Genomic DNA, 57,671 nt, shown 5'->3' on the forward strand with positions numbered 1-57,671 from the left:
TAATATTCATTGACTTCTAGAGGTAATCATGCAAAGATGAAAATAATTTAGGAACGTATGAAAGGATGAGGGAAATGGATTTAACGCAAAACACGGCCGAAAGTGTAGAGTTTATGATCGAAGCAATCAAGGATAAATTAAAAGTGATGAACTTCGGTGCTATCAAATCGACCCATTTTGATATTGAAATGTACGAAGAGCTGCACGATATTTATACAATGGTGATGAAAAAAACGAATTTCAGTGTCCGTGAAATGGAAGCGATCGCTGAAGAACTTGGAAGACTGCGTAATAAGTAAGATTCAAATCCTCCCATACCGGTGAGGATTTTTTTCATTTTCAAAAAAATTCTGCTACATTTGATATAGAAATTGAAAACCGACAGGAGTTGTAAGCATGGTAGAACGAAGAACGCCCATCAGTATTGAAGAAGCAGTAAAAAAAGTGATGAAGCATAAATTAACTGGACATGTTGAACTGATTCCCCTCGAGGAAAGCCATGACCGTTTTTTGGCTCAAGATATAATAGCTACCAATGATGTTCCGCATTTTACCCGCTCGCCATATGATGGATTCGCCCTCAGGTCAAAGGATACGGCTGAAGGTTCCATCAAGAACCCTCTCGAGTTTGAAGTGATCGAGGAGTTGGCTGCGGGTATGGTATCGACTATTCCTGTACAAAAAAATCAAGTGGCACGAATCATGACTGGAGCTCAGATGCCAGCTGAATGTGATGCCGTAATCATGCTCGAGCTTACAAGGGAATTCGAAAAAGACGGAAAGAAATACATATCATTTAAACGCTCACTTAAGGAGGGCGAAAATGTTTCTTTTCAAGGAGAGGATGCAAAGAAAGGCGATGTACTTGTGAAAAAGGGAACAGCGATCAATCCAGGGATCATCGGCTTGCTGGCAACATTCGGTTATGCCGAAGTGCCAGTTGCCATGAAGCCTGTCGTCGGATTATTCGCTACGGGGTCGGAACTTCTTGATGTTAATGAACCGTTGCTGCCCGGGAAAATTCGCAATAGCAATTCACATGCCATCTCCGCCCAAATTCGGAGGGCCGGAGGAGAAGCCCGTTTTTATGGAAAACTTAAGGACGAATTCAACTTAAGTTATGAGGCCATTTCAACTGCCTTGGAGGAAGTGGACCTGCTCATTACAACAGGAGGAGTTTCTGTCGGTGATTTTGACCTTCTACCGGATATTTATCAAAAGATAGGCGCTGATGTTTTATTCAACAAGGTGGCCATGCGCCCCGGCAGTGTGACGACCGTAGCGGTATATAATAACAAATTTTTATTCGGTTTATCCGGCAATCCATCCGCCAGTTATGTCGGCTTTGAACTATTTGCAAGACCGATCATTCGCACCATGCTGTTTTCGGAACAACCGCATTTGCGAAAAGAGACGGCACAATTGGCAGAGGACTTCTTAAAACCCAATCCATTCTCACGTCTGCTGCGGACCCGATTATTTTACGAATCCGGACAGTTGAAGGTAATTCCTAGCGGTGTGGATAAATCCAATATTACAACAAGCTTGGCAGGTGCCAATTCACTGACCGTCTTACCCGGGGGGACCCGTGGTTTCCAAACCGGGGATTTCGTGGACATCCTGCTTCTAGATGACCAAGAAGGATGCAAATGGCCTTGGTGAAGCCGTTTATTTTTCAGGTGGTTGGCTACCAAAATAGAGGAAAAACGACATTTATAACGAATATTATCAAAAAGCTTCGTGCAGCAAAATTAGAGACAGCCGTTTTAAAACATCATGGACATGGAGGAAAACCAGATGTCACAGGCATGAAGGATTCCGATAAACACTTTCAGGCAGGGGCGGCCGCTTCACTTGTTGAAGGAGATGGAACAATTGAGTTGCTCGGTAATTTCAAAGGGGAAGCCCCTATCACTGAGTTGATTCAATTACTGTGTCTATTTCTCCCTGATGTGATTTTAATTGAAGGCTATAAGCAAGAGGACTATCCTAAGGTCATTTTAATCAAAGAAGAAAGTGACCTTCTGTTATTGGAACGGCTTACTAATGTCAAAGCTGCAGTGGCTTGGCCTGAATGCATGGAACGAACCAGGAATCACGCTTCAGTACCCGTCTTTCCTTTGGATTCGGATCAATTCATTACATGGTTTTTAGAACGAATATGAAGGAGTGCACAATGTTCATTCAATTTCCCATAGAAAAACGCCGTAAGATGATCGAAAGTATCCAACAATATGTATATCAGGAACATGACAAGGAAATCGGAGAAATCGCTGCTGAAAATCACTTGCAGTTCATTTTCGAAAATATTGCTCCCTTTATTTATAATGAAGGTATCAAAGATGCTAAAAAAGTCATTGAGGACAGATTAGGAAATATCGAAGAAGATTTGTATTCATTGGAACGTCCAATTGATTAAAATGAAAAAACAGCATCATAATCGATGCTGTTTTTTATGTTCATTGTTCGGTCAGAATAAGCGGACCGTTTTTCGTAATGGCAATCGTATGCTCGTATTGAGCCGAGTATTTCCCATCTGCAGTGGATGCCGTCCATCCATTCGCACTCCGGCTTGCTTTATATGTACCTACGTTTACCATTGGCTCGATGGTGAATACCATGCCTTCCTTAAGACGCGGACCTTTATTTGGCAGTCCATAATGCGGAACCTGCGGCTCTTCATGAATGACATTTCCTATCCCGTGTCCGATGAAATCACGAACGACAGAGAAGCCCTCGGCTTCAACATACGTTTGTATGGCATGACCAATATCTCCAATCCGATTTCCTTCTACACATACTTCAATCGCCTTATATAAAGATTCCTTCGTCACATGCACTAAATGTTCGGTTTCCTTTGAAACCTTACCTACCGTATACGTCCAGGCAGAGTCAGCAAGGGCCCCATTATAATTGACGACCATATCTATCGTTACGATATCTCCATTTTTCAAAGGGGTCTTACGAGGGAAACCATGACAGATTTCTTCATTGATGCTGGCGCATGTCGCATACTCATACCCTTTGTAACCCTTTTGTTCCGGCTTTGCACCATGTTTTTTTAAGAACCCTTCAACAAATTCTTCTATTTCCCATGTTGTCACCCCAGGAACAATCAACTTTGCAATCTCCCTATGACAAGCTGCCAAAATTTTACCCGATTCATGCATCGCTTGAATTTCACGTGCAGATTTTAATACGATCAATCGTGACACTTCCTTTTTTATTCGTCTCTCCTTTTATTTTACTGCAAAGATGGAAGTATATGAATCCTTTAAAATGAAAAATCCCGGCAGCTGCCGGGATTTTTCATTAATTCAATAGATTGAGCGATTCCCGGTTAAATGCCGGAAGATCTTCAGGTGTCCTGCTGGTCACAAGCTGGTTGCCACAAACCACTACCTCTTTGTCCAAATATGTGGCACCTGCATATTCCATATCGACTTTAATGGATGTATATCCTGTTGCGTGGCGTCCTTCAAGTGTTTTGGCTGTAATCAATAACTGCGGTCCATGACAGATTGCAAATACAGGTTTTTTATCATCCATGAACGATTTGGCGAAAGATACGAAGCGTTCGTCGGCACGCAGTTGATCAGGCGAGAACCCACCTGGGATGAATAATGCATCGAAACTTTCTGGTTTCACCGAGTCGATGCTTTCATCAATTTCTACTTCTACCTCCCCTTGTTTACCTTTAACAGTTTTCCCTTTTGTCATTTCAATCGTCGTTATCGTATGGCCGGCTTCCTCAAATGCTTTTGCCGGTTGACTATACTCCGAGTCCTCAAACATATTCGTTACTACACATGCGATATTTTTACTCATAATCATCCATCTCCTCATTTTTTGATTGAATGAACTTACTTTGTACCTTATATATGTTCCCTCTGCCACCATAGATAAAACACATAATTAAAGTTTGTCCCTTTTGTTATGGGTAAATCACCTCTATATTTCCCTTTTCGGCGGTTGCTGTCCGCCTTTTTAAATATCAGAAAAAGATTAGGGCTGCCTTTTCAATGCTTAGGATACTGACCAACAACGTGTATCGCATTGATGATTCTTTTATTGATCCATTTCCTGTTTTCTTCTGTATTCAAATTTCCAAATATCCTTTTCCGCCCTTCTTCCGTTGTTACATAATAATTAGGCAGGTTATTCAATGCTAATGTGATGATGTCATTTTTACATTTCCTGCACGAACAAAATGTTTGGTAATCCATACCCGACATTAAAACCTGCACCCATGTCACAACGATTTCTTCCATCACATTTGTATATTCTCTTTCCATATATTCTCCTTTAAAAAGAAAAACCCGTCCATTCCTGGCAGGTTTCACTCGTTTATCGCTGTCCGTGGAACAATTAGGATTTCAACTCTCCGGTTTTTCGCTCTTCCTTTTTTCGTTTCATTAGAAGCAACCGGCTTGAATTCCCCATGTCCTTTAGCACTGAACATTTCGGGATCCAACTCTTTATTTTCGAGGAGAAGTTTCATAAAATTCACGGATCGCATCACGCTCAAATCCCAGTTGGATTCATACTGGTAATTTTTAATAGGAATATTATCAGTATGTCCGCTTACGATAATGTTTCTTGGTAGGTCCATGACCAGTAAATCTGAGATTTCCTTAGCGATTTTTCGGTTTTCACTTCTCACTTCGGCCACACCCGATTCGAACAGCACGTTTTCCCTTATTGAAATCAACATGCCTTCATCCGTAAGGTTCGTTCCCAATTTATTTGTTAAATCATTCTTTTGGATATAGGCATTTACACGCTCCTGAACTTCCATAAGTTCTTCTTGCTCGTTTTTCCCTAGCTTCTCAAGATCTTCTGCACCTGTTCTTTGTTCTGGTGACGTCGGCTCATTGCTGGGGGAATCACTTGGGAAATCCCTAAAACCCGTTCCGCTTATAAAAACCTGGTTAAATACATTGGACAACTGCTGGAACCTTACTGCATCAACCGAACTTGAAGCGAACAAGACGATAAAAAGCGCGAGAAGCAATGTTAAGATATCGGCATAGGGAACCAACCATGATTCATCGATATGCTCTTCATGCCTTTGTTTCTTTTTACGCCTAGCCATCTTCTCTCACATCGCCTTCTAACCACTTTTTACGATCTCGAGCAGGCAAATATGATGTTAATTTCTGTTCAATCGTTCTTGGCGCTTCCCCTTCGATTATCGATAAAATACCCTCTATCATCATTTCTTTGATTCGGATTTCCTGCCGCGATTTCCGTTTGAGCTTATTGGCAAATGGATGCCATAACACATAACCCGTGTAAATCCCCATCAAGGTTGCGACGAACGCGGCAGATATGGCATGTCCCAATGCCTCCGTGTCAGCCATATTACCCAATGCAGCAATCAGCCCGATTACCGCACCCAATACGCCAAGCGTCGGTGCGTATGTACCGGCTTGACTGAAAATCGCTGCTGCGCTTAAATGCCGTTCTTCCATCGCATCTATTTCCTCAGCTAAAATATCACGGATATAATCGGCACTTTGACCTTCGACTGCAAGATTCAAGCCATTTTTCAAAAAGGTATTATCCACTTGATCCGAAATGCTTTCCAATGCCAATAAGCCTTCTTTCCTGGCAATAACCGCCCATTCCGAAAAGGTTTTTATTAAATCTTCAGGCTTTGTCAATTTTTGTTCAAAGAATAAAATCTTGAATATTTTTGGTATTCTTTTTAATTCCGACAAAGGAAAAGCCGTTACGACAGCAGCTACCGTTCCTACAATAATGATCAAAATAGCCGCCGGGTTAATCAACGCCGTAACACTAACGCCTTTCAACACCATTCCGGCTAGGATGGCCACAATACCCAGAACTACGCCCAAAACTGATGTTATATCCATAATACTCACCCATTCATTTAAAGTCTCTTCTCCTCCTTATATCGGATGAAGTTCAAAAAAAGTGAGGATTATTTTACTATTGGATTTCAATTTTAATTATATTATCACAGAATCCACCAATTTTTTTGCCTACATGAGCTTAAACAGCACACGTCAATAATTCGGGCACGCTCTTCTTTCCAGAATGGAATTACAAACATGTTCCGTACGTAATTTTCTCATAACGTCTGGAATATGCGTTTTTACTTTTGAGTTTTGGCGGTTTACTCGTGAATTCCGCATAACACCTGACATTTGTTCTTTTCACTCTTCAGCTTTTCCGAAAAGAAAAAAAACAAAGCCTGTCAGCTTTGTCCCTGTTCTTGTTTTACTATTTTTCTTCCAATCATCCATTTTATGATGGGTGACAGAAAAAATAAAATGAATAAGATCCTGAATAAATGAAAGCTTGTGACAACGGATAAATCCACATGCACGGACATCGCTGTGACTGCCATTTCAGCGACGCCCCCTGGCGCCATGCTTAAAAATAATTCGTTCGCTTGTAAAGATAGAATCGGGGCAAACTGAATGGAAAGATAATAACAAAATCCAATCAATAGGACATTACTGACGAATACGGCCCCGAACATCTTTCTAAAAAGTCGGGGATTATCAACCTTCAGTGTGTAGCCTAAATGTGCGCCAATCAACAATTGTGATAAGTTCAACCAAAAGTCAGGAATCTGCGGGGCACCTGGGCCTACTAAATTGAATAGTGCTGCGGCCATGAGAGGTCCCAGCAAAAAAGGGAGCGGAAAATTCGCTTTCTTTGTGATGAAGATGAATACTAGCAAGGTTAACAACATCATGATGGCTAATTTCCCATCATATTCAAATAAGAAAAACGGCCGCTTCGATATGGCCATTACCGCACCTGATTCAACTGACATTACATGCGTTACAATCCAAGGAACAATGGATATCACCAGGATGACACGTAGTGTTTGCATGAAACCTACAACCGTTTCATCACTATCCTTCATCTCCTCACTTAAGACCACCATCTGGGAAAGGCCTCCAGGAAAACTGCCAAGCATGGATGTGCCTAAGGATAAGTTCATACGTTTCCCGACAAACCAGCCAGTCAGCACTGTAAATGAAATGATCGCGATCGTCGTAAAAAGCATAACAGGCAGAAATTCAGCCATCTCATTTAACGATTGTTTCGTGAATGAACTGCCCAATTGTAAACCTAGAATGACCAATCCAGTACTTCTAAAAGTTTTAGTCCATAACAGGTACTTCCTTAACTTCACTTTCGCGATCATCACGACGAATAATGGTCCAAGCATCCATGGCAGGTATATCCCAAGGCTATCAAATGCATAACCACCCAGGAAAGCTAGAAAAGATGTAAAAATGACTCTAAAACTCTTACTTTCGATTAAATTTGCACTCACAAAATTACCTTCTTTATCTAAGCTGATTTTCATCTATATCTTAACATAAAATAAGCTGATTCAAAGCTGCCATCCACACTTGTTTTCGACTTATGCGAGGGGCCAGTGGGAAATATATTAAAAACGGCACATATGAGGAAATAATATTTTCAGCATCCAGTTTACGCTTTACAATAAGCAGAATGTTAGTGACATTCGCCATTCCGGTGCACTTTTATATTTCATCATGTTTTCGCTCTATGAAAAGGAACAGCGCAACACTTCCACCATTTACTAGATTTCCCACCCCCACAAATTCGATATAAAAGGTAGAATGAGTATATAGGGGTCAAACTCTTATGGAGGGGTGACTAGATGTTATCAAATACAGAAATAGGCATTGACTTAGGAACTGCAAATACGCTAGTTTACAGTAAAAATAAAGGAATCGTATTTAATGAGCCATCTGTGGTGGCCATTGATATAGAGACTAATAAAGTATTGGCAGTCGGTGTGGATGCAAAAAACATGATTGGGAAAACACCTGGAAATATTGTGGCAATCCGTCCGCTTAAGGATGGTGTCATTGCGGATTTTGATGTGACCGCGCAAATGCTTCGGGAAATCATGAAAAAAGCAAGTAAGGCCCTAGGTTTATCGATACGCAAACCTAGTGTAGTGGTATGTACGCCATCAGGATCCACATCAGTGGAGAGAAGGGCCATTCAGGATGCAGTCAAAAGCTGCGGAGCGAAACAGGTCCACCTTATCGAGGAACCAGTAGCAGCGGCAATCGGTGCGGGCCTGCCTGTCGAAGAGCCCATTGCCAATGTGATCGTTGATATCGGCGGTGGAACGACTGAGGTCGCAATCATCTCTTATGGTGGCGTCGTTTCTTGCAATTCGATCAGAATTGGCGGAGATCAATTGGATGAAGATATCAGCCAATATGTTCGAAAAAAACATAATGTGCTGATTGGGGAAAGAACAGCCGAGGAAATAAAAAAAGAAATCGGCTACGCACTCGTTAAACATTCCGTGATAACCATGGAAGTCAGGGGCCGCGATCTTGTAACGGGTCTTCCAAAGCCGATTACAATATCGTCCACTGACGTCCAGGAAGCGATTCAGGAATCGCTGCTTCATATACTGGAAGCAATCAGGGCAACTTTAGAAGATTGTCCACCTGAATTGAGCGGGGATATCGTCGATCAAGGTGTCATCTTATCCGGCGGGGGGGCACTACTCAACGGGATACAAGAATGGCTGACGAATGAAATTGTCGTCCCAGTCCAACTTGCTGATAACCCGCTCGAATCAGTTGCCATCGGAACCGGGCTTTCACTTGAGGTCATTCACAAATTACAAAAAGCTGTGTACTAAAAAGATGAGGAAACCCCAACTTGGGGTTTCTTTTTTTATCATTCCAGGCTGATGTCCCCCATGATGTAAACAGCAATCCCACGTTAAATAACTTCCCTGAAATATTTTACCTCATTTAAGTAGAGAATAAGGAAAAGGTTTTTTTCGACAGCATGGGGATGTTTGGATAGGAATCAATCCCGCAGGACTAAATGCATGCAATGTAACATAAAATGTGTTATAATATAATTATGTTACATTGGTAAGAGGAGAAGATCTATGGAATATGTAGAAGCCTTTAAGGATATCAATCAAATCAGCAAAATAAAAACATACTTACGTGCTCACTCCAGTCGGGATTATTTATTGTTTGTACTCGGCATCAATACAGGTATGAAGATAAATGAAATGCTCGAAATCACCGTCGCCAGCGTTCTGGATGAAACGGGCAAAATCAAGGAGTTCTATGAGCAACGTACGGAAAATGACGAAGTCAACCAAATTTATTTGAACCTGAAGGTCCGTACCGCCTTACAAGAATACCTTAAAGGCTCGAAGGTTATTGAAGGTCAATTTTTATTTCTTTCCCCTAAGACAAAAAAGCCGATTACACGTCAACAGGCGCATCGAATCATCCATGATGCTGTGGAAGGTGCTGGGCTGACAGGCAAATTCGGAGCAAGTTCGATGCGTAAAACTTTTGGCTACCATGCCTATAAACAAGGAGTGTCACTGGCCTTGATACAGAAGCACTACCATCATTCCAGCCCATCGGAGACATTAAAATACATCGGCATATCAAAGGAGAAGAAATTCAAGACGAACATTGACGTTAACTTATAAACATTCTGCTATCTTCTATTAACTCTAACCAACATTTTAAGGAGGAATTCCAGTGAAAATTAGAGAAAGTGAACTTCCTGGTATTGGCCAAAAATTTGAAATCATAACGAGAAATGATGAAAAGTTAGTCATCGTCATTCACGATGACGGCCGTCGGGAATTATACCATTTTGATAATGAACATGAAGACGTCATATCGAGCATCACCCTTAACGATCAGGAAGCCCGGCAAATGGCTTCCATCATAGGCGGCATGGTTTATAAACCACAAGCACTTGAAACGATTGAAATGTCATTGGGTGACTTGGTGATTGAATGGTTCAAAGTCGAACCGGGTTCAAAGGCCATCAATCAAACGATCGGATCGATTGATATCAGGAGCAAATATAACGTGACCGTCATCGCCCATTCTAAAAAAGGAAAAAAACAACTGAATAATCCTGGTCCTGACTCCATCATCGAAACAGGCGATACCCTTGTGATATCAGGTGAAAGAAAAGATATACGTAACCTTATAAGAGAATTATTGACCGACGAAAGGAGTGACTAAGCTCATATGGACCATTTAGTCTTCGAAGTGGGAACTGCCCTACTTCTAGTGGCATTAGCCGCTCTCATTGCAGGTAAATTCAAAATATCAAATGTTCCAGTATTAATTATCATCGGGATGCTCGTTGGCCCCCATGCCCCGCACTTCGGATTAATTGACCTGCGTTTCATTGAAAGTGATGAAATCATAGCATTCCTCGGTCGTGTCGGTATTTTATTCCTTCTGTTTTACCTAGGGCTTGAATTTTCCGTCAAAAAGCTCATGAAGTCCGGGAAAAATATCGTGACAGGCGGTACCTATTACATCTTAATCAACGTGGGAATGGCCTTGCTCTACGGTTTCCTGCTCGGTCTTCCATTAAAAGAGGTTCTGATATTAACCGGGATCATCAGTTTTTCTTCAAGTGCCATTGTGGCAAAGGTACTTGTGGACCTTAAAAGGACCGGTAACAATGAAACGGAGCTAATCCTTGGCATCATCATGTTCGAAGATATCTTCCTCGCTGTTTATTTATCAGTCGTATCCGGATTGGTATTAAGTTCTTCTGGTTCCGTTTGGGGAACATTACTTTCTACATTTATCGCTATTGGTTATATGCTGGTATTTTTTGTTATCGCCCGCAAAGCATCTGGGGTCCTAAACAAATTATTCAATATAACCTCAGATGAAATTTTTATCATCGTTGTGTTTGCATTACTATTCTTCATTGCCGGTTTCTCGGAAACGATTCATGTTGCGGAAGCAATCGGTGCATTACTGCTCGGCCTAGTCTTTTCTGAGACGGAACATAGCGACAGGATTGAAAAACTTGTCATTCCCTTCAGAGACTTCTTCGGGGCCATATTTTTCTTCAGCTTTGGCTTGAGTATCGATCCGACGACCCTTGGAGGAGCTGTCTGGATGGTTCTTGGAGCCGTCATCATTACCATAATCGGTAACTTTGCTGCTGGTATGATTGCAGGACGCAAATCCGGTTTATCTCACAGAGCTTCCGCAAACATCGGTTTAACGATCGTTTCACGCGGCGAATTCTCCATTATTTTAGCCAACTTAGGCATTGCTGGCGGTTTAATGTCTATACTAACCCCGTTTGCAGCACTTTATGTTTTGACCTTAGCGATTCTTGGGCCGATCCTTACAAAAGAATCCAAACACATCTATAATATCCTAAATAAAGTCTTCAAATGGACCCCTCCGAAGGTTCAAAAAGAACAAGGAAAAGAAGTGCAATAGTGAAGAAAAGGCCAGACATTGCTGTCTGGCCTTTTTTCTGTTTACCATTTATGAATTCCTTCCATGATTTCCCGAATAGTATGATACTTGTTATAAAGGGGGCATAATATCATACCTAGCAGTAGTGTTTGGCCGTGTTATTCATAGGCTTGAAGTATCAGCTTCACCTATTTACAATTAATCGTGAAACTTTTATGATCTTAGGATACTTGCTGTACGAATCCCTACTCCCGGTTTTTCTAGGCATGATACTCGCCATAATCGAATTCTACAAAACTTTTCAGGAAAAGGGCAATGGTAAGTAAGTGAAAGGGCTAAGGTTGGTCATCCTTAGTGAAGCAGTTAAAACTGATTTTCCCTTTTCCAAATTTGTTTTTGGTTATTTGGGACAAATGGATCAACCATGTTACATTCGATCGCTGGAGTAGTTGCAGGTTATGTCATTGTCTCAAGCTTCTACAAACGCGCGGATTAATGCTTTCAATTTCTTTTCTTTTTAGGATTAACTTACATGAACAGAGGGAAAAGAAACAAATAACCTAAGTAACTATTCAGGAGTGATGGCCAGATGAATAAGTCGATAAAATTTTCAAAGAAGCTGATTAAGGAAATAAAGGAGGATCGTGTGACGGGGCTGGCAGCAGAACAAGCCTATTACTATTTACTGGCACTATTCCCTTTGCTCATTTTACTGCTGTCCATATTGCCTTATCTGAACATCGATATTCAGACAGCTCTTGACACGATAAAAACCTTCATGCCTGCGGAAACGATGGAAGTCATCGAAAAGAATATCATCAACATATTATCTGAGAGGAACGGCGGCTTACTGACTTTTGGTTTCCTTGGCACCATATGGTCCGCTTCAAACGGAATGAATGCATTCATCCATTCCATGAATATCGCCTATGATGTTGAAGAAACTAGGAATTTCATTAAAGCACGCTTCATTTCCATTTTATTGACATTAGGCCTGGTCGTAGCATTCATCGTCATGTTGGGCCTCCCCGTTTTCGGAAAAGTCATCATCGATTTATTACAGCAAGTCATTCCGATCCCTGAAGAAACGCAAATATTATTCAGCTTATTACGGTGGGTTATCGCGGTTGTGGTCATCTCACTTGTCCTGGCCTTTTTATACCGCTTTGCACCGAATAAAAGTTTTCCCGTTAAACATGTCATCCCTGGGGCAGTGACCGCAACTGCACTTTGGTTAGGAATATCACTTGGATTCTCATTCTATATCAGTAACTTTGCCAATTATTCCTCCACTTACGGCAGTTTGGGAGGCGTCATCATCTTGATGCTATGGCTATATTTAAGTGGTTTGATCTTTGTGATCGGCGGAGAAATCAATGCGATACTCCATCGTCAAAATTCCATTCCAAAAAAACCATCGCGCACGATCGTTCATCCAGTCCCACTTAAAAGGTGAATCATGAATTACAATGGAAGATTGAAAAGCGGCTGTCCCATTCGGACAGCCGCTTTCCTATTCATCCCTTATTGACAAACTCTTCATATCTTTCATCATGGGCCAGCCATGCAGCGTATTTCCGCTTCATGTATTTTTCCGCTTCCGCGAATGTATCGAATGTTTTTTTCTGTTGTTTTCCGTTGATTTCAACAATCCATTCCTCTTCTTCATCCTCATAGATGAATATGTCCTGTTTGTCTCTCGTTGAATAAAGGCAACCCTCCGGGGATTCTTTTACATTCAATTGATTCTTATGTGCGTCTCGTTTAAGTGGCTCGCCATAGAAGGTCTTTTCGACATATTGGCTATATGCCTTTTCGGACATGGTACATCCGGCGGCTTTTTGGTGACCGCCCCCATCGTACTTGCCAGCAACCTCAGAAACATCAATATCATCGTGGATTGTCCGGAAGCTGATTCTTTTACTTCCTACCATCAGGATGGCTATATAATCCAGATGTGAGAACTCTTTCGACAATTCATTACCCAATTCTGAATGGTATGACTCTGCATGGACCACACCGGCTGTATGAGGACCGACCGTAGCCTGATAGACTTCCCTTTTTTTTCTGTTTATGTACCGATCTACCCGGCTCTCTTCAACATTCAGAAGGGTTTGCTCCACTTCGTCAAAAGTAAAACTTTCAGCCGTTGACAGCTTTTTTGCGATTTTCATTTCGAATTCCTCTATCGGAATCATGAAAAACAGGTCATTCAATCGTTTTGCCGTTGTATTTTTATTGACTTCCCATTCCCAAGTATCGTATTGACGGACCAATTCAACGAATTCAGCGACAATGATTGAAGGTTCCAGCAATTTATTTTCAACTGCATACTGATAGAATAATGATGTCGCTGCCGTCTGTTTTCCATCTTCCTGTTCGACAGTTACAGTTGCCCAATCATGTTCGTTCAAATGCAGGGCTGACTTATGATGATCGATCAGCAGCGCCTTGCCTCCATCCCCTACAAACTGAGTAATCATTTTTTCGTTATCTTCATCAACCGATAGATCAGTAACGATCAATGTATCTTCAATCTTAGCCTGCTCAAGAAATGCTCCTACATTCTGATTAAGGCGACCAATTGAATTATAACTAACCACTACTTCTTCTCCGAACGCCAGCTTAGCTACAATGCCGCAGCCGACTCCATCTAAATCATTATGTGTAAAGAGATGGTACACACAAACCCCTCCTAATAACTAATAAATTTACTTTTCCCTAAAGACATGAATTTCAATTGCAATCTTTACAATTGTAGCATAATCATATCCGCATATTTTATCATGCTTCCATTACGTGATGCTTTTGTCCAATTTTTTTCGAAAATCGCCTAATGATTCTTTATTTCCTATAATTTATACCACTTCCGCTTCTAATTTTGATTGGAATGGCATCCATAAACGTCCGTTGTTACAATTGGAAAAGAGCCGGAAGGCAGAAATCAAACAGTCGTCCATGCTTGATGGGATCACCCGATCCAATAAAGGATGGAAAATGCCGAAGAAGTGCACAGCAACAAATGAAGTTACCAATGTAGCTTTCATCATAGAAGAGAATGCCGCCCAGAGAATGCCGCTTCCCTTGAAAAGGTTGCGGCGAGTGTCGAGGATCAGCATTCCCTAATCGATCAAATGGCTAGGAACTTTACGAACTTTGATGAATTGCTTAATGGTTTAAGGAAGCTGACATGATCCGGACATCAAAAAAAAGCCGAAGGGCTGTTAATCCCTGCGGCTTCCTTATGTGAAATCACTGTTCTATCAATTTTCCAAGATTGGCCATTTCAATGGCACTAACAGCAGCTTCATAGCCTTTGTTACCTGATTTTGTTCCTGCACGTTCAATGGCCTGTTCAATATTCTCAGTTGTCAGCAAACCGAAGATAACCGGTACGCCTGTTTCCAATGAAACAGAAGCCATGCCTTTAGCTGCTTCATTGCAAACATAATCATAATGTGAAGTGGCACCCCTGATTACCGTTCCAAGACCGATTACCGCATCATATTTACCTGTATTCACAAGTTTCTTAGCAATTAACGGAAGTTCAAAAGCACCCGGGACCCACGCGATGTCAACATCATTCTCATCAACGCCATGACGCTTAAGACCATCCAACGCCCCTCCTAAAAGCTTGCTTGTGATAAACTCATTAAATCTTCCTACCACGATTCCTACTTTCAATCCTGATCCGATTAATTGTGCTTCAATAGTTTTCCCCATGTCCAATTCCTCCTAATTTTCAAAAACAATGTTATTTTTTTATGTTAAGATTTAGTTCTCAAAATCCTTCAAGCTTTCGTGATGTTCAGTTCAAGTTCCTGTTTCCCAATTGTATCATTTTGTTGAAGATACCGAATCAAATCGGCTATCGTAATGAATTTCAGGTTAAATTTATCAGCGATGACTTCTAAATCGGATACGCGGGCCATCGATCCATCCTCATTCATGATTTCACAAATGACACCAGCTGGAGCGGCACCGCATAACTTCGCCAAATCCACCGATGCCTCCGTATGTCCTGCTCTTCTTAATACGCCGCCTTCTTTAGCGACTATCGGAAAAGTGTGACCAGGCCTTTGGAAATCTTCAGCGACCGAATCTTCTTTAAGAAGCTCAAGGATGGTCAAGGACCTTTCAAAAGCACTGATTCCTGTAGAGGTGCTTTTATGATCGACACTTACCGTAAATGCGGTGCCATGATGATCTGTATTTTCTCCTACCATAGGATGCAGTTTCAATTTCGCTGCCAGTTCTTCAGTGATGGTTGTACAAATCAAACCACGTCCATGAGTCGCCATGAAATTAATTGCTTCAGGTGTCGCTTTTTCGGCCAACACGACGAAATCCCCTTCATTTTCACGGTCTTCATCATCGGATACGATTACTACCTTGCCAGCCTTCAAATCTTCTATTGCTTCTTCTATTGTATGGAACATCATTACACCGCCCTTTTATTAGAATCCATGCTCTGCCAAAAACTCTAAATTCAGTCCTGGTTTTGGATTGCCATTTTTCATTTGATGTATTATATATTTCCCTATCATGTCGTTTTCGATGTTAACGATATCGCCAGCAGTTTTTTGTCCCAATATGGTGTCCTGATGAGTCAATGGAATCAATGATACAGTCAAAAGGTTCCTTTCGATCCCAAATATCGTCAAGCTCGTTCCATCAATGGCCACTGAACCTTTTGGTATGCAAAAGGTACTAAGCCCTTCTTCCAATTGGATTACATAATATACGGCATTTTCTTTCCGTTCTTTCTTTATGATTGTTCCGGTTCCATCGATATGACCTGAAACAAAATGACCGCCAAACCTTCCCTGTGCACTCATGGCTCGTTCGAGATTAACAGGTGATCCCAATTTTAACGTCCTGATCGAGGAAGCTTTGACCGTTTCCGGCATCACGTCGACCGTAAACAAACTTTTCGTGAAGGACGTTACCGTTAAGCAGACCCCGTTGACTGAAATACTATCCCCCAGATGCACATCTTCAAGGATTTTTTCAGAACGAATCGATAATTCCATACTGCTTTTTCCTTTTTTCAAGGAATGCACGGTACCGATATCCTCAATGATTCCCGTAAACATGTTTTTCCCCCTTTTATAAAATATAAAAACCCCTTAGGATGACCTAAGGGGTTAGCAGGAGAAATGAGTGAAAAAAATTGTATACCTAAAAAGCCTAATATTTTCATTTTCGAAAAATTAGGCGTACGTATACACTTGGGTTCCACACGTCCTTCTCCCATCCAGACTATACTGTCGGCTTTGGAATCTCACCAAATCCTGCCTTTAACAGGCTCGCGGGCTTAGAATTTCTTCATCACCGCCGGTTGGGATTTACACCCGACCCCGAAGGACTAAAATAATATGAATCTTTGAATATTTTATCACCATAAAGTGAAGATGTAAAATTTCTAACCTTAAATGGTTCAATTGTTACAGGAACTTTCTCTCTTTATGGAAAAATCCCCCCAAGTACCCCCGATGTGCTCCTAAAAGGTTAACCAGGCTAAATATGTTGAATAAGGTTGGCAGGATCACAATTCATCCAAGGAGAAGCCCATGATTATTTCCATCATTAACTTAATTATCTATCTGTTCGTCGTCACGATGAATTTTTTAGCCAATTCCCTTCCATTGAACGGCCAAACATCAGGAGAGATTTCCGATCCTGCCGGTTATGTATTTTCCATATGGGGCTTGATCTATTTTCTGCTCGCCATCTGGGTATTCAGGCAGTTTTTAAGTAAACATCAAAACAGCCCTGCTTATAAGGCAACCTCCCCTTGGTTCGCTTTAAGCTATGTCCTAAATGGTGCTTGGCTTTTGGCTTGGCACCATGAGCACCTTTTGTTATCCGTATTCATTATCATTGCTCTGCTGGCTACTTTAATGGTTATTTATACAAGCATAAAAAAGGTGAGGAACCCTACTTTCGACCTATTTCCATTTATACAGGCTGGGTAAGTGTTACAACCATCATTTCTTATTACCTCACCTATATCAAATGGGACGATTTTTGGCTTTCCAATATAACCTGGACGACCTTCCTGCTGATTGCAGCAACAATCCTGGCCTTTGTCTTTGCAGGTAAAAACCGGGATTGGTGCTATCCTCTCGTATTCGTTTGGGCGTTCAAGCATCGGGTGACAAAATAGCGCCGCCTATCCGGTAATCACAGACATTTCTTATATCCTCGCAGCCATCACTCTAATCGTATCCATCACCATATTCATGAAAATTCAGAAGGAACAGAATTAGGATTATGGCCGTTAAAATGCCTGCTGAAGATCTTGCCAGACGTCCTGCCAAGCTTCAAGGCCCACTGAGAGGCGGACCAGTTGGTCACTGATGCCCATTTGTTCACGCAAATCATCAGGAATGGCAGAATGCGTCATGGTAGCGGGATGCTGGATCAATGTTTCGGCATCCCCCAGACTGACAGCAATTTTGATAAGTTTCAATTTATTGAGGAATTCCTGTGCATCCTGTTTTGTGCCATGCAATTCGAAAGAGATAAGGCCGCCGGCATGTTTCATCTGTTTTTGCATTATATAATGATCCGATGAAGCATCATCACCTGGATAATATACCTTTTTCACCTTTGGATGTTTCTTAAGTTCATGAAAGATTGCCATTGCATTGTCCGAATGACGATCCATCCTGACAGGCAAGGTCTTTAACCCCCGCAATAGTAACCAAGCATCGAATGGTGAAATGATTCCACCGATATCTTTCTGTGTAGTCCCAGCTACATGATTCATGAATTCCTTTTTACCGACGACAAGACCCGCAACGACATCTCCATGCCCGCCAAGATATTTCGTAGCGCTATGAAGGACAATATCACAGCCATATTCAAGCGGCCTCTGTAGGTAGGGCGTCGAAAACGTATTATCGACTACGACCGTCACATTATATTCCTTCGCAACTCTCACCACCATCTGTAAGTCAATCAATTTCATCGTCGGGTTGATCGGGGTTTCTACATATATGCAGGTCGTTTCCGGCCGGATCATATTCCTTATCTGTTCTTCTGTAGCCATTTCACAAAAATCATGAGTGATGCGGTATTTATTTTTCATTAGCTGCAGAAGGCCAAATGTACAACCATATAACCCCTGTGAGCACAGGATGTGGTCATCTGTTTTTGTTAACGCAAAAAGCACTGCTGAAACGGCAGCCATGCCTGAACCGAAAGCAAGGCCAGCTTCCCCTCCTTCCAAAGCGGCAATCTTTTCTTCAAGCACTTGTACCGTTGGATTTCCAAGGCGGGAATAAATATATCCATCTTCCAAACCGGCAAAACGCCTTTCCCCTTGCTCGGCATTTTCGAAAGTGAATGTCGAGGTTTGGAATAAGGGTGTTGCCAAGCTTCCTAAATGTTTCTTCGAGTCATATCCTTCATGGATGACTGCAGTTTCAAACTGTTTATACTTACCTGTCATACCGTCTCCTCCTAGCCTATGTCTATTGCTATCATATGTCAAAAAACCACATAAAGGAAGCGTTTTCATACGTGATTATCCCTCATTAATGAACTCCTGAATTTAGTAAATGTGAGTGAATTCACAATCAAATATTTAGGTGACGATTTTGGAAGTGCAAAGGATGAACAAATCCATTGTTGTTTTTCCATTTTAACGACTGCGTTAATGGGGTCATCATTCGCAATAGGGGAAAATTGGTTTAGCGTATACTTCCCCGATGTTACTTGCAGCGTTCGTTTCATCATGGCCATTGTCGTTAAATTCATCAAGCGTCCACATCCAAAAAAGGTTATGGATTGGATGAAATTGAATATCATCGGTTTTTTCCAGATAGCTGGTGTCGGGGGTTTTGCTCGGCTTTATCGGCGTGTTTATCATAATGGGCGCACATCTTGATTTGAAGACCGGTCCCCTCCTTGGTTTGATGACAGCCAGTTCCTGCTCCATTGCGACCCTATTGATGAAAAATTGGGGAGATACTTTCGACACTTGAGCCATGTCAGCCTATCAAATGCTATGCGGGGGTATTGACCTGCATTGGATCATTTCTTTTTGAACCTCCCTTTTTCGGTGTCTGGATACCTCTTGCTGGATGAGCCCGTTCAATGGTACGTTGCAGTTTGCGGAATCACTCATTTTCAACGGCATCTTTTTGGTTAACTGGGAATCGCCCCTATTCTGACAGTGGAAAAGGCATGTAGTGTGAAGTCTGCAAAATGAGCAACTTTTTAATTTTTAATCTTAGCTGCCCTTTATAAAAAAAGGGACAGCCGCCATGGCCATCCCTTTTTCGAAATCATTCATCGACTACGATGTTTCCACCATAGAAGGTTACTCTCGTTACTGGAATCTCCAGTTCACGAGCCATTTTTTTCAACTCTCGTTCTTCTCTTTCCGTCACGATTGAAATGACCGTGCCATCTGCACCTGCACGCCCGGTTCTCCCAGATCTATGGATATATTGTTCAATATTGTCAGCCAAATCAATATGAACGACTGCTGTAAGACCTTTAATATCAAGCCCCCTTGCCGCTACATCCGTTGCTATCAGCATCGGGGATTTTCCGGAACGAAGCTTGCGCAGCGCTTTCTCCCTGTCGACTTTATTGGATTCACCGTGAAGCACGCCCATTTCAATACCTTTATAACTCAACTTTTCATGTAAGACGCTCAGTTCTGCTATATCATTCAGGAAGGCAAGGGCCTTCACATCTTTAAGTCTTGTGATTTTCTCGAGAATCTTGGACTTTTCCCGTCTCTCGACAACAAAGTAAAGATGGTCCACCTTTGATTCCATTTTTTCATGCTTATCGACCTTGATCATTTCGGGTTCATTCATGAACCCCCGGGCCGCTTTTTCCGTTTCCTCTGGCAGGGTCGCTGAAAAAACCATGATTTGCCGGTCTTTTAGCGTAGTCTTTATAATATTATTGATCGTTCCCATATGCTCCGGAGTGATCAATTGGTCACCTTCATCAAGTACTATCGTCTTAACTTCATGCATCTTCAATTTCTTTTGGGCAATCAATTCATAAATCCGTCCCGGTGTTCCAGCAATAACCTGTGGATGCTTCTTCAATTTGTCCAGCTGCCTTTTCACATTAGCACCGCCGATGAACGCTGCACCCGTTATGCCGCTTCCCTCTGACCAAATGCGAATTTCTTCATTGATTTGCATGACCAGTTCTCGTGATGATGCCAGAATCAAAGCTTGGGGCGATTTTTTTTCAGGATCTATCTTTTCCAGCAATGGCAGTAAATATGCTAATGTTTTTCCTGTACCTGTCGGTGATTCGGCCATGATATCTTTTCCCTCGGCAATCACGGGAATCGCTTTCGTTTGAATCGGAGTAAGTTGTCCGAAACCGGACTTTTTCCAGACCTCTTGTATATATCGTTTTCTATCGTTCACTAATGCAGGTAATTCGCTCATATCGTTCTCCTTTAATATAAAACTTTTCCTATCTTTCATAGTACCATTTATTCTTGTCCAGTAGCCAACGGAATACGAATTGTAACCGTCGTCCCTTTGTTTATCTCACTTTCAAAATGCATTTCCCCCTGAAGGCGATGAACGATCTTCCGGCAAATTGCAAGCCCGATCCCTGTGCCCTTTTCCTTCGTTGAATAAAAAGGTTCACCAATCCGTTCAAGGCGTTCGGGCACCATGCCCATGCCATTATCACTCACGTTGACCACAGCATGCCCATCAATGATTTGCAGCGATATATCAATCTTCCCATTATCCTCAATCGCTTCAATGCTGTTCTTGACAATATTGATTATCAACTGTTTCAGTTCAATTGAATCTGCCATAATATAAATCGGTTCGGCGGTTTTAACCCTGAACCCCATTTCGATATTATTCAAATTGGTTTCTGCTTTCATCAACGTGAATACCTGTTGTAAACTGTCGGCAAGATCGATCCTGCAAAATGCGACATCCTGTTTCTTCCCGAGAACCAAAAGTTCACTTGAGATGATATTAATTCGGTCAATTTCCTTCAACATGATATCAGAATGCAGCGGGTTAACTTCCTGGGTCATATCCATTAACTGCACAAATCCTTTTAACGATGTCAGTGGATTCCTTATCTCATGTGCGACGGCGGCAGCCAGGTGTCCAATCACAGATAGCTTTTCAGACATGATCATCAATTCCTCTTCACGCCGCAATTCAGTAATATCCCTAACGATTGCATATACCCCAAGCATTTCCGCTTGAACGATGATCGGTAAAAAGGTTACACGGATTATCCTTTTTTCATCACTGCTATTCTGGATGGTCGTTTCGAATTTTACAGCCTCCCCTTGAAGGGACTGCTTAAAGTATAAAGATACTTTATCACTTTCATTCCAGTTGATGAGATGATTCGCATTCTTGCCTTTCAAATTTTCACTATTATGACCTAACAGTTTTTCAGCTTCCGGGTTTATCGAAACGACATTTCCTTCGAGATTCAGCTCTAGGACACAATCCGGATTATGTTTGAACAACGACTGATACTGTTCATCCTTCAGAATGAATTCCTGCTGGGACCTCAACATTTTCCCCGTCCAATACCTGATTATGAAGTATAGGAAAAGTCCGGTTATGAAAATGAACATCCACCCTTTGGAATGCTGAAACATAGCATATATCTGAACATCTGCCCTTGCCTGTGTCATAGAGATGCAATCCGTAACGAAAATCCATAAGACGCCAATGATTATATATATAATAGCCACTTTACATGCAATTTTATGAGATTGGTTCATGTTTTATCCTTTGTATTGTTTTTGGTTTATTATTCCCAAATCACTCAAAAAAAGCCCTCATGTTTTCAACATAAGGACTCTATGGATATTGTACCATATATATTGCATCCATTGTTTTATATCGCTAAAAATCTAGCAGCATTTTAACTTGGCCTTCAATGATCAAGAGAGGTTTTTAATGGCTTGATTGAATTCTTCTTCTATATCTTTTGTAGGTTTGGCCGATAATAAACTGAAAACGACCACCGCTATTGAACCAGAGATGAAACCAGGAATGATTTCGTATACTTCAGCGAACTTATCGATCATATCCCAGACGATCACGGTTGCCGTACCGACAATCATTCCCGCCAGGGCTCCCCATTTCGTCATCCTTTTCCAGTACAGGCTTAACAGAATGACAGGACCGAATGCCGCTCCAAAACCAGCCCATGCATAACCCACCAACTTAAGGATTGTACCGCTTGGATTAAAAGCCAATAGTAGGGCAATGGCAGATATCGCCAATACACCAAACCGACCTAACAGCACTAATTCCTTATCAGATGCATTCGGCCGAATGAACTGCTTATAGAAGTCATCGGTGAGAGCACTTGCCGATACTAGCAGCTGTGATGCAATCGTACTCATGACCGCTGCTAAAATCGCAGCCAACAAGAAGCCTGTAATTAAAGAAGGAAATAGTTCCTTTGCTAAAATGATGAAGACGGACTCTGCATTTTTTTCCCCTAAAGGGCTGTTTGTCAGGTTAAAATAGGCTATCCCCACCAATCCGGTGAACATCGCCCCGACGATAGCAAAAATCATCCAGCCCATACCGATTCTCCGTGCACTTTTCAATTCTTTAACAGATGAAACCGCCATGAATCGAACAATTATATGTGGCTGCCCGAAATAACCAAGTCCCCATGCCAGAAGAGATATGATGCCAATGGTCGATGTTCCTTCAAAAGCATGCAATAGGTTCGGGTTAATCGATTTTATTTCATCGAAGGCAGGATCCCAGCCACCAATATTTACAATCGTGACAACTGGTACTAGAATTAAGGCAATGAACATAATTGTACCTTGTACGAAGTCCGTCCAGCTAACAGCCAGGAATCCGCCAAATAATGTATAAAGAATAACAACACTCGCCGTCAGCCAGATGCCCCAACGGTAATCCAAATTGAAAGCCGAGCGGAAAAGCTCACCGCCTGCTACCATGCCCGAAGAGGTGTAAAAGGTGAAGAAAATTAAAATGACCGATGCTGATACCACTTTTAAGACACGGGAGCCATCTTTAAACCGATTTCCCAAGAAGTCGGGAATCGTAATCGAATTGCCGGCCACTTCCGTATATGTCCGAAGTCGCGGCGCCACGAATAACCAGTTTAAATATGATCCTGCACACAGGCCGATGACAATCCAGCCAGCACTTAATCCGCTTATGTACATTGCACCGGGAAGACCCATCAACAGCCAGCCGCTCATATCGGAAGCACCTGCACTCAATGCAGTTACAGCCGGTCCCAAGTTCCGGCCGCCAAGCATGTAATCGGTTAAGTTGGCCGTTCTCCGATAGGCCAAATAACCAATTAACAGCATGCCTGCCATGTATATTCCAATTGAAATTATAATTCCATAATCCAAAAATGAATCCTCCTATTTATAGGTTAATTTTCATCTTGTAAGCTTATCAGAAAAAAAAACATATGTTAAGAAGTTCTTGCACCTTTCAACGATTTCACTTTCAATATAATTAAGAAAATTCATTTTATTAGATTAAATTATTTGGAGGAATACGCCATGCAATCCTATATCAATCAGCCAGATGGAGTCTTTCCCTCTGTTTGCTCTCTTGACTGCCCTGATCAATGCGGTTTACTGCTGCACAAAAAAGATGGGAAAATCATTAAAGTTCAAGGAGACCCTGATCATCCGGTCACCAAAGGGAATATTTGCAACAAAGTCCGAAACATGACTGCCCGTCTATATGACCCCAAGCGCTTAAAGCAGCCATTAAAGCGCATTGGTCCGAAAGGAGAAGGGAATTTTGCTCCAATCAGCTGGGAAGAGGCCATTGACACAATCACTTCCAAATGGAAAGACCTGATCGAATTGCACGGACCGGAAAGCATACTTCCCTACAGCTTTTACGGAAACATGGGCAACCTCAGCGCTGAGGGGATGGATCGCCGTTTTTTCCACAAACTCGGGGCAAGCATGCTCGAGCGTTCCATTTGTAATGCGGCCGGCTCGGTTGGATACAGCTATACAATGGGCGGTTCATTCGGCACCGACCCAGAAGAAACGATTCATACAAAGCTTTTCATCATGTGGGGCATTAACGCTGTGAGCACAAACATGCACCAAGTTACGATTGCCCAGCAAGCCCGAAAAAACGGGGCCAAAGTAGTTGTCATTGACGTACATAAAAATCAAACCGGCAAGTGGGCTGATTGGTTCATACCCATTCTGCCTGGCACCGATAGTGCGCTCGCCCTCGGATTAATGCATATACTATATGCCGAGAATCTAGTCGACCAGCCCTTTCTCGATGAATACACAGTGGGTGCAGCTGAATTGCGCGAACACGTCCGCCAATATGATCCTGCGACAGTCTCCGCGATCACCGGCGTTCCGATTGATGACTTATATGAATTAGCCAGGATGTACGGCACAACAAGTCCATCATTCGTTCGGATAGGCAACGGCCTGCAGCACCATGACAATGGCGGCATGGCGGTACGTACCATTGCTTGCCTGCCCGCACTTACCGGCCAATGGATGGTGGAAGGCGGCGGAGCCATCAAAGGGAATTCAGGATATCTGGCTTTTAATACAAATGCCTTAAGACGTCCTGACTTATTGCATAATAAAGCTACCCGGACCATTAATATGAACCAAATCGGTCAAGCTCTTCTGGAAAAGGAAAATCCAATTCGCTCCATGTTTGTATACGGCTCCAACCCAGCACTTGTCGCTCCGAATGCAAATAAAGTGCAGGAAGGTCTAATGCGGGAAGATCTATTCACAGTTGTACATGATCTATTCTTAACCGAAACGGCCACGTTTGCAGACCTCGTCCTTCCTGCCACATCATCTTATGAAACGGAGGATTTTTATAATTCATACTGGCATAATTACGTCCAAATACAAAAACCTGTAGTCGAAAAATATGGCGAGTCGAAATCGAATGTTGAATTGTTCAAACTGTTAGCTGTTGGAATGGGATTTGGGGAACAAGCATTTAGAGATTCGGAGGAAGATATGATACGGCAGGCACTAAATTTTCCCGAAAATCCGCATTTAGAAGGCATCACCTATGACATCCTTTCAAGGAATCAATTTGTCAAAGCCAAGATGCAGCCGATGTTTCCAGGAAAACTCCCGACACCAAGCGGTAAAATCGAATTTTATTCCGAACGGATGAAGCAGGATGGATACGAGCCTTTGCCAACGTATGCGCCAATCATAAAAGACAGCCACCTGCCATTTTTATTCATTCCGGCACCTAATCACAATTTCTTGAATTCAACCTTTTCAAATAATGCCAAGCATATCTCATTGGAAAAGGAACCGAAACTGCACATGAATGCCGCTGATGCCAAAACAATGGGGATAGTCCCAGGAGATATGGTTAAAATCTGGAACGGCCGCGGTGAATGTTTGCTTACCGCTGCTCCCGGTGAAAATGTGTTACCCGGCGTTCTTGTCAGCCAAGGCCTGTGGCAGAATACACCTGAAACTAAACAACACATCAATTCCCTTACCCCAGATCGACTCTCAGATATGGGTAATGGAGCCGTCTTCTTTTCAGGACGGGTTGATCTTGAAAAAGCCTAAAAAGTCTAAGTCAATGTTTAGCAATCTTTTAATATATCTGTGATTCTGGAATTACATCTGCTTTTTTCGAATTATATCTCCGCTACCGGCATTGCACCTGCAAATTTAGGAATACATCTCCAATTTTCGCGAAAAAAGGCTGTTCCACAAGGAACAGCCTTTTTATCAAGCTATTTACTCTTCATCAAACCAACCTGTGGGCTGGATATCCAAGTTGTTATTGATTTGCTTCACTTCCGTATATGCTTCGTAGCCGAAGGTTCCCAGTTCGCGTCCATTTCCACTTTGCTTGAACCCTCCCCAAGGAGCTTCGTTATAAGTCGGATGATAGGAGTTTATCCACGTGATGCCGGCACGCACTTTTTTAATGACACGGTACGCTTTTGCGATATCATTCGTGAACACCGCTCCCGCTAAACCATATTTCGTATCATTGGCAAGTCGAAGAGCTTCCGCTTCATCCTTGAACTTTTGAACGACAAGCACCGGTCCAAAAATTTCTTCCTGCACAATCCGCATGTCCGGTGTCGTATCAACAAAAATAGTAGGTTCGACAAAGTAACCTTTATCCAAACCTGCTTCTTTCATTCGATTTCCGCCGACGATTATTTTGGCACCTTCTTCTTTTCCGATTTGGATATACGATAATATTTTGTTCATATGTGCTTCCGAAACGATAGGTCCCATCTGGCTGCTTTCATCAGAACCTGAACCTACTTTGATCTTTTTCGCCTTAGCAGTGAGACTTGCAATGAACTGATCGTAAATGGACTCTTCCAACAATAAACGTGAGCCTGCTGAACACACTTGTCCTTGATTACAGAAAATCCCGTATAGGGCATAATCAACGGCAGTCTCAAAATCAGAGTCTGCAAATACGATATTAGGCGATTTCCCGCCCAGCTCCAATGTAACTTTCTTTAGGTTACCCAGTGAAGCCTCCATGATCTTACGTCCAGTTGCCGTTCCTCCTGTAAAGGCCACTTTATCGATTTCCTCATGTTCGGCAATGGCTTGTCCGACTACTGGCCCCGCACCCAACACAAGGTTTGCGACACCTTTTGGCAATCCCACTTCATCCATGATTTCAAATAGTTTGACCGCTGTCACCGGAGTAATCTCAGATGGTTTGAACACAACGGAATTTCCTGCAGCAAGCGCTGGAGCCAGTTTCCAGGCTGACATCATTAGAGGGAAATTCCAAGGAACGATCTGCCCGCATACACCGATCGGTTCCCTTACGACCATCGCTTGCTGACCGTCAGGAACTTCAAAAGTCTGACCTGTCGGTTTTGTAGCCAATCCTGCATAATATCTAAAACAGGCTGCTGAATCCGCTATATCGTAACGTGCCTCACGCAATGGTTTCCCATTATCCAATGTTTCCAACGCGGCTAGTTCTTCTGCTTTTTCTTCTATTTTGTCGGCTATTTTGAATAAGATGCGCGCTCTTTCCACTGCAGGAGTTCCCCACCAACCGCCTTCATAGAAAGCATATTTTGCTGCCTCGACCGCTGCATCCACATCTTCCTGTGTTCCTTCCGCAGCTTGGGCAATAACCTTCCCTGTGGCCGGATTCAATACATCCCTCTTCTCTCCTGAAGTCGAATTCACCCATTCCCCATTGATGAACATCTTTAAGTCCAGTGCTCCCGTCCCTTCTTTTTTCATATTATTTTGCAAAGTTTCCTGCATGTAAATTCCTCCTCGATTTTAAGTTATCTACCTATATATTATATGAGCAAGATTCATGCCAGTTTGAAATATTAGGTAACTCCCGTTTTTTTTGCCCGTTCCTGTCCCCTTTAAATTCAACCGTGAATTACCTATTCATTTTTGCATAGCATATGGGCAATCCTTCATCTAAGTCCTCTTCAAGATTCATAGAAAAATAAATCCGCAACTTAAAAAAAGAGATGAGCAGCTGCTCATCTCTTTTTTATTAATTTCGGTTAATGATGACCAGTTTCATTTCCGTCATTTCTTCAATGGCATATTTTAGGCCTTCGCGGCCCGTTCCGCTTTTTTTGACTCCGCCATATGGCATGTTGTCGACACGGTAAGTTGGGATATCATTAATGATAACACCGCCAACTTCCAATTTTTCTGCGGCAGAAAGAGCCAGATTGATATTTTCTGTGTAAATCCCGGCCTGCAAACCAAATTCGGAATCATTGACCAAATCAATCGCTTCCTCAACGGACGAAACCTTATTGATCAAAACAATGGGAGCGAAGACTTCCTGACAAGATACTTTAAGCATTGCATCCACTTCCAGCAACACAGTGGGATGCAGGATATTCCCTTCAGATTTACCTCCAGCAGCAACAATTGCACCGTGTTGTTTAGCTTCACCGATCCAATCCAGGCTTCGCTGTACATCACCAGCGCTGATCAATGCCGAAATATCCACCGACGGATCCAAAGAATCTCCTAGTTTCAAGCCGTTCGTTGCTTCTATGAATTTTTTGACAAACTCATCATATACCTCTTCATGAACATATGCGCGCTGTAAGGAAATACAGACCTGCCCTTGAAAAGCGAATGCTGCCGATACACAGCGTTGGATGATTTTATCGATATCGATCCCTCTATCAACGATGACAGCCGCATTCGAACCCAGTTCAAGACTCACTTTCTTCAACCCAGCCTTATTACGGATCCCGATTCCGACAGCCGGACTTCCAGTAAATGAAATGCTCTTCACCCGTGAATCGGTGACTAATTTATCACCAATTACCGAACCGCTTCCGGTAACTAAATTAAACGCACCTGTCGGCAAATCCGTTTCGGCTAATAGTTCAGCAAGAAATAGCGAAGATAGTGGTGTTTGGCTAGCAGGTTTCAAGACAAGCGTATTTCCCGCAGCAATGGCAGGGCCTACTTTATGTGCAACCAGATTCATCGGAAAATTAAATGGCGTAATCGCACCCACAACGCCTAGAGGCTCACGGACTGTGTATCCTACCCTTCCTTCTCCGTCAGCCGTAGCATCCATCGTCAATGTTTCTCCATGAATTCTTTTTGCTTCCTCAGCGGCAAATTTATATGTGGCAATCGTCCGGGATACTTCAACCATTGCCGTTTTAATCGGTTTCGCTGCCTCTTTAGCAATAATTTCGGCTGCCTCATCTTTACGGCTTTCCAATAGTCCCGCTAGCTTTTCAAGGATGGCAGCCCGTTTATGACTAGGTAAAGCTGCCATTGTTTTTCTAGCTTGATAGGCTGATTCTATTGCCAACTCGACATCTTCAAGGCTTGCTGAAGGAATTTCCGCCAGAACTTCCCCGCTATAGGGAGACTTTAGTGTCGTGAACTTTTCAACTTCTTGCCATTTACCATTAATGAATAATTTCTTTTTCAGCGTTTCCGTCATGACCATCACTTTCACCTCTTATAAAATTTCTTTTTCGACAGCAGTAAATGTCTCATCAAGTATTTCAATTATTCTTTCGACTTCCGATTGGGTAATGATTAAAGGCGGTGCAAATACGAGTGTATCTTGATCAAACGTAACAGACCGGCAAATCAAACCATTCTTCGCTGCTTCAGCAACCAGTCTTGGAGCAAGCTGTGTCTCAAAACCTTCGCCTGTTTGTTTGTCCTTTACAATGGAGATGCCGCCGATTAGTCCAAGTGCCCTAACATCACCAACAATCGGATGTTTGCTTTGAAGCTTCTTAAAGCCGGCAAGCAACTCTTCACCACGCTTTTTCGAATTTTCTATAAGGTTTTCCCGTTCAATTATTTCAATATTTTTCAAAGCAACCGCACAAGCCATAGGATGGCCACTGTATGTGTAGCCGTGTAAAAGCGTACCTTTTGAAAGGGAAATGAAATCCTGATGCATCTTATCATTCAGGACGACCCCGCCTAACTGTGCATATCCGCTCGTCACACCTTTTGCAAAGCACATCATATCTGGTACAACACCAAAGTGTTCAATCCCAAAATAAGTCCCTGTTCTTCCGAAACCTGTAATGACTTCATCCGTCACCATTAAAATTCCGTATTCATTACAAATCTCCCTTACTTCCTTAAAATAGCCTTCAGGAGGAAGGTTCACGCCACCGGCCCCTTGAATCGGTTCAGCGATAAATGCCGCAATCGTTTCAGGTCCTTCCTGTTCTATGACCTTACGCAACTCCTCAATGGAGGAACCGTCCACATGATAAAAATCCGGTGCGATTGAATTCGTGAAGTCCCGGAACGGCTTCAGGCCAGTCGCACTTGTAGCCCCCATTGCCACTCCATGATAGGATTTCGAGCGGGAAATGATTTTTTGGCGATTAGGCTGCCCTTTCAAAAGCCAGTAATGACGAGCAAGTTTGATGGCCGTATCATTCGACTCCGATCCACCTGAAGTGAAGAAAACTGCATTCAAATCCCCAGGCGCAATGGAAGCGATCTTGGCTGCTAAACGGATTGCCGGCTCATTGCTGAAAGTGGCGAAACTTGATGTGAATGCTAGCTTCGCCATTTGCTCCTTCGCGACATCAGCCATCTCTTCTTGTCCATGTCCAATATTCACATTCCAAAGTGAAGCCATGCCATCAATGACAGTCCTGCCCGTGACATCCGTTAGATATATTCCCTTCCCTTCCTTAAAGATGAAACTTGGACCATCTGCCTGCTGTTGTTCGATTGCCGTAGTCGGATGAATAAAATGCTTTTTATCCAAATCGATTAATTCCTGAATACCCGTCTTCTCTTTAATCATGTAAAAAACACCCTTCTCATGTAATAGATTTTTTCAAGCTGGTTTATTTTTATATTTATTGCAAGATGCATGCCAAATTATATGAGCCTTATATTAAAGGTATTCAAGTTAAAATGATTCAAATATAAATCAACGGAAGTGTATGTTGATTCATACATAAATCATTCGATTCGTATTCGAATCATCAATTCCCATTCATTAGATTTAGATACTAATTTATATGCATTTTTTCGAATCCCCCTCTTTATTTTAAAATGATGTTATAAAACCTGACATACAATGTTGAATTTTCGGAAGATTTGTATTATTATCATGTTAATATTTTTTCATTCCTTTTGAGCCGCTATGTTAATCTAAACGAAAGAAGTTGATATATATGCAGGTAGGACTTGAACTTTCCCAAAAACAGACCTTGAAATTGTCATTAACCCCTGAATTACAGCAATCGATCAATATCCTTCAATTTTCCACCCATGAACTAATAGATTTCCTAAACCGGCAGGCAAACGAAAATCCCGTTCTCGAAATTAGCTTTAAAGAACCCCTCGCATCACTTACTGAATCTAGCATTCGGACACAAAAAATAAATTCGCAGATACGCGGATCCGCCTCTATAAGTAAAAGTTTCAATGGAGATAAAGATTACAATCCAATCAACAATTATTCAATCAACACAGAAACACTGGAAAAACATTTACTGGAACAATTGAGTTTACTAAGTACATTGAAAACATTTGAAAAAAAGATTCTCCAATTTTTGATTGGGAGCTTAAATGATTATGGATTTCTTGAATTGGATGTCAATTGGGCAGCCTCGCATTTTTTCGTATCCGTGGAAGAAATCGAAAATATGATTCAAGTATTGCAATCACTTGAACCAATTGGAGTCGGGGCTAAAGATCTGACCGATTGTTTACTCATTCAGCTGCGTGAGCATGAAGATCACAATGGACTGGCGTATAAGATCGTTAAAAAACACTTAACGGACTTAGCAGAAAAACGCTTCAGGAAAATTGCCGCACTTTACCAAGTGACCATTCAGGAAGTACAAGAGGCCTCGGATTTAATCCGTACGTTAAACCCTCGTCCCGTCAGTCACTTTTCCAATGATATGACTCATTACATCGTTCCGGACGTTTACGTGGAAAAAGAAAAAGAAGGTTTTCTCATAACGGTCAACGATAGCTACACACCTAAACTTGCCATCAATCCTTACTACAATAACCAAATCGCTATGAATCCGGTTAATCCAGCTAAAGATTATATAAAAGGGCACATAAATGATGCCCAATTACTTTTAAAAGGGCTCGAACAAAGGCAAATGACACTTTACAAAGTGACAGCGTCAATCGTGGACGAGCAGCAAGAGTTTTTCATGAAGGGAATCACGGGATTAAAACCTATGACATTGAAGGACATTTCGGAAAAACTTCAGCTTCATGAATCAACAATCAGCAGGGCAACGAGCAATAAATATATCCAGACTCCACATGGCCTCTTTAAACTGAGGAACTTCTTTACTAGAGGGTTAAACCGCGTGAACAGCCCTGCAACCGAATCAACGAGCACCATCAAAGAAAAAATAAAGGTCTTGATTGCCGATGAAGATAAAATAAAGCCCTTTTCAGATCAGAAACTTTGTCAAATATTCGAAAATGAAGGGACGAGGATCTCCCGCCGTACTATTGCAAAATACCGTGAAGATCTCGGTATACCAGGATCTTCAAAACGGCGAAGATTTTAAAGTCGAACCGAGTCTTGTTTTTTATGTTGTGCCCATAGTATGGAATAACGTATTTTAAAAGACTCTTACAAAGGTTGTATCTATCGTAGGAGTCTTCTATATTTTTACTTTTCCATTTCATCATCATGTAAAAGTATCATTTCCTCACAACAAAAAACCCCTGAACCAGGGGCTTAATAAACTTGTTTTGAATCATGATATATAGTTTTATTTATTCCCCCATTTATCCTCGAAAATAAGTTCATCCATCGGCCTTCTTTTTTCCCATTTAGCAAGTTCAAGAATGGGTTTATCCGGATATTGATCCGTATAGCCAATCGATAGGAGTGCGACGGGTTCTATATGCGGCGGAATCTCCAAAATATCACGAATATCATTTTTCTTATAAAAGCTTACCCATCCCATTGCCAATCCTTCAGCACAGGCAGCCAGCCACATATTTTGAATTGCGCAGGCTGTGGATAGGATATCAGTTTCCGGAATGGAGTTCCTCCCTAAAACATGGGAGCCGCCCCGTGTCGGGTCGCATGTAACACAAATGGTGTATGGTGCTTCTTTTAACCCTTCCACTTTCAAACTGAGAAACTTATTTTCTTTACCTCCTTCATAATGAATAGCGAGTGCCCTTCTTTCTTTATCCGCTGCCCACGCCAAACTGTTCTTGGTTTCCTGAGATGAAATCACGATGAAACTCCAAGGTTGCATGAATCCTACAGACGGTGCATGATGTGCAGCATCCAAAATTCTGCTGAGTATATCCTTTGAAATGGGCTTAGGCAAAAAACTCCTGATATCCCTTCGGTTATAAATGGCTTTATATACGGCAGCTTGTTCTTCATTAGTAAACATAGTTTCCCCCCATGTTTCCGGCTCCCCAGAAATTCATCTAAACATACACTATATTTTATAGGTAAACCCTTACAATTAAAAGCGAGTTCCTGATATCCCCAGCTTCAGCTCGTTCCGTTCACAACAAGATTCGCTCTTTCTTGGTGCTTATAGAGAGCTTCATGAACCACCCAATTATCCTCCTACATTTGACGAGCATCTTCACCATCCCGCTCAAGGCCACGTTTCAAACGGAGATCACGGGAATCGTGAAATCATGGGATCCAATCATACCTTTGATGTCTTGCTTTTTCTGCTATGTAACGGTTTCGATATTTGGTTATCCCCCCCACCAATCTGCTTTTAGGATGGAGTCAGGTTTTGATGATGGCAAATAAAAACGACCGTGCTACCTGGAAGTCTGCTTGGATACGGGAAGCGAGTGTACTTTTTCAAGACCTGCCCGGCCATCTATGATCAATATATAGAAAGATCATTTTGGGGATTTATTGAATTTTAGCTATAAGACCGCTAATTGTATACTGTCCATTAAGTGTTGGAAAGTTCATAAGCATTCCCCCTATACTACTTATTTCTATTCATCCTCCCTTAAATTCCTTCCTTGGGGGGATAAATGAAAAAAACTAAGTAGAAGGTGCTGGAATTGAATAAAATCCAATTTGCAATGACCATCGATTTGAATACGCCATTCGGATCTGCGAACGAAACCCGGCATCGGAACACAGGAAAATGGCTGATCATCTGTATGCTGCCAATTCGGGTTTACGAAAATGAATTGGCAGATGCCGATCTGTTTCCCGCAGATTTTCCTGAACGTCAAACTTAGCTTCCTATGGGTACTAAAGGCCACTCCTCAATAGGTTTTCCTGATCTGCCAGCATCACGGTTATCCTATCCTGTATTGCCGTGATGCCTTTTTCTTCTACAAAATTATTCAAGATGATCGAAAATATGACTTTTTCCCCCCTTTTGGTCGTCACATAACCTGATAAGGAGCTCGTTCCTGAAATCGTCCCTGTTTTAGCGTGAACATTCCCGGCTGCATATGTCCCTTTCATCCTCTTCCTTAGCGTACCTCCCACCATCCGATTTTCGTTTCCTGCAATTGGCAAAGCATTCAAGTAAACAGGAAACCACGTTTTTTCCTGTACGGCAAACAGCAACTTCGTTATTTCATTCGCTGGAATCAAATTGACTTGGGAAATGCCGGATCCATCACGCATCATGATCGTTTCCATATTGAGTCCCATACTCTTCAGCTGATTTCGAGCAACCTTCAAACCATCTTTCCAGCTTCCCTTCCCTTCTGCCTCCTTGCCCATTTCTTTCACCAAAACCTCAGCATGGCTGTTATTGCTCAATTTCATGAAAGGAATAAGCATTTGTGAAAGCGGCATGGACTGATGAGTGGCAATCATTTCCGCTCCTACTGGCGTTTTCCCTTTTTTCCTTTTTCCCAACACTTTAATTCCATGTTTCTTCATTGATTTTTCAAATAGGCTCAGGGCATATGCTGTTGGATCTTTCACCGAGATCCACTCTTTGATCACACCGGCATGCTCCGGAATGGTCCCGGTCACCGTAATGACTTGTGTGCCATGAGACCGTTCGACTTCAATTTTCTTAACACCGTCTTCGGATTCAGTTTTCGTTTTGTTGATGACCTTCACGTAATCCGTTTCCGGCTTCATCTTCACCGTTGCCCTTTTACCAGCCTTTTCCCCAGGGGTTACCTCCAAGATGATGGTACCGGTATCGTAGTCTTCATTCGGGGAAGCGGTTAATGCTGAAACGGCAGCTCCGTAATATTCCTGTTCATCGCTCCAAACCAAATCTTGAGAATAGCGAATATCATCATACCAAGAATCATCGCCTATAAGATCCCCATGAACCAGCTTAACTTGTCTATGCTTCAGTGAAGCTGCAAGCTCATCAAAATCCTTTTCCAATAAGGTTGGATCGCCTTTTCCCTTCAGGTATACATTCCCCTGCAGAATATGGCCACCCTGCACTCCTTTTATGTATAGTTCCGTTTGAAAAGCATGATCTTCCCCTAAAGTTTCCAGCGCAGCTGCTGCAGTCAATAGCTTAAGGTTCGAAGCAGGCCGTAATCTCGTTTGCGCCCCCCGTTCATAAATCATTTCCCCCGTTTCAGCTGAGCGGATGGAAATTCCAGTCAACGCCCCAGTCAACCCTGGCGAATCATCCAATATTTGTTGAATTTTCTGCCCAAGGTTTCCATCCACATTAGCAGCCTGCATCGATTCTCCATCAAAAAAACAAATCCAAACCAGGAAGAATATAAAACTCAACTTCCTTTTATATGTCAAACCTATCACTCCCACTCTAAAAACTCACCACTTCTATCTTGTCCATTTTACGGCCATATAAAAAGAAAAGATCCACTATTTTATACATACTCAGGTAACCGCGGGATTATTCGGCCGCCGCTTCATGGAATCCATCAGTAGTCCAGACTTTTCTTTTACACGTAAGGATAATTATTCCAAACCCTCCCTATGGTATATCTCACTGATTCTACTCGTCCTCGTTTATACATTGAGAATAATGGATTACAAGAATAGCCGTTACTTGTTAAATGATGAGTTCATTCAGTTCGAATCCTAAAGTTCGGAATCATAACCATTCATTACCAAAAGAAGCGAAGTCATTCAATATTGAGGTGGAATGTTCGATGTTGCAAAAGCTTTTCGGACTTGACACAATCGAAACAATCAACCGCTCCAAGCCTGTACACCACCAAATTTCCAAGATGTATCCGTTGAATATGCTGACGAGTTTTATACATGGTGTATGGGCAGGACAAAAAATATTCAAGTCGAATAGTAATCAATAAATGATAAGAGTTGACCAACGCAGGCAGCTCTTTTTTTTATCCACTATATATTCCCCCTCGTCGACTCACGTCAAAATTAATATTGGGAATTTTCTAACTTGAAACTTCAAAAAAGTCAAAGCAGACCGAAAATATCTATAGAGGCTTAAATTAATTTGAGGTATATAAGGAGAATTGTCCATATGAAAAGACTGACAGGCTGGTATTTTAATTCGCTAAAAAAACAAATATTGATTCCTTTTTTAGCTTTGATCATGATAAGCGGAATGGCCATCTCTTACATGAGCTATAAAAATAGTATCGAGTTGATGACCCAGGAACTTACCGGAACGACGGAAGAGCAAGTCAAGTCAATGAACGATTCTTTTGAAATCTTCTTTCAAAAAACGGAAAATCAATTGGATAGGATCAGTAAGTATCCTATCATGAGTACTTATGATAAGAACCCCGAATCAATAATGGATGAGTTTTCCCATACACAGTCAAGCAGTTCTGAAATAAATGGTTTATACCTTGGTACAGAAAAAGAAGGAAAAACACTAATATTTCCAAAAGCTGAATTGCCGGCTGACTTCGACCCAAGACAACGGGATTGGTATCAATCGGCATTGAAACAAAAAAACAAGACCATATGGACGGAACCTTATACTGATCAGGCGACGAATACACTTGTCATTACGGCAGCAAAAGCCATATATGATGATCGTGATGAATTAATAGGCGTGTTAGGCGTCGACATCTCAATCGATACATTGATCACGATGATCAATCAAACGAAATTCGGCGAAACAGGCTATACGGTTTTGCTGGATAAGAAGGGTGCATTCGTTACACATCCAGACAAGGAAAAAATTCAACAGGATATATCAAAGGAAAATATTTTCAAAAAAATGAAAAGTGAATCCGGATCAATGATCGTGGAATTTGAAGAGCAAAGCCGGATTGTCGGATACGCCACAAATCCTACAACTGGATGGAGAATCGCAGGGATAATGGATCAGAATGAAGTGCTCGTCCGTGCAAGCCCGATGATAATCGATAATATCATCACACTGTTAATTGTCTTTACTATCACTGCACTATCTGCCATCTTCATCACCCGTTCTTTAACGAACCCCATTAAAAAGCTGCAGGAATCCATACGGAAAATGGCTGACGGCGATTTCACATCCAATAATTCCATTTCCAGGAAAGATGAGATAGGGCAACTTGCAGAAGACACCAGCTTAATGACCAGGAATATGAGTCATATGTTAGGGGTTGTCAACAACCTTTCCGATAAAGTATCGGATTCCTCCATGACCCTAGTGGCTAGCGCAGAAGAAAATTCAGCGGCTGCTAACGAGGTGGCCATGACGATGGAACAAATAGCGGCCGGTGCCATAGACCAAATTGAAGTAGGTCAGAATAACGAAATGGCAGTAAAGCTATTAGCTGACAAAATCCATGATCTTGAAGCGCAAGCGGGCAAAATGGCCACGGAATCCGAAAATATGTTCAAGGCTTCCGAGGACGGAATCAGTCAAGTACAAGGCCTAAAACAACAATTCGATGAAACGTCCCTGATATCCAGCAAGATGAGTACGGCCGTCAAATCTTTGGATGCACGTTCCAATGATATTAGTGCGATTGTAAAGACCATAAGCGGGATTGCAGGACAAACGAATTTACTCGCTCTGAATGCTGCCATCGAAGCAGCTAGGGCTGGTGAGCACGGAAAAGGGTTTGCAGTTGTTGCCGATGAAGTGAAGAAATTGGCCGAACAGACGGAAAAATCCCTGAAAGAAATCTCTGAAATCATTCAAGCCATGCAAACCGATACAACCAATACCGTTCATTTGATTGATCAAGTCAATCAAAAAATCCACCTTCAGGATAGTTCTGTAACGGATACGGAGAATGCCTTCAGTCACATTGCATCCATTATCGCGAACACATTCAGCAATTTTGACCAAATAAAAAAGATGATGAACGATATGGTAAACGAGGTCACAAGGATGGCGAACAATGCGGAAAAATTAAATTCGATCAGTCAGGAAACTGCAGCAGGAACTGAAGAAGTATCTGCTTCCGTAGAACAAACGAATGCTTCCATGGAACAATTAAATGCCCTGGCTAGTGAATTGGCCAGGAAATGCACAAAGAAATAAAGAAATTCACATTCTAATCAAAAAAAGGACGGGTCCTAAGGGATCCGTCCTTTTTTACTTACGACTTATAGAGTTCTTCTGCTGTTCGTTAGCGTTTCATCGGTTTCAGTTATTCCCGAGTAGGAAGAACTGGATTTTCTCGCATCCGAATCGACCAAAACAAGCAGCTTGCCACTCTTTACATCCGCTTCATAACGATTCGCTTCGTCTTCAGGTATGCCCATACCGATTAATGTACCGGCTAATCCTCCTGTACCAGCACCTACAGCCGCTCCGGCTAATGTTGCAGCAAGCGGCCCAGCTGCCAGTACCGGCCCGATTCCCGGAATAGCCAACGCACCAACACCTGCTAATAATCCGGCCGCCCCCCCCAAAATACCTCCAGTCGCCGCACCAGCCGCGAGTCCCTCTTCAACTTTTGTACCCGTTTCTTCATTCACTGACTTTAATTCTTCTTTATCTTTAGCTAACACTGAAATATCTTCACGATTATACCCTTGGGCCTGTAATGACTCAACAGCCTTTATAGCTTCTTCTCCGGTTTCATATACCCCAATTATACGTTTATCCATATCTATCATCCTCCTTAAAGAATGTAAATTGTCGCTCCCCCTTTACATACCCCAGGGGATGAAAAGGCTAAACGTTATTTAACAGGAAAATATTTTGGAGTTAACCCTTACTTGGAACGGGTATATATTATAATAGTATGCATATTTTTAGGAGGTTTTCTTTTTGCTCATCGAGTTACTTAAAGATTTAGTCTCTATTGACAGTTCATCGAAAGAAGGAGCTAACCAAGCAGTTGATTACTGTGCGGACTGGCTTAAAAAACAAGGAATTACCGTGAATGTGATTGTAAATAACGGTTACAAAATGCTTGTTAGCGAGATTGGCAGCGGAGATAAAACCATGATTTGGAATGGCCATGTCGATGTTGTCAGCGGAACGCCGGATCAATTTTTCCCAGAGGTTCATGAAGGAAACTTATACGGACGCGGGACAGCCGATATGAAAGCTGGAGTTGCAGGGATGATGTGTGCATTTACCGAACTGAAAGATAAAGACCTAGGTTTGAAAATTCAGCTACAGATCGTATCGGATGAAGAAATTGGTGGCTTGAACTGTACTGGGTATTTAGCGAAACATGGCTATAGAGGGGACTTTGTAATCTGTGCTGAACCGACGCAATTGGGAATCGGACTCCAAGCAAAGGGTGCCCTTCGTCTCGATATTGAAGTATCAGGCAAATCGGCACACGGAAGCCGTCCATGGGAAGGCGTGAATGCAATTGAAAAGGCCTATGATCTCTATCAAAAAATAAAGGAACTTCCATTCACCCGGGATCATACTCCCCTTTACTCTTCCCCTTCCCTTAACCTAGCAAAGATAAAAGGAGGGGATGTCTATAATAAGGTACCGGATGCCTGTTTGCTAAGTCTTGATATCCGCTATCTTCCTACTCAAACAATGGAAGAAATCATTGCTCAGATCGAAAATGTGACAGGAAGTAATGTCCACCTTAATATGTACAGTAAACCTGTAAAAACCGAAGAGTCCGACCCATTCATCACTCTGCTTCGCCCAATTATCGAAAAAAACACCAAGCAAGACGCTGTCATTTTTGGGCAACATGGCTCCGCAGATACCGTCTTTTTTGCGGCATATGGTATCCCAGCCATTGAATTCGGACCAAAGGGTGAGAACTGGCATGGAGATAGGGAATACGTCAATCTTGAATCAGTAGCGGTCTATCAAAATATGCTAGTCGATTTCGCTTCTGAATTCGTTTTGAATTAAGCCAAATCATGAAAAAAAGCCGGCATCACATAGATGTCGGTTTTTTTGTTCCGAATATCCTCTTCTACTAAAATAAACGGCATTCATTCGTCTATTATTGCGTTGTTTTTTTACAAAATATACAGGACTTTAAAACCAGAGATTATCAATCCATATTTTACCTTATTAAACAAGATACGCCATTATACAAACACTATATAACAAAAATACGCTTATCCTGACATAATAAATAATATATTTACATTTAATAAATAAGTTCTTTTGACCTAGTTTATATTACATTTATTTATCAAAGGAAACGATTTTGTAACACAATTACTATTTCACCGAAACATCATTGTCATATAGACCTGCTATTCTAAGTCTACGATTTAAAACAAAGGAGACTATTCATTTTGAAAAAAATACTACTTCCACTATTCACTGCTTTCTTCCTGGTATTTAGTTTTTCCGGAGTTTCATCGGCTGCTACTACTACATACAAAGTTAAAAGCGGCGACACACTATGGGGTATCGCCAATAAACATAATATAACAGTCAATCAACTCAAAAGTTGGAATAACCTGAAAAAAGATAAGATCCATCCAAAACAAGTTTTAAAGGTTAAGAAGACTTCGACCTCTGCTAAACCTAAGGCTAAAGCTAAAACGTCATCATCCAAGCAATATAAAACGATCACCGTGAAGGCAACAGCTTATACTGCGAACTGCAAAGGCTGCAGCGGTATTACAGCATCAGGTCTTAACTTAAAGAAAAACCCTAACGCAAAAGCGATTTCAGTCGACCCTAAGGTCATTCCACTTGGAACAAAAGTTCATGTAGAAGGATACGGGGATGCCATTGCAGCAGATAAAGGCGGCGCAATCAAAGGGAATAAAATTGACGTCTTCTACTCTTCTCACTCAAAAGCTATCAATTGGGGCAGAAAAACCGTTAAAGTAAAAATCTATAAATAATGAAAAGGCCAGCCTGAAACGTTTCAGGCTGGCCTTTTGTTTTTCCCATTCTTACAAACATCTAAACAACCAGTTTGCCTTCAAACGGGAATATTTACTGAAATTTCAGTAAATGGTATGATTGGTACATCTTAATTAAAAGAGAGGTGTGCATTTTGAATATTGTCATTATTGGGGCCGGGGCACTCGGCTCCTACTTTGGAGGCAGGTTGCAGCAAGCCGGACAGGATGTTCAATACCTTGTCCGTAAAAACCGCGCCAAACAATTGAAAGAAAACGGCATCAGCATAACCAGCCCACATGGAAACTACCAATTTAACGACCTTCATATCTCAGAGAATGTAAGTGATATAGATAAGGTCGACCTCGTAATTCTCGCCGTAAAAGGCCAGCACCTGCAAGGCACCCTTACAGATTTAAAGGTCCTTGTAGAAAAGGGTGCAAAGGTCCTCCCGCTTTTAAATGGATTGGAACACATATCCATTTTACAAGATGAACTGGGCGATGAAGCCGTCTTGGGGGGGAGTGCGTTCATCATTGCCACCCTTGATGAAAAAGGTCATGTCATTCACTCCAATGATAATCACGATTTAATCTATGGCCCGCTTCATCCATCACAAAAAAAGATTTGTGATCAATTCGAACAGGCGGCCGGATCAGCTATCATGAAGGTAAACCGAACGGAAAACATATTAATCAGGATGTGGATCAAATACATGTTCATCACCGCTTTCTCCGGTGTGACAACTGCCTCTAACCTCCCTATCGGCACGATACGGAGATTTCCGGAAACCAATGGATTGCTAGAAAAGGTCCTTGTTGAAATGAAGGAGCTTGCAAATGCTTATGACGTCGGGATTACTGTGGAGAATATTACTCAGGCGTTGGAAAACATGGCAGGTTTACCTGAAGAGTCTACCTCTTCCATGCACCAGGACCGCCGGAAGGGCCTAACGCTCGAAGTGGAACATTTACAGGGCGGTGCACTGCGCCTTGCCAACAAGGTCGATTTGAAACTCCCTGTGATCGGAACCCTATATGCACTCATTAAACCATTCGAAAATTGATTTTTCCCAATACCGGCACTCCACCGGTATTTTTTTTGCGCTTAGTAATCCATCTATATTCTAATAGACACTTTTAATTCCTCTTCCCTCCTCAGTTATTAAAAATACTCAAGACCAAAAAGAACAAAAAGAAAACAATATCACCAAAAGAATATTCTGATTCTTTCTTCTGTTACACTAATACCAAGTTAAGAAAGCGCTATCATATAACAAAGGAGAATGCACCTTGAAAATATTAAAAAATCTAACCGTTCAGGTCATCATCGGTATCATTCTGGGTATAACAGTCGGTTTCTTCTTCCCCGCTTTCGGTGAACAGCTGAAGATATTAGCTGATTTATTTATTAAAATGATTAAAATGGTCATTGCACCAATCATCTTCTTAACCGTCGTAATCGGAATTGGCGGTATGGGTGACATGAAAAAGGTTGGCCGCATCGGCGGAAAGGCCCTGCTCTATTTTGAAATCGTTACCACTTTCGCACTTGCCATTGGAATCATCGTAGTCAATCTGTTGGGACCTGGTAAGGGTTTTAACATCGATTCAGTCGAGAGCGGAGATGTATCACAATATACAACAGCCGCTTCTGAAACGGAACATGGCACCGTTGCTTTCATTTCTAATATCATTCCTGATAATGCCGTTGCCGCACTGGCTGGCGGAGATTTACTCCCGATATTATTCTTTGCCGTATTATTCGGATTATCAATGGCGGCAATGGGACCGAGAGTGCAGCCAGTCGTTTCTTTCTTTCAGCATATTGCCGATATTTTCTTCGGCATCGTCGGTATGATCATGAAAGTATCCCCAATAGCCGCATTTGGAGCAATGGCGTATACAATCGGTAAGTTTGGCCTTGGTTCTTTAAGCTCTTTAGGCCAATTAATGGGTAGCGTATATATCACAATGGCACTATTCATCATTCTTATCCTTGGCTCGATTGCAAAAATCTACGGCTTTAATATTTTCAAGTTCATAGCCTTTTTAAAAGAAGAGATCCTCTTAGTTTTAGGAACCTCTTCGTCGGAGTCCGCTCTTCCAAGCGTGATGAAAAAACTCGAAAAATACGGTTGCTCAAAATCAGTAGTCGGTTTAGTTGTCCCAACTGGTTATTCTTTCAACCTTGACGGCACATCCATCTACTTATCCATGGCAGCGATTTTCATCGCCCAAGCCTATGGTGTCGATTTAAGCATCTGGCAGGAACTGACCCTTCTAGGAATATTGATGTTAACATCCAAGGGAGCTGCCGGTGTAACGGGATCCGGTTTCATTACACTTGCTGCAACATTAGCTGCCTTCCCAATGATTCCAGTTGAAGGAATGGCATTGCTGCTGGGAGTCGACCGCTTCATGTCTGAAGCACGTGCCATCACTAATCTAATCGGTAACAGTGTTGCTACAGTGGTCATTTCTAAATCAGAAGGTGAATTCAATCCAAATCAAGCCATCTCAAGTGATATGAGTGAAGTTGCCGTCTCATCGGAAAAATAATCGAACCTTGAATGAAGAGGTGTGCAACTTGCACCTCTTTTTTTTATGTATTGCTCCCTTTCTATCAAAAAATAGCCAATTTTCTATAAATAGCCAATCAAATTAATTTCAGAATCACTTAAAAGTGTTTATACTTTTATGTAACAGGTAAAAGTATAAAGTTACAAGTTTTAGTAGTTTGATGGATTTAACCAAATTAGGAGGTTTTATCGTGAAGGATTACGGATTATTTATTAATGGTGAGTGGTCGGATTTTGGATTGGATAAAATTGAAGTAAGAAACCCGGCAACGGATGAAATAGTTGCCACGGTTCCTAAAGGCGGTGCAACTGAAGCAGCGAAGGCTGCAGATGCCGCATATGAAGCCTTTACGGGCTGGGCTGCACTCTCAGTCTACGAACGTGCTGAACTAATTTGGAAATGGCATCGATTGATTGATGATAATAAAGAACAACTAGCCAAAATCATGACTGAAGAGCAAGGCAAGCCCCTTAAAGAGGCTCTTGGTGAAATGACATATGCAAATGGCTTTTTATCTTGGTTTGCCGAAGAAGGGAAACGGGTGTACGGCGAAACGATTCCTGCTTCCGTGTCCAATAAGCGGCTTTTTGTGACTAAACAGCCTGTCGGAGTTGTAGCTGTCATTACACCTTGGAACTTTCCTGCAGCCATGATTACAAGAAAAGTAGCACCAGCGCTTGCTGTCGGCTGCACAGTCGTCATTAAACCGGCAAACCTGACTCCCATAACAGCTTTAAAAATGGCTGAATTAGCTGAAGAAGCTGGCATTCCAAAAGGAGTAATCAATGTCGTGACAGGAAAATCATCAGAAATTGGTGAAACTTGGCTTCAAGATACGAGGGTCCGTAAATTGACGTTTACCGGCTCTACAGAAGTCGGGAAAACCCTAATGAGGGGCTCAGCTGACACGGTAAAGAAAATCTCGCTTGAGCTCGGAGGTCACGCACCCGCAATCGTTCTTGAGGATGCCGACCTTAATAAAGCGGTTGATGGCATCATCAGTTCAAAATTCCGTAACGCAGGACAAACATGCGTCTGTTCAAATCGCATATATGTCCACGAAGCCATTCAAGAAGCCTTCATCGAAAAGCTTGTTGCCAAGGTCAAAGAACTAAAGGTAGGGAATGGACTGGAAGATGGCGTCGATATCGGTCCGCTTATCGATCAAAATGCAGTGGATAAGGTTCAAAAACAAATTGATGAAGCAATCAGCAGCGGAGCTAAGCTCGAAGCTGGAGGTAAATCAATAAGCGGCCTTTTTCTTGAACCAACCGTACTGTCCAACATTGATGACAGCATGCTCTGCATGAAGGAAGAAACATTTGGTCCTCTAGCTCCTATTGCCTCCTTTAAGAGTGATGAAGAGGCAATCAAAAGGGCAAATGACTCCATCTTCGGTTTGGCAGCTTACGTCTTCACTGAAAATATCACCAAGGGCATCAAATTCACCGAGGCACTTGAATTCGGTATCGTAGGCTTGAACGATGGACTTCCTTCCGTTCCGCAAGCCCCATTTGGCGGATTCAAGCAAAGCGGGCTCGGCCGTGAAGGTGGACACCAAGGCATCGAAGAATTCCTGGAAGTAAAATATATTTCCTTAGGTTTGTAACCAAATTAGGCGTTTTTCTCCTTCACTAAGAAAACGGGCCCGACTCAATTGAGTCGGGCCCGTTTTTTCATTCCAATATATCTTCTTCAAGCTTTTCCTCTTTTCGGATCCTGATGAATTTTACGATATTCAATACAATCGTTTTAACAACGGAGTAAGTCGGAACGGCCAAAATCATGCCGATGATACCCGCAATGTTTCCAGCTACGAGCAAAAGGATGATGATGGTAAGCGGATGTGTATTCAATTTTTTCCCGATGACTAAAGGTGAAATCACATTACCATCCAGTTGCTGGATGATCGTTACAACGAGAATGACCAAAAACGCCTCTGTCGGTGAATGAATCAACGCCACAATGACAGCAGGGGCCGCTCCAATAAACGGACCTACATATGGAATGATATTGGTTACTGCACCAATCAGCGCAAATAAGAACGCGTATGGCAAACCAATAATTAAATATCCGATGAACGTTCCAATCCCAACAAACATGCAGACAAGCATCTGCCCTTGTATGTATGTAGTAAGTGTGTCACCAGTCTCTGAAAGTACTGTCAAAGCTGGCTTTCTATAGCTAACAGGTACGAATTTCATGATTGCGGCCGGAAGCTTATCCCCATCCTTCAACATATAAAACAGGATGAAAGGAACCGTTACGACCACTAAAGTAATATTCGTCACTACGCTGAAAACAGAAGATAAACTGTTCGTAATATTACTAGGTAAATCAGTCAAATATTTCTGAAGGGAGTCTCCCACTTCTTTCAGGGAAACATAGTCTTGCTCCATGGTCCACAAAAACCATTTTGACTCAGCTGAATTTTCGATGAACTTCCTTACTTGATTGAAATAATCCGGAAGGTTATTAATTAAGTCGGTAACCTGTTTTGACAGTGATGGGCCAACCAGACCGACCAGCAAACTAATCAATCCCAGGAAAAATACATAAAGCAATAATATCGACAATCCCCTAGGCACTCTTCTTTTAACCAGGAAATCAACTGTGGGGTTGAATAAAAAGTAGAGAAAACCTGAAATCAAGATTGGAAAAAACAATGTAGATGTAAAAATGACTATTGGTTCAAAAAGAAAAGAAATCTTTGTACCAACATAAAAAAGTAAAGACAATAGTAATAACTCTAACGTCCAAAAATGTAATTTTGTCTTGAACAAATTATCTCCTCCACTATAAGCATTCTATTTAACTCCCTTTTTCTATCTAAGGAAACAACATCATAAATATGAAAAATTCTATGTAGGATAATCTTTCATTGATAGCAGTTTACCATATTTCTATAACTTGAATGAATACTTATATACAAAAATAAAAGAAAAAAGCCTAAAGATACAGTTCCCTATCTTTTGGATGGTTAAGCTTCATTTTACACTTTAAATCTGTTATATGTTGGGGGAAAAAGAACTAATCGGCAACATTATACAAATTACTTAGGGGAAATAATCTATTTACGTATTGTTATACAAAAAAGTACCCTATAGGAGACCTTTTTAGGTGTCTACTCTATAGGGTACTTTTTATTGGCGGGGTTCGGTCTTTATTTTTGATCTTGAAGCACCGCTTCAAGCATCGTACCGTTTTTAGCTAAGTTTGTATGCCATGAAAATGCCTTTTCAAGAATGTGCGGAGTTTGATGCCCACCCGTTTGCGCAACAGCTTCCGTGAAGTACGCACGAAGCTGTTGACGGTAATCAGGATGCGCACAGTTTTCTATGATTAACTCTACGCGCTCTTTTGGCGCCAAACCACGTAAATCGGCAATCCCTTGCTCTGTCACTAATACATCCACATCATGTTCAGTATGATCCACATGAGAAACGAAAGGAACGATACTAGAAATTTTTCCGCCTTTTGCATATGATTTCGTTACGAAAATACCTAAGCGTGAGTTACGGGCAAAATCTCCTGATCCACCGATTCCATTCATCATTCTTGTCCCAGAAACATGTGTCGAGTTCACGTTACCATAGATATCACACTCTAACGCTGTATTGATTGAAATCAAGCCAAGGCGACGGATGATTTCAGGATGGTTAGATATTTCTTGAGGACGAAGAACTAGTTTATCACGGTATTTTTCAAGTTCACCGTAAACTTGTTTACCTTTTTCTTCAGCCAATGTAATTGAACAACCTGAAGCGAATTTAACTTTTCCAGCATCGATTAAATCAAATACAGCATCTTGCAGCACTTCTGAATATACTTCCAAATCTTTAAATTCAGAATCAAGGAAGCCAGCGAATACTGCATTTGCCACTGAACCTACACCCGACTGAAGCGGAGCAAGGCTTTCAGTCAAACGGCCAGCCTTGATTTCATCACGAAGGAAGTTAATTAGGTGGTTGGCGATTGTTGCAGTTTCTTCATCAGGCGGCACGATTGTAGAAGGTGCATCAAGATCTGTAGAAACGACGATTCCCATTACTTTTTCAGGATCAACCGCAATACCGATCGAACCAAGGCGATCACTTGCGTTAGTCATCGGAATCGGTTCGCGTTCCCCTTGTTTAGCTGGTGTATATATATCATGCATCCCTTCCAATCCTTCTGGATGGGACACGTTCAATTCAATGATTACATGTTTAGCTTCTTGAACGAATATGGCTGAGTTACCTACAGAAGTTGTCGGGATGATCAATCCATCTTCCGTAATCGCCAATGCTTCGATGATTGCAAAATCTATAGGTCCGACAATACCTTGACGAACTTGTTCAGCTGTATGAGATAGATGCTGATCCACATAAGTGACTTCATCAGCATTGATTTTATTGCGAATCCCTTTATCCGCTTGGAACGGCAGACGTTTGTTTATGATACCGGCTTCCGCCATATGTTGGTCGACTTCCGGTCCTAATGAAGCACCAGTATAAACGTCAACTTTGAATTTTTCAGTTTTAGCTTTTTCTACTAAAGCCATCGGAATAACCTTAGCATCACCGGCACGGGTAAATCCACTCATACCGAGTTTCATCCCATCTTTAATCCATGAAGCTGCTTCTTCCGCTGTAACTACTTTCCCCTTAAATTGTTCGTTGCGAATTTTTTTGAAAACGCTTTCGTTCATACAAAAGACCCCCATTTTCGCTTTTCTTACACTTAATTTTACCAATCCGGTGTAATTGTCACATTCATTTCCGAATGAAAAGCCTTAAATAGAGCTTAAACCAGCATTTTTTCTACACAAGCGAGAATCAAAATCCTAAAGCCCTTCTGAATTGACTTGCGTATGTTTGACTGACTTGGATTTTGGATTTATCTTTCATTATCAGTAAAAACGTAGAATGAAAATCGGGAAGGATCTCTTGTATATAATTGATATTGACGATGTACGAACGATGCACACGAATGAATAAGTCACTAGGTAAAATGAATTCCAATTCACTTAAGTTCATTTTATGAAATCCACTCACACGTTCGGACTGAATTTTAGTTTTCCTATTTTGAGCCTCCAAATACATGATTTCATCATATGGAAGCGGTATCCAGCGATCCTCTGCTTTAATGGTCAAGAATGATGTCGGTAAAATTAATGGCTTTGATGGCAAGATAGCCGTTACCGCTCCTAAAGGATTGCCCTCATCCATGATAGGAACACTCAGCCCATAGTAAGGTACGCCAAATACATTGCTTTCAACTTGCACCCCTATTTTTTTACGGACACTCAACGCTTTATATGTCGCCGTTTTTTCACTGATTAAATCACCTGGTTTTATTCTTAAGTCAACTTGTTTGCTCGGTTGATAATAAATGTATTTTTCGGCATCAGCCACAGAAATTGAAGCATCCTTCGGTACAAACTCCCTGATGATATTTAAAACGGATTCGACCGTAAATTGATCCATTTCCTTTCACCTCTTAAAAGAACATATTAATAATTTCCCTATTATTAAACAGGGCATTCATGAAATAACTCTTTTTTTCTTGGAAAACTTACATTTTTTTGAATTAGTTTTTCGTAAAATTAAAGAAAAATTGTAGTAACTAAGCAAAAACCGTCAAAAAAAGCAAAAAAATCGTATTTAAATTTCTATCCTTATTCATTATAGTTGGAAATCTCCCCGATTTCTATGGGGGATCCAAGAAAAAAAAGTTTCCTTATGCCACAGCCGAAGGCAGGCATCAAACGCATAAAAGAGCCGCTCTCCCCATACAGGAAAACGGCTGAAAGGCTATTTTTTTAAACGAGGATTGTTAAACGAGGATTTTATTCGAAGGGATAAAATCTCTTCTAAATTTTTCAGTGGCAGTTCCAATAAAAAGGGTCGGTCATCAGGTTGATATATATCCTCTGAAATGAGCGTATTAACGATCTTCTGTTTTTTTGCATTAACAATTCGGACCAGTCTCCCCATTCTCAGCTCCCTTTCTTTAATCTACTATATCCGGCCCATTCAGCCGGATTAATTCACAGCATCATATATCATTCTTTAAGGCATCATGGCCTTCTTTTCCAGTACGGATATTCACAACATTCTCCAATTCATAAATGAATATCTTACCGTCACCTGGTTTACCGGTACTCAAGAATTTCCTTGCTACATCCACAACATCCTGAACCGGCACTTCACACACAACGATTTCGATTTTCATTCGGTCATGCAATGACATTTCACGATTTCTGCCTCTATATGTTTCCACATAACTTTTCTGAAGACCCGTTCCTTTTACTTCCGATACTGTCATTCCGCTTACCCCTATTTTTGCAAGTTCCGCTTTGAATTGTTCAAACTTGATAGGACGTGTAATGATTTCTATTTTCGTTAAAACCTCGGACATATGATCAACCCCCTTTTAAATTGATTCGTGATAAGCTTTTTCTCCATGAAGTGTAAGATCAAGGCCCATTGACTCATCTTCTTCACTGACACGCAACGGCACGAATAGATTAATGACTTTAGCAACGATATAAGTGACCACGCCAACGAAGATATATGTAGCGATGATCGCTACAAGCTGTTTCCACAACAAGTTGAAATCGCCATAGAATAAACCATTTGCACCGTTTTCGTTTACGGACGTGGTCGCGAACAAACCTGTGGCGATGCCACCCCATGTCCCACCGATCCCATGTAATCCGAAAGCATCAAGCGCATCGTCGTAACCCAATTTATTCTTGAGGAAAAATACGCCCCAGAAACAAACGGCACCGCCGACGACCCCTATGATGATTGAAGAGGCAGGAGTTACAAATCCACAAGCAGGTGTAATGGCTACCAAGCCAGAAATAGCTCCGGATACCGCACCCAGCAATGTTGCCTTTTTATTAGCCATATATTCAACGATCAGCCAGCCTATGATACCAGCCGCTGCTGCAACAGCTGTATTAACGAATACATTCATCGCCACTTCATCGATTGTCAGTGCGCTTCCGACGTTGAAGCCGTACCAACCGAACCAAATTAATGATCCGCCAAGGAATGTTAAGGGAAGATTATGTGGTGCACTGTCCCCCGACTCTTTCCTTTTACCTAACATGATCGCTAAAACCAGACCTGCAACCCCTGAAGAAATATGGACAACGTTGCCACCCGCAAAGTCAAGTGTACCCAGTTCCGCTAACCAGCCGCCTCCCCATACCCAATGTGCAACAGGAGCATATACGAATAAAGACCAAAGGATCGTAAAAATCAGGAATGCTGAAAACTTCATCCGCTCAGCAATGCCACCAGCAATGATCGAGACCGTTAAAACGGCAAAAGTCATTTGGAATAACATGAACAAGCTATGAGGAATTGTTTCGCTGTATGGTCCAGGTGCAAAGCCTACATCCTTTAGACCAACCCAGTCCAGACCGCCCAGAAGTGTATTACCAGGTGAAAATGATAATGAATACCCTATCAGCACCCAAAGAATCGAAATGACAGCCAGTGGCATGTAACTATGCATTGCCGTATTCAGGACATTTTTACTTTTTACCATCCCTCCATAAAATAGGGCAATCCCTGGTGTCATTATCCAAACCATCATCGTCGCCAAAAACATGAATACCGCATCTGCCATTTGCATACTGTTTTTTCCCCCTTATTTTTGTATATGTTATGTTTACTAACACTATTATGTTATATTTTTTATCATATACTTAATTTTCTAATAATTCAACTTAATTTTTATTTTTCATAAAAAAATGTTAGGTTATTTAACATGAATGTGAATATAGGATGAGAAAATGTGCTTTTTTTGGTTCAATAATTATTTTTCCGCATTTTCACGTCTTCATCTCGTTACATTTCCCCCTCTACTTACGTCCTATTTCAAAAAAAACCTAAAAAAGGGCCCTCCTATTGAGGACCCTTCAATATATATTCAGTTAACAGCAACGAGACACTTTCCCACCCTTTGCGTTATACCGTTCATCCTGGGCTTCGCAGAAAAATTCTTTCCTGGTTTTCACAGGATCTTCCGGGTGGTGCAATCTCATATGTGCCACATAGGTATCATAACTCGGCACGCCGACAAGCAAACTGACGAATTGCTTTCTGTAGCTGAGAATTTTAATTAATCTTTTCAACATGTCCTTCCCTCCTTATGACGACCTTGATACATAAGGTGATTCATGTAAATCTAATTTCTCGTTCTTCAAGACTTTTATCCATAACCTAATTGCAGAAATCAGGACCGTGATCACAACGATCATGAAGATAGCACAAAGGGCAGCATCCACGTAATCATTGACGATAACCCGCTTCATCTCGGCTAGATTAGCTGCCGGGGCAAGAATTTCCCCACTTTCATAGGCTGCTTTAAACTTATCCTTGTGTGCTAAAAAGCCTATTGCCGGGTTTTCGTGGAACAGCTTTTGCCACCCTGCCGTCATGGTCACTATCAACAAGAATGTAGTAGGCACTAGAGTGACCCATGTGTACACTTTTTTGCCCATTTTGAAAAGGACCGTGGTCCCAAGCAACAGGGCGATGGCGGAAAGCATCTGATTCGCAATTCCAAATAATGGCCAAAGTGTATTGATTCCGCCAAGAGGATCAATGACCCCTTGATAAAGGAAGTATCCCCAACCGATTACACAAATGGCAGTCGCAATAATATTGGGCAGCCATTTATTCGTTTCGGCAAATGGTTTGTAGAAGGTGCCGATGATATCCTGTATCATAAAACGCCCTACCCTGGTTCCAGCATCAATGGTTGTCAATATGAACAATGCCTCGAACAGGATTGCAAAATGATACCAGAACGCCATCAAAGCCCCCCCTCCAATCACTTGCGAGAAGATATGAGCCATGCCGATAGCAAAAGTTGGCGCTCCTCCAGTACGGGATATAATGGTCTCTTCCCCAACATCGTCTGCAAGGCCGGTAATCATCTCAGGTGTCAAAATGAAACCCCAATCGGAAATCGTAGCAGCCACTTGAGCTGGCTCCGTTCCCACAACGGCACCTGGGCTGTTAATAGCAAAATAGATTCCTGGTGTCAGTACACAGGCTGCTATCATCGCCATAATGGCTACAAAGGATTCAGTCAACATCGCCCCGTATCCGATTGGTCGCGAATGGGATTCGCGTTCAATCATTTTAGGAGTCGTACCTGATGAAACGAGTGCATGAAATCCCGATACCGCCCCACAAGCGATCGTAATGAATAGGAACGGGAATAAATTTCCGGAAAATACCGGCCCTGTTCCATCGATGAATTGAGTGACGGCAGGCATTTCTAGGTTTGGCATGACAATAAAGATACCAAGTGCAAGTCCGATGATCGTACCGATTTTCAAGAATGTGCTTAAGTAATCACGCGGTGCCAATAACATCCATACCGGCAGAACGGAGGCAACGAATCCGTATACAATCAACATGATCGCGATCGTTTCCCCGTTAAACGTGAACATTGGCGCCAATGTTGCGCTCTCGGATACAAATCGGCCGAAATATAACGCAAGCATCAATAGTATGATTCCGATAATCGATCCTTCGCCAACCCGTCCCGGCCTTATATAGCGCATGTAAATGCCCATAAGCACAGCGATCGGTATGGTCGAGGCAATCGTGAACATCCCCCACGGACTTCCCACCAGCGCTTTTACGACAACCAGGGCGAGTACCGCTAATAAAATGATCATGATACCCAGGATTCCGATCATCGCTATCAAGCCTGTAATAGGACCAATTTCCTCCTTGATCATCTCTCCCAATGATTTGCCGTTACGGCGCATCGAACCGAAGAGAATGATAAAATCCTGTACGGCACCAGCTAATACAACTCCGACCACAAGCCATAGTGTCCCTGGTAAATATCCCATCTGCGCTGCAAGGATCGGGCCTACAAGAGGGCCAGCTCCGGCAATCGCTGCAAAATGGTGGCCAAACAACACCCATTTGTTTGTAGGCACATAGTCTTTTCCATCATTATTCGCTTCCGATGGAGTCTGGCGATTGTCATCTAGCTCAAACACTTTCCGTGCAATGAATTTACTATAAAAACGGTATGCAATTGAATAAACACAGAGTGCTGCAGTAACAATCCACATGGCATTGATGCTTTCCCCCCGGTTTAGCGCGATGAAACCAAAACTCACCGCACCTAACGCAGATATGATCCCCCAAAGAATGACTGAATTAAGCGCTTTCATTTTTTCCCATCTCCTCTCTATTGAACTAGCGTGCAACAATAAAAAACCTTCATTTATAAGAGATTAGGACTATACCTCTCCCTCACCCGCTTAAATTTAAAGAATTTTATATATATTCTGAATTATATGTCACTATTAGGTTTTTTAGCAATAGTTAATTGGTCAATTTGTAGAGTATTTTCCGTTATTTTGTCGATAATCCCCTCTTTTCCAGCGATATTAATTGGGGAATTCATGCAAATATAAATACCGTATTGGGTAAAAAAATCCGGCAAAAAAATAAGGAAGTCCTTAAAATCAGCGGCCGATTCATCTTCTTCAGAAGACCCCTTAACATTTTTAGAAAGTTTAAGTTCCTTGTTTTATGGGACCAACGCAAAAAATGTGCGCCTGATGGCACACATTTTTTTCATCCGGACTGATTTTCCCTTAATGAACTGTGATATAGATCGTAATAAAACCCACCCTGCCCCAACAATTCATCATGGGATCCCTTCTCAAGGATCCTTCCTTCATCAAGTACGAGGATTTGGTCACTTTGCTGAATGGTATTCAATCGATGGGCAATGACAAAACTTGTCCTCCCCTCCATCAAACGGTGTAATGCTTCTTGGATTTTAAGCTCGGTAATCGTATCTATGCTACTTGTCGCTTCATCCAAAATCAATAGAATGGGATCAACTAAAATAGCCCTGGCAATCGACAATAACTGGCGCTGCCCCTGACTTATTCCACTGCCATCCTGATTCAAGACGGTATCATATCGATCTGGCAGCTTCATGATAAAGGAATGGGCATTGGCAAGCTTGGCTGCATCCACCACTTCTTCATCTTCCGCCTCCAGTCGGCCGTAGCGGATGTTTTCACGAATCGTACCTTGAAACAAAAAGGAATCCTGTAAAACGAAGCCCATATGCTTGCGGAGACTGGACCTCGCCACCTGTTGGATATCCTGGCCATCAATCATTATCCGGCCGCTGTTCGGCTCATAAAAACGGGCAAGAAGATTAATGACCGTAGTCTTACCGGCCCCAGTGGGACCTACAAGCGCGATGGTCTCCCCTTTCTTTGCATGGAAACTAACATCATATATCGTTTGTTCCTCATCATTATACGAAAAGGAAACTCCCTCAAAGTCCACCTCACCACGGACATCACGAAGTTCAGAGGCCTGTTTCTCATCCACTTCTTCTTCTTGTTCATCAAGTATTGCGAAAACCCGCTCCGCACCGGCAACAGCTGAGAGGAGTGTATTGAATTGGTTAGCCAGGTCATTGAGCGGACGGGTGAATTGCCTTGAATACTCGGTGAAAATGACAATGACCCCGATGGAAACCGATCCTATCCCACTCAGCGCCAAAAACCCGCCGATAGCTGCTATTACCGTGAAGCTTAAGTTGTTCAGTAAATTCATAAGTTTTGGAATCAGCCCAGAGTATGATTGCGATAGAAATCCGGCTTTCTTTAAGTTTTCACTCCGGATGATAAAATCCCTTATCACTTTATCTTCCTGTGAAAAAGCCTTTACGATCCGCTGTCCGGAAATCGTTTCTTCTATAAACCCATTCAGTTCTCCAAGGTTCTTCTGCTGTTCTTTAAACAGCTTTCCCGTCCGGTTCGTTATCCACCTCAGTCCGAAGAACATTAGAGGAACGATTAATAAGGTTAAAGCAGTTAATAAAGGGCTCAAATACAGCATAACTCCAATCGTCCCGACCAATGTCAGCACACTTGAAAAAATCTGGATGACGGAACTATTCAAAGTGGAACTGACGTTTTCTATATCATTCGTGACCCTACTCATCAATTCCCCATGCTGACGCCTATCAAAAAAGGGAATGGACAACTGGTGAAGTTTTTTGAACAATTGATTGCGCATCGCATAAACCGTATCCTGCGCTATTCCAATCATCCAATAATTCTGCAGCCACATGGATAGGGAATAGAATACATAGACTCCGAGAAGTCCGAAAAGAAGGCTGATCAGTCCCCCGCTATCCCTTGTGACAATATAATCATCAATGGCCATCCCAACAAGAAAGGGGCCAAGCAATCCCAAAACCGAGCTTATCAGTACCATGAGAAGGACACAAAATAGCAGGCTTTTATTCGTTGCTAAGTAGGGAATGATCCTTTTTATCGTATTCCAGGAGTTGACCGGTTTAGACTTCGCCTTATCTGGAGATATTCTTCGACTCAAGAGAAATCCCCTCCTCCCCAAACTGTGAGTGAACAATTTTTCGATAAAGATCACTTGTTTGAATCAAATCCTGATGTTTCCCCAGCGCAAGTACTTGACCACTTTCCAACAACAAGATTTTGTCCGCCTCCATGGCTGTACTGATTTTTTGTGTAATGATGAGCGTTGTGCATGTATAGTCCTTTAAAGCAGCAAGTAATTTACTTTCCGTTTTCAAATCCAGCGCACTCGTGCTATCATCCAGTAGGAGAATCTTTGGTCTGCGCACCAATGCTCTTGCGATCGATAAGCGCTGTTTTTGCCCTCCGGATAGATTCACTCCTTTTTGCCCTAACTGGGTTTCATATTGTTTCGGGAGTTTCATTACGGTCTCATGCACCTGTGCATGCATGGCCGCTGCCATGATTTCCTCCATCGTGGCACCTTCTTTTCCCCAAGCGACATTATTTTTTATGGTTCCTGAAAAAAGCAGGGCCTCTTGCGGTACATAACCGATCCTTTTCCTCAGGGAATTTAAGGGAATATCTTTCAGATCTTGATCATCAATTTGAATGGAGCCGCTTTCAACTTCGTATAATCTCGGAATCAGCTGAAACAGTGATGTTTTCCCTGACCCTGTCGCTCCTATGATGGCAAGCGATTCTCCCGGATCGATGGAGAAGGTCAAGTTTTTCAATATCGGGGCATCGGTTCCAGGATAGCGGAACGATACATCCAGAAACTTAATGCCTCCCCCATTGACGGCCCCACGCTTGCTTTCCGCCTTTCCTTCATCAAGATCTATCGGGGTTTCAAAAATTTCCGTCACACGTTCCGCTGAAGCCTTCGCACGGGAAATGACCATGATCAGCCAGGAAAAAACGGAAAGGGATGCCACAATCCTCGTGGCATAGTTGACAATAGCCACAACTTCCCCCACCTGTATATCCCCGGTTGTTATAAATTCGCTTCCAAGCCAGAGAATGATCAGAATCGTCACATTCATGACAAGCATCAATACAGGCATCGTCGTTTCAATTAAACGAAGGGAAGTCACAGTCTTTCTTTTCAACTGTTCATTCACATCGTCAAACCGGCCGATTTCATGCTCCTTACGAAGAAAAGCTTTGATCAAGCGCATGCCTATCAGGTTTTCCCTCATGACACCATTGACACTATCGAGTTTTTTCTGTACGAGCTTAAACAGCTTAGCTGCTCGTTTCATGACCCATCCCAGGAAGAAAACAAGAACCGGAATTGAAATGACCAAAACAAGTGATAGTTTCAAATTGACCGCAATGGCCATTATCGCTCCGCCAATTACGATCAACGGCGCCCTTGCCATGATACGCAGACCCATAAAAACCGTATTTTGAAGTTGAGTCACATCATTCGTCATCCTTGTTATCAAAGAGGAAGTCGGGATATTATTCAAATTGGCAAAAGAAAACGCCTGTATTTTACCAAAAAGGCTTTTCCTGACATCATGTCCAAAACTTTGACTTACATGTGATGCTGTAAAGGAATTAACGATCCCGCCAAGAAATGAAAAAACGGAAAGTCCAACCATGACACTTCCCCATTTAATCACCACCGATAAATCTTTCTGCAAAATGCCATCATCAATTATTTTTGCAATAAATAGAGGTTGTAGCAGCTCTACCCCAAGCTCGACAATCATTAAGGATAAAGCAAGAATGATCAAAAGCCAGTATGGCTTAAGAAATGAAGACAATTTTTTCATCTATGACACCTTCGATTCCTCATATGTAGAT

General features: G+C 42.0%; 50 protein-coding genes, 2 pseudogenes and 1 riboswitch. Of the genes and pseudogenes, 22 read left to right on the top strand and 30 right to left on the bottom strand.

What is annotated here, in order from left to right; all coding sequences use genetic code 11:
• The first annotated feature begins 74 nt into the window (after nt 1-74).
• From IOC57_RS09465 to IOC57_RS09480, 4 genes are all read left to right on the top strand, one after another.
• Nucleotides 75-299 (top strand): DUF1128 domain-containing protein, encoded by a 225-nt coding sequence (locus IOC57_RS09465; protein ID WP_034305672.1) that lies wholly within the window; start codon nt 75-77, stop codon nt 297-299.
• A 97-nt stretch (nt 300-396) separates the two neighbouring features.
• Complete coding sequence (locus IOC57_RS09470; protein WP_207438495.1) at nt 397-1,662, top strand: molybdopterin molybdotransferase MoeA; 1,266 nt, start codon at nt 397-399, stop codon at nt 1,660-1,662.
• Complete coding sequence (gene mobB / locus IOC57_RS09475; RefSeq protein ID WP_207438496.1) at nt 1,650-2,165, top strand: molybdopterin-guanine dinucleotide biosynthesis protein B; 516 nt, start codon at nt 1,650-1,652, stop codon at nt 2,163-2,165. Before IOC57_RS09470 ends, mobB begins: the two co-directional genes overlap by 13 nt.
• A gap of 11 nt (nt 2,166-2,176) precedes the next feature.
• Nucleotides 2,177-2,419: a DUF2164 domain-containing protein gene (locus IOC57_RS09480; RefSeq protein WP_207438497.1), complete on the top strand. Its 243-nt coding sequence runs from the start codon at nt 2,177-2,179 to the stop codon at nt 2,417-2,419.
• Between the two features lie 40 nt (nt 2,420-2,459).
• On the opposite strand, the gene map is transcribed toward IOC57_RS09480, so the two are convergent.
• The 6 genes from map to IOC57_RS09510 form a co-directional block, all read right to left on the bottom strand.
• Nucleotides 2,460-3,206, bottom strand: coding sequence for a type I methionyl aminopeptidase (map, locus tag IOC57_RS09485; RefSeq protein WP_207438498.1), 747 nt, complete (start codon nt 3,204-3,206; stop codon nt 2,460-2,462).
• 106 nt (nt 3,207-3,312) lie between these two features.
• Complete coding sequence (locus IOC57_RS09490; protein ID WP_207438499.1) at nt 3,313-3,828, bottom strand: type 1 glutamine amidotransferase domain-containing protein; 516 nt, start codon at nt 3,826-3,828, stop codon at nt 3,313-3,315.
• Between the two features lie 191 nt (nt 3,829-4,019).
• Nucleotides 4,020-4,295, bottom strand: coding sequence for a late competence development ComFB family protein (locus IOC57_RS09495; RefSeq protein WP_286184674.1), 276 nt, complete (start codon nt 4,293-4,295; stop codon nt 4,020-4,022).
• Nucleotides 4,296-4,339: 44 nt separating this feature from the next.
• Nucleotides 4,340-5,095, bottom strand: a complete 756-nt coding sequence (gene motB / locus IOC57_RS09500) for a flagellar motor protein MotB (RefSeq protein WP_207438500.1) — start codon at nt 5,093-5,095, stop codon at nt 4,340-4,342.
• The gene (gene motA, locus IOC57_RS09505; RefSeq protein ID WP_207438501.1) at nt 5,088-5,879 is read right to left on the bottom strand and encodes a flagellar motor stator protein MotA; all 792 of its coding nucleotides are present in this window, start codon (nt 5,877-5,879) and stop codon (nt 5,088-5,090) included. The genes motB and motA overlap by 8 nt, the downstream gene beginning before the upstream one ends.
• A gap of 344 nt (nt 5,880-6,223) precedes the next feature.
• Nucleotides 6,224-7,321, bottom strand: a complete 1,098-nt coding sequence (locus IOC57_RS09510) for an AbrB family transcriptional regulator (protein WP_207438502.1) — start codon at nt 7,319-7,321, stop codon at nt 6,224-6,226.
• Nucleotides 7,322-7,675: 354 nt separating this feature from the next.
• Here IOC57_RS09510 and mreBH point away from each other — a divergent pair, with 354 nt between their 5' ends.
• The 5 genes from mreBH to IOC57_RS09535 all read left to right on the top strand — a co-directional run bounded on the left by mreBH (nt 7,676) and on the right by IOC57_RS09535 (nt 12,723).
• Complete coding sequence (gene mreBH / locus IOC57_RS09515) at nt 7,676-8,683, top strand: rod-share determining protein MreBH (protein WP_063234694.1); 1,008 nt, start codon at nt 7,676-7,678, stop codon at nt 8,681-8,683.
• Nucleotides 8,684-8,941: 258 nt separating this feature from the next.
• Nucleotides 8,942-9,505 carry a tyrosine-type recombinase/integrase gene (locus IOC57_RS09520; RefSeq protein WP_063234693.1) on the top strand — a complete coding sequence of 188 codons (564 nt, stop codon included), beginning with the start codon at nt 8,942-8,944 and terminating at the stop codon, nt 9,503-9,505.
• 52 nt (nt 9,506-9,557) lie between these two features.
• Nucleotides 9,558-10,055: a cation:proton antiporter regulatory subunit gene (locus IOC57_RS09525; RefSeq protein WP_207438503.1), complete on the top strand. Its 498-nt coding sequence runs from the start codon at nt 9,558-9,560 to the stop codon at nt 10,053-10,055.
• Between the two features lie 6 nt (nt 10,056-10,061).
• Nucleotides 10,062-11,288, top strand: a complete 1,227-nt coding sequence (locus IOC57_RS09530) for a cation:proton antiporter (RefSeq protein WP_207438504.1) — start codon at nt 10,062-10,064, stop codon at nt 11,286-11,288.
• Between the two features lie 568 nt (nt 11,289-11,856).
• Nucleotides 11,857-12,723, top strand: a complete 867-nt coding sequence (locus IOC57_RS09535) for a YihY/virulence factor BrkB family protein (protein ID WP_207438505.1) — start codon at nt 11,857-11,859, stop codon at nt 12,721-12,723.
• 61 nt (nt 12,724-12,784) lie between these two features.
• Here IOC57_RS09535 and IOC57_RS09540 read toward each other — a convergent pair whose 3' ends face one another.
• The 5 genes and pseudogenes from IOC57_RS09540 to ribE form a co-directional block, all read right to left on the bottom strand.
• Nucleotides 12,785-13,951 carry a DHH family phosphoesterase gene (locus tag IOC57_RS09540; RefSeq protein ID WP_207438506.1) on the bottom strand — a complete coding sequence of 389 codons (1,167 nt, stop codon included), beginning with the start codon at nt 13,949-13,951 and terminating at the stop codon, nt 12,785-12,787.
• A 174-nt stretch (nt 13,952-14,125) separates the two neighbouring features.
• On the bottom strand, nt 14,126-14,317 hold the full coding sequence (locus IOC57_RS09545) for a hypothetical protein (RefSeq protein WP_207438507.1): 192 nt from the start codon (nt 14,315-14,317) through the stop codon (nt 14,126-14,128).
• 202 nt (nt 14,318-14,519) lie between these two features.
• Nucleotides 14,520-14,990, bottom strand: coding sequence for a 6,7-dimethyl-8-ribityllumazine synthase (gene ribH, locus IOC57_RS09550; protein ID WP_048685088.1), 471 nt, complete (start codon nt 14,988-14,990; stop codon nt 14,520-14,522).
• Nucleotides 14,991-15,070: 80 nt separating this feature from the next.
• A pseudogene (gene ribB / locus IOC57_RS09555) lies at nt 15,071-15,706 on the bottom strand (3,4-dihydroxy-2-butanone-4-phosphate synthase); the annotation flags it as partial.
• Between the two features lie 18 nt (nt 15,707-15,724).
• Entirely contained in the window at nt 15,725-16,363 is a 639-nt protein-coding gene (gene ribE, locus IOC57_RS09560) for a riboflavin synthase (protein WP_063236431.1), read from the bottom strand.
• 145 nt (nt 16,364-16,508) lie between these two features.
• A riboswitch (FMN riboswitch) is annotated at nt 16,509-16,639 on the bottom strand.
• Between the two features lie 201 nt (nt 16,640-16,840).
• Between ribE and IOC57_RS25825 the strand changes: the two genes are divergently transcribed.
• On the top strand, nt 16,841-17,245 hold the full coding sequence (locus IOC57_RS25825; RefSeq protein WP_286184678.1) for a tryptophan-rich sensory protein: 405 nt from the start codon (nt 16,841-16,843) through the stop codon (nt 17,243-17,245).
• 305 nt (nt 17,246-17,550) lie between these two features.
• On the opposite strand, the gene megL is transcribed toward IOC57_RS25825, so the two are convergent.
• Nucleotides 17,551-18,726, bottom strand: a complete 1,176-nt coding sequence (gene megL / locus IOC57_RS09570) for a methionine gamma-lyase (RefSeq protein ID WP_207438509.1) — start codon at nt 18,724-18,726, stop codon at nt 17,551-17,553.
• 111 nt (nt 18,727-18,837) lie between these two features.
• On the opposite strand from megL, the gene IOC57_RS09575 reads away from it, so the two are divergent.
• On the top strand, nt 18,838-19,164 hold the full coding sequence (locus IOC57_RS09575; protein ID WP_207438510.1) for a hypothetical protein: 327 nt from the start codon (nt 18,838-18,840) through the stop codon (nt 19,162-19,164).
• 400 nt (nt 19,165-19,564) lie between these two features.
• Here IOC57_RS09575 and IOC57_RS09580 read toward each other — a convergent pair whose 3' ends face one another.
• The 3 genes from IOC57_RS09580 to putP form a co-directional block, all read right to left on the bottom strand.
• Nucleotides 19,565-20,701, bottom strand: coding sequence for a DEAD/DEAH box helicase (locus tag IOC57_RS09580; RefSeq protein WP_207438511.1), 1,137 nt, complete (start codon nt 20,699-20,701; stop codon nt 19,565-19,567).
• 47 nt (nt 20,702-20,748) lie between these two features.
• On the bottom strand, nt 20,749-22,026 hold the full coding sequence (locus IOC57_RS09585; protein WP_207438512.1) for an ATP-binding protein: 1,278 nt from the start codon (nt 22,024-22,026) through the stop codon (nt 20,749-20,751).
• Nucleotides 22,027-22,188: 162 nt separating this feature from the next.
• Nucleotides 22,189-23,658 carry a sodium/proline symporter PutP gene (gene putP / locus IOC57_RS09590; protein WP_207438513.1) on the bottom strand — a complete coding sequence of 490 codons (1,470 nt, stop codon included), beginning with the start codon at nt 23,656-23,658 and terminating at the stop codon, nt 22,189-22,191.
• Nucleotides 23,659-23,814: 156 nt separating this feature from the next.
• Here putP and IOC57_RS09595 point away from each other — a divergent pair, with 156 nt between their 5' ends.
• Nucleotides 23,815-25,854, top strand: a complete 2,040-nt coding sequence (locus tag IOC57_RS09595; protein WP_207438514.1) for a molybdopterin oxidoreductase family protein — start codon at nt 23,815-23,817, stop codon at nt 25,852-25,854.
• Nucleotides 25,855-26,028: 174 nt separating this feature from the next.
• On the opposite strand, the gene IOC57_RS09600 is transcribed toward IOC57_RS09595, so the two are convergent.
• The 3 genes from IOC57_RS09600 to IOC57_RS09610 form a co-directional block, all read right to left on the bottom strand.
• Entirely contained in the window at nt 26,029-27,549 is a 1,521-nt protein-coding gene (locus IOC57_RS09600) for an aldehyde dehydrogenase family protein (protein WP_286184679.1), read from the bottom strand.
• Between the two features lie 247 nt (nt 27,550-27,796).
• A complete protein-coding gene (locus IOC57_RS09605) occupies nt 27,797-29,230 on the bottom strand; it encodes an aldehyde dehydrogenase family protein (RefSeq protein WP_207438541.1) in 1,434 nt (477 codons plus the stop codon).
• Between the two features lie 18 nt (nt 29,231-29,248).
• On the bottom strand, nt 29,249-30,574 hold the full coding sequence (locus tag IOC57_RS09610; RefSeq protein ID WP_207438515.1) for an aminotransferase family protein: 1,326 nt from the start codon (nt 30,572-30,574) through the stop codon (nt 29,249-29,251).
• Between the two features lie 376 nt (nt 30,575-30,950).
• Between IOC57_RS09610 and rpoN the strand changes: the two genes are divergently transcribed.
• Nucleotides 30,951-32,318 carry an RNA polymerase factor sigma-54 gene (gene rpoN, locus IOC57_RS09615; protein ID WP_207438516.1) on the top strand — a complete coding sequence of 456 codons (1,368 nt, stop codon included), beginning with the start codon at nt 30,951-30,953 and terminating at the stop codon, nt 32,316-32,318.
• Between the two features lie 207 nt (nt 32,319-32,525).
• Here the strand turns inward: rpoN and bluB are convergent, their stop codons facing one another.
• Nucleotides 32,526-33,167, bottom strand: a complete 642-nt coding sequence (gene bluB / locus IOC57_RS09620; protein ID WP_207438517.1) for a 5,6-dimethylbenzimidazole synthase — start codon at nt 33,165-33,167, stop codon at nt 32,526-32,528.
• Between the two features lie 643 nt (nt 33,168-33,810).
• Here bluB and IOC57_RS09625 point away from each other — a divergent pair.
• Nucleotides 33,811-33,993: a hypothetical protein gene (locus IOC57_RS09625; protein WP_207438518.1), complete on the top strand. Its 183-nt coding sequence runs from the start codon at nt 33,811-33,813 to the stop codon at nt 33,991-33,993.
• A gap of 13 nt (nt 33,994-34,006) precedes the next feature.
• Here the strand turns inward: IOC57_RS09625 and dacB are convergent, their stop codons facing one another.
• Entirely contained in the window at nt 34,007-35,428 is a 1,422-nt protein-coding gene (gene dacB / locus IOC57_RS09630; protein ID WP_207438542.1) for a D-alanyl-D-alanine carboxypeptidase/D-alanyl-D-alanine endopeptidase, read from the bottom strand.
• 434 nt (nt 35,429-35,862) lie between these two features.
• Here dacB and IOC57_RS09635 point away from each other — a divergent pair, with 434 nt between their 5' ends.
• The 3 genes and pseudogenes from IOC57_RS09635 to IOC57_RS26725 all read left to right on the top strand — a co-directional run bounded on the left by IOC57_RS09635 (nt 35,863) and on the right by IOC57_RS26725 (nt 38,174).
• Nucleotides 35,863-36,024 carry a hypothetical protein gene (locus IOC57_RS09635; protein ID WP_207438519.1) on the top strand — a complete coding sequence of 54 codons (162 nt, stop codon included), beginning with the start codon at nt 35,863-35,865 and terminating at the stop codon, nt 36,022-36,024.
• Between the two features lie 308 nt (nt 36,025-36,332).
• Nucleotides 36,333-37,229, top strand: a pseudogene (locus tag IOC57_RS26720) (HAMP domain-containing protein); the annotation flags it as partial.
• A 153-nt stretch (nt 37,230-37,382) separates the two neighbouring features.
• The gene (locus tag IOC57_RS26725) at nt 37,383-38,174 is read left to right on the top strand and encodes a methyl-accepting chemotaxis protein (protein WP_483862048.1); all 792 of its coding nucleotides are present in this window, start codon (nt 37,383-37,385) and stop codon (nt 38,172-38,174) included.
• A gap of 65 nt (nt 38,175-38,239) precedes the next feature.
• Here IOC57_RS26725 and IOC57_RS09645 read toward each other — a convergent pair whose 3' ends face one another.
• A complete protein-coding gene (locus tag IOC57_RS09645) occupies nt 38,240-38,746 on the bottom strand; it encodes a general stress protein (protein WP_207438521.1) in 507 nt (168 codons plus the stop codon).
• Nucleotides 38,747-38,909: 163 nt separating this feature from the next.
• Between IOC57_RS09645 and IOC57_RS09650 the strand changes: the two genes are divergently transcribed.
• The 5 genes from IOC57_RS09650 (at nt 38,910) to IOC57_RS09670 (ending at nt 45,122) form a co-directional block, all read left to right on the top strand.
• The gene (locus IOC57_RS09650; protein WP_207438522.1) at nt 38,910-39,974 is read left to right on the top strand and encodes a M20 family metallopeptidase; all 1,065 of its coding nucleotides are present in this window, start codon (nt 38,910-38,912) and stop codon (nt 39,972-39,974) included.
• Between the two features lie 395 nt (nt 39,975-40,369).
• A complete protein-coding gene (locus tag IOC57_RS09655) occupies nt 40,370-40,930 on the top strand; it encodes a 3D domain-containing protein (protein ID WP_207438523.1) in 561 nt (186 codons plus the stop codon).
• 155 nt (nt 40,931-41,085) lie between these two features.
• A complete protein-coding gene (locus tag IOC57_RS09660; protein WP_207438524.1) occupies nt 41,086-41,997 on the top strand; it encodes a ketopantoate reductase family protein in 912 nt (303 codons plus the stop codon).
• A gap of 226 nt (nt 41,998-42,223) precedes the next feature.
• On the top strand, nt 42,224-43,492 hold the full coding sequence (locus tag IOC57_RS09665) for a dicarboxylate/amino acid:cation symporter (RefSeq protein ID WP_207438525.1): 1,269 nt from the start codon (nt 42,224-42,226) through the stop codon (nt 43,490-43,492).
• Nucleotides 43,493-43,703: 211 nt separating this feature from the next.
• Nucleotides 43,704-45,122, top strand: coding sequence for an NAD-dependent succinate-semialdehyde dehydrogenase (locus IOC57_RS09670; RefSeq protein WP_309487692.1), 1,419 nt, complete (start codon nt 43,704-43,706; stop codon nt 45,120-45,122).
• Nucleotides 45,123-45,189: 67 nt separating this feature from the next.
• Here the strand turns inward: IOC57_RS09670 and IOC57_RS09675 are convergent, their stop codons facing one another.
• The 9 genes from IOC57_RS09675 to IOC57_RS09715 all read right to left on the bottom strand — a co-directional run bounded on the left by IOC57_RS09675 (nt 45,190) and on the right by IOC57_RS09715 (nt 57,640).
• A complete protein-coding gene (locus IOC57_RS09675) occupies nt 45,190-46,296 on the bottom strand; it encodes an AI-2E family transporter (RefSeq protein ID WP_207438526.1) in 1,107 nt (368 codons plus the stop codon).
• A 380-nt stretch (nt 46,297-46,676) separates the two neighbouring features.
• The gene (scpC, locus tag IOC57_RS09680) at nt 46,677-48,203 is read right to left on the bottom strand and encodes a succinyl-CoA:acetate CoA-transferase ScpC (protein ID WP_207438527.1); all 1,527 of its coding nucleotides are present in this window, start codon (nt 48,201-48,203) and stop codon (nt 46,677-46,679) included.
• 127 nt (nt 48,204-48,330) lie between these two features.
• Complete coding sequence (locus IOC57_RS09685) at nt 48,331-48,981, bottom strand: LytTR family DNA-binding domain-containing protein (RefSeq protein WP_207438528.1); 651 nt, start codon at nt 48,979-48,981, stop codon at nt 48,331-48,333.
• A 571-nt stretch (nt 48,982-49,552) separates the two neighbouring features.
• Nucleotides 49,553-49,915, bottom strand: a complete 363-nt coding sequence (locus IOC57_RS09690; protein WP_207438529.1) for a P-II family nitrogen regulator — start codon at nt 49,913-49,915, stop codon at nt 49,553-49,555.
• Between the two features lie 15 nt (nt 49,916-49,930).
• Nucleotides 49,931-51,145 (bottom strand): ammonium transporter, encoded by a 1,215-nt coding sequence (locus tag IOC57_RS09695; protein ID WP_207438530.1) that lies wholly within the window; start codon nt 51,143-51,145, stop codon nt 49,931-49,933.
• A gap of 301 nt (nt 51,146-51,446) precedes the next feature.
• Nucleotides 51,447-51,650, bottom strand: coding sequence for a YbdD/YjiX family protein (locus IOC57_RS09700; protein ID WP_207438531.1), 204 nt, complete (start codon nt 51,648-51,650; stop codon nt 51,447-51,449).
• A gap of 12 nt (nt 51,651-51,662) precedes the next feature.
• Nucleotides 51,663-53,717 carry a carbon starvation CstA family protein gene (locus IOC57_RS09705; RefSeq protein ID WP_207438532.1) on the bottom strand — a complete coding sequence of 685 codons (2,055 nt, stop codon included), beginning with the start codon at nt 53,715-53,717 and terminating at the stop codon, nt 51,663-51,665.
• 409 nt (nt 53,718-54,126) lie between these two features.
• Nucleotides 54,127-55,917 carry an ABC transporter ATP-binding protein gene (locus IOC57_RS09710; protein ID WP_286184682.1) on the bottom strand — a complete coding sequence of 597 codons (1,791 nt, stop codon included), beginning with the start codon at nt 55,915-55,917 and terminating at the stop codon, nt 54,127-54,129.
• Nucleotides 55,892-57,640 (bottom strand): ABC transporter ATP-binding protein, encoded by a 1,749-nt coding sequence (locus IOC57_RS09715; RefSeq protein WP_207438533.1) that lies wholly within the window; start codon nt 57,638-57,640, stop codon nt 55,892-55,894. The genes IOC57_RS09710 and IOC57_RS09715 overlap by 26 nt, the downstream gene beginning before the upstream one ends.
• Between the last annotated feature and the right edge of the window lie 31 nt (nt 57,641-57,671).

The sequence above is a fragment of the Bacillus sp. SD075 genome (genome assembly GCF_017355165.1).
Classification (GTDB): Bacteria; Bacillota; Bacilli; order Bacillales; family DSM-1321; genus Peribacillus.

Bases quoted from the DNA above. Each gene is read 5' to 3' on its own strand.
- IOC57_RS09465 (WP_034305672.1), top strand. From the start codon at position 75: ATGGATTTAACGCAAAACACGGCCGAAAGTGTAGAGTTTATGATCGAA.
- IOC57_RS09470 (WP_207438495.1), top strand. From the start codon at position 397: ATGGTAGAACGAAGAACGCCCATCAGTATTGAAGAAGCAGTAAAAAAA.
- mobB (WP_207438496.1), top strand. From the start codon at position 1,650: ATGGCCTTGGTGAAGCCGTTTATTTTTCAGGTGGTTGGCTACCAAAAT.
- IOC57_RS09480 (WP_207438497.1), top strand. From the start codon at position 2,177: ATGTTCATTCAATTTCCCATAGAAAAACGCCGTAAGATGATCGAAAGT.
- IOC57_RS09490 (WP_207438499.1), bottom strand. From the start codon at position 3,828: ATGAGTAAAAATATCGCATGTGTAGTAACGAATATGTTTGAGGACTCG.
- IOC57_RS09495 (WP_286184674.1), bottom strand. From the start codon at position 4,295: ATGGAAAGAGAATATACAAATGTGATGGAAGAAATCGTTGTGACATGG.
- motB (WP_207438500.1), bottom strand. From the start codon at position 5,095: ATGGCTAGGCGTAAAAAGAAACAAAGGCATGAAGAGCATATCGATGAA.
- motA (WP_207438501.1), bottom strand. From the start codon at position 5,879: ATGGATATAACATCAGTTTTGGGCGTAGTTCTGGGTATTGTGGCCATC.
- mreBH (WP_063234694.1), top strand. From the start codon at position 7,676: ATGTTATCAAATACAGAAATAGGCATTGACTTAGGAACTGCAAATACG.
- IOC57_RS09520 (WP_063234693.1), top strand. From the start codon at position 8,942: ATGGAATATGTAGAAGCCTTTAAGGATATCAATCAAATCAGCAAAATA.
- IOC57_RS09530 (WP_207438504.1), top strand. From the start codon at position 10,062: ATGGACCATTTAGTCTTCGAAGTGGGAACTGCCCTACTTCTAGTGGCA.
- IOC57_RS09535 (WP_207438505.1), top strand. From the start codon at position 11,857: ATGAATAAGTCGATAAAATTTTCAAAGAAGCTGATTAAGGAAATAAAG.
- IOC57_RS09545 (WP_207438507.1), bottom strand. From the start codon at position 14,317: ATGATGAAAGCTACATTGGTAACTTCATTTGTTGCTGTGCACTTCTTC.
- ribH (WP_048685088.1), bottom strand. From the start codon at position 14,990: ATGGGGAAAACTATTGAAGCACAATTAATCGGATCAGGATTGAAAGTA.
- ribE (WP_063236431.1), bottom strand. From the start codon at position 16,363: ATGTTTACGGGAATCATTGAGGATATCGGTACCGTGCATTCCTTGAAA.
- IOC57_RS25825 (WP_286184678.1), top strand. From the start codon at position 16,841: ATGATTATTTCCATCATTAACTTAATTATCTATCTGTTCGTCGTCACG.
- megL (WP_207438509.1), bottom strand. From the start codon at position 18,726: ATGACAGGTAAGTATAAACAGTTTGAAACTGCAGTCATCCATGAAGGA.
- IOC57_RS09580 (WP_207438511.1), bottom strand. From the start codon at position 20,701: ATGAGCGAATTACCTGCATTAGTGAACGATAGAAAACGATATATACAA.
- IOC57_RS09585 (WP_207438512.1), bottom strand. From the start codon at position 22,026: ATGAACCAATCTCATAAAATTGCATGTAAAGTGGCTATTATATATATA.
- IOC57_RS09595 (WP_207438514.1), top strand. From the start codon at position 23,815: ATGCAATCCTATATCAATCAGCCAGATGGAGTCTTTCCCTCTGTTTGC.
- IOC57_RS09600 (WP_286184679.1), bottom strand. From the start codon at position 27,549: ATGCAGGAAACTTTGCAAAATAATATGAAAAAAGAAGGGACGGGAGCA.
- IOC57_RS09605 (WP_207438541.1), bottom strand. From the start codon at position 29,230: ATGACGGAAACGCTGAAAAAGAAATTATTCATTAATGGTAAATGGCAA.
- IOC57_RS09610 (WP_207438515.1), bottom strand. From the start codon at position 30,574: ATGATTAAAGAGAAGACGGGTATTCAGGAATTAATCGATTTGGATAAA.
- rpoN (WP_207438516.1), top strand. From the start codon at position 30,951: ATGCAGGTAGGACTTGAACTTTCCCAAAAACAGACCTTGAAATTGTCA.
- bluB (WP_207438517.1), bottom strand. From the start codon at position 33,167: ATGTTTACTAATGAAGAACAAGCTGCCGTATATAAAGCCATTTATAAC.
- dacB (WP_207438542.1), bottom strand. From the start codon at position 35,428: ATGCAGGCTGCTAATGTGGATGGAAACCTTGGGCAGAAAATTCAACAA.
- IOC57_RS09635 (WP_207438519.1), top strand. From the start codon at position 35,863: ATGTTGCAAAAGCTTTTCGGACTTGACACAATCGAAACAATCAACCGC.
- IOC57_RS26725 (WP_483862048.1), top strand. From the start codon at position 37,383: ATGGAACAAATAGCGGCCGGTGCCATAGACCAAATTGAAGTAGGTCAG.
- IOC57_RS09645 (WP_207438521.1), bottom strand. From the start codon at position 38,746: ATGGATAAACGTATAATTGGGGTATATGAAACCGGAGAAGAAGCTATA.
- scpC (WP_207438527.1), bottom strand. From the start codon at position 48,203: ATGAACGAAAGCGTTTTCAAAAAAATTCGCAACGAACAATTTAAGGGG.
- IOC57_RS09685 (WP_207438528.1), bottom strand. From the start codon at position 48,981: ATGGATCAATTTACGGTCGAATCCGTTTTAAATATCATCAGGGAGTTT.
- IOC57_RS09690 (WP_207438529.1), bottom strand. From the start codon at position 49,915: ATGTCCGAGGTTTTAACGAAAATAGAAATCATTACACGTCCTATCAAG.
- IOC57_RS09695 (WP_207438530.1), bottom strand. From the start codon at position 51,145: ATGCAAATGGCAGATGCGGTATTCATGTTTTTGGCGACGATGATGGTT.
- IOC57_RS09700 (WP_207438531.1), bottom strand. From the start codon at position 51,650: ATGTTGAAAAGATTAATTAAAATTCTCAGCTACAGAAAGCAATTCGTC.
- IOC57_RS09705 (WP_207438532.1), bottom strand. From the start codon at position 53,717: ATGAAAGCGCTTAATTCAGTCATTCTTTGGGGGATCATATCTGCGTTA.
- IOC57_RS09715 (WP_207438533.1), bottom strand. From the start codon at position 57,640: ATGAAAAAATTGTCTTCATTTCTTAAGCCATACTGGCTTTTGATCATT.